Here is a 57,671-nt window from a genome sequence, read left to right as displayed (position 1 = left end):
CCGTCGAGGAAATCATCCCGCCAACCATCGGCGCCGCAATGCGACTCATGACTTCTGAGCCGGTACCGGTACCCCACATGATCGGCAACAGGCCGGCCATGATCGCCACCACCGTCATCATCTTCGGGCGAACCCGCTCCACGGCGCCTTCCATGATGGCCTCGTAGAGATCGTGCAGGGTTGGCGCTTGGTTTTCCGTCCGGCGCTTGGCCTTCAGCGCTTCCCAGGCATGATCAAGGTAAATCAGCATGATCACCCCGGTTTCCGCTGCAACCCCGGCTAGGGCGATGAAGCCCACGGCGACGGCAACGGACAGGTTGTAACCGAGCAACCACATCAACCAGACCCCGCCGACCAGCGCAAACGGCACCGACAGCATGACAATCAAGGTCTCTGTCAGACGTTTGAAGTTCAGGTAAAGCAGCAGAAAGATGATCAACAGCGTCACCGGGACGACGATCTTCATTTTCTCGATCGCACGCTCCATGGATTCGAACTGGCCGCTCCAGGTCGCGTAGTAACCCGGTGGGAATTTGACGTTTTCTGCCACTGCCTTCTTGGCATCCGCGACATAGCCACCGATGTCGCGTTCGCGAATGTCCACGAAGATATAAGCGGAAAGCAACGCGTTTTCAGTCCGGATGCCGGGCGTTCCCTTGGCCACCTCGACGCGGGCCAATTGGCCGAGCGGAATCATTGCCCCCTCCATGGTCGGCACCAGCACCTCACGGGCAATCTGCTGCGGATCGGAACGAAGTTCACGCGGATAGCGCACGGTGACGCCAAACCGTTCGCGCCCCTCGACGGTCGTGGTGACCATCTCGCCGCCCAAGGCCTGGCCGATGACATCCTGCAAATCGCCGACCGCCAACCCGTAGCGGGCCAACTGCGTGCGGTCCGGTTCGATATTCAGGTAAAAACCGCCGGTAATCCGTTCCGCGAAAGCCGAGGTAGTGCCTGGAACTGCCTTGACGACCGTCTCGATTTCGCGGGCCAGTCGTTCCATCTCGTTGAGATCCTTGCCGAACACCTTGATCCCGATTGGCGTCCGGATGCCGGTCGACAGCATGTCGATGCGCGCCTTGATCGGCATCGTCCAAGCGTTCGATACGCCCGGGAACTGCAAGGCCTTGTCCATTTCGGCGATCAGCTTGTCGGTCGTCAATCCAGGGCGCCATTCGGATTCCGGCTTCAGATTGATCACCGTCTCGAACATCTCCGTCGGCGCCGGGTCCGTTGCCGTGTTGGCACGTCCTGCCTTGCCATAAACCGAGGAGACTTCCGGGAAACTCTTGATGATTTTGTTTTGGGTCTGCAACAGTTCCGCTGCTTTGGTGATCGACATTCCGGGCAAGGAGGCCGGCATGTAGAACAACGTGCCTTCATTCAGCGTCGGCATGAACTCGGAACCCAGTTTGCTGGCCGGGTAAATCGAGACCACCAGAGCAAGCAGCGCAGCAACAATGGTGGTCTTTTTCCATTGCATGACGCCGGCGATGATCGGACGATAAGCCCAGATCAGGAAACGATTCACCGGGTTCTTCGATTCCGGCATGATTTTGCCGCGAATGAACAGCATCATCAGCACCGGCACCAAGGTCACCGAAAGCAAAGCCGCGCCCGCCATCGAGAAGGTCTTGGTGTAGGCCAAGGGCGAGAACAGACGTCCTTCCTGGGATTCCAGCGTAAAGACGGGCAGGAAGGAAACGGTGATGATGAGCAGCGAGAAGAACAGCGCGGGGCCGACCTCTTTGCAGGCAGCAATCATTGCCTCGATGCGATCCCCGTGGGTATGGTCCTCCGGCAAACGCTCGATGTGCTTATGGGCGTTTTCGATCATCACAATGGCCGCATCGATCATCGCCCCAATGGCGATGGCGATACCGCCCAGGCTCATCAGATTCGAGTTCATCCCCAGCAAGCGCATCGAAATAAAGGCAATCAGCACCCCGACCGGCAGCATCAGGATGGCCACCAAGGCACTGCGCATGTGCATCAGGAAGACGACGCAGACCAGTGCGACAATAAGACTTTCTTCCGCCAAGGTGCGCGTCAAGGTGTCAATCGCACGGTGAATCAGTTCCGAACGATCATAGACCGTCTGGATCGTCACACCCTCCGGCAGGCCTGCAGAAATCTCGCCGATCTTTTCCTTCAGGTTATGGATGACTTCCAGCGCGTTCTGCCCGTAGCGCGCCATGGCGATACCGGATACCACTTCGCCTTCACCATTCAATTCGGTGAGGCCACGCCGTTCGTCCGGCGCCAGTTCGACGCGGGCAATGTCACGGACCAGGACGGGCGTTCCCCCTTGTGACTTGACCACCAGGTTTTCAATATCAACCGTGCCCCGCAGATAGCCCTTGCCACGTACCATGTATTCAGTTTCCGCCATCTCGACGACACGACCACCGACATCGCGGTTCGACTCCCGAATGACTTTTGAAACCGCCGCCAGCGGAATGCCGTAGGCGCGCAACTTCACCGGATCAACCGTGACCTGGTAGGTCTGGACAAAGCCGCCAATCGAAGCCACTTCGGCGACGCCATGCGCCTTGGTCAGTTGGTAGCGCAGATACCAGTCCTGCAGCGTCCGCAGTTCGGCCAGCGTCTTGTCCTTGGCGAGCAGCGCGTATTGATAGACCCAACCGACGCCCGTGGCGTCCGGACCGATTTGCGGTGTGACGCCCTTGGGCATGCGGCCGGCGGCAAAGTTGAGGTATTCCAGCACACGGGACCGCGCCCAATAAATGTCCGTACCGTCTTCAAAGATGATGTAGACGAAGGACGCGCCGAAGAAGGAGAAGCCGCGCACGACCTTGGACTTCGGTACCGACAACATGGCCGTTGTCAGCGGATAGGTCACCTGATCCTCAACTACTTGCGGTGCCTGCCCGGGATATTCGGTGTAGACAATGACCTGTACGTCTGAGAGATCAGGCAAGGCGTCGAGCGGCGTTTTCATGACCGCAACGACACCGCCGACAATGACGAAAAGTGTAGCCAGGAGGACGAGGAAGCGGTTGCGTCCCGACCATTCGATGATTTTGGCGAGCATGGTATCCCCTGTCAGTGGCCTGCGTGGGGATTGGCCGCCACTTTGCCAGCCATCGGTTTGATGCTGGTGACGACCCATTCACCGGGTTTGCGCTCGACAAACTCGAAGGCCACCGTCGCACCCGGTTTGAGTCCGCTCAACAGCGCCGGCGTCGCGACCTGGAACTCCATGGTCATGCCCGGCCATTTGAGGCTGGCGACCGGCCCGTGATTGAGCGTCAGCAGACCTGCCTTGGTGTCGAAACCCTCCACCGTGCCCTCGGCCTGATGCCCAACAGCTGCCGACTTGGCTGACTCCGGCTTCGGTTGGCTGCCATGGCTGGCATGGCCGAAACCGCCGACCGCCGCCTTCAGGTTACTTTCGGCGTCAATCAGGAAGTTAGCGGCAACCACCACGGGCTCGCCATCCTTGATCCCTTCGAGCACCTCAACATGGTTGTCACTGCGTTGCCCCAATTTAACCTCGCGTGGCTCGAAACGGCCTTCCTTGGCCTGGACCAGCACGATGCGGCGGGTGCCGCTGTCAATCACGGCCGAGGTCGGTACGGTGACGACCTCTCCTTTGGCCCCGACCGGCAACTCGACCTGGGCGAACATGGCCGGTTTCAGCAACTGACTGGGATTGGGCAGTTCGACTCGCACGGGTACCGTCCGCGTCTCGGCCTTCAGGGTCGGATAGACGTAGGTGATCGTCCCTTCGAACACTTTGTCCGGGTAGGCATTGATCCTGACCTTGGCTTTGGCACCGGTCTTGACCTGACCGATGTCCTGCTCGAAGACGTCAGCCACCACCCAGACCGCCGACAGGTCGGCCACCTGATAAAGCGCCTCGCCCGGCATGAAACGCATGCCCTGCAGGGCTTTCTTTTCGGTGACAATGCCGGCGACCGGTGAGCGGAAAGTCAGCGTGCGCCGTGCTTCGCCGGATTTGGCCAGCGCCTTGACCTGCTCCTCCGAAATATCCCAGTTCTTCAGACGCAACAGGCTTGAATCGGCCAGTTGCTTCATGCCGTCCCGCGCTTGGCCGCCGGCTTCCTTCAGCGACTCGACGCCTTGGGCGGCAATCGCGTATTCGCGCTGGGCGGAAACCAGTTCCGGGCTATACACCTCAAACAGCGGCTGCCCCTTGCTGACCGGCTGGCCCGTGACATTGACGTGCAGGCGTTCGACGTAGCCCTCGAACTTGGGGGAAATCGCGTAGATGCGACGCTCGTCCGGCTCGATCCGACCGGCGGCGCGGACCACCTTGTCAAGGACGCGCAATTGGGCGACTTCGGTCCTCACACCCAGTTTCTGCACCTTCTCGGTGCTGATCTTGATCTGGTTGGCCGATGCCGGCTCCTCATCCTGCTCTCCCTCATAGACCGCGATGTAATCCATCCCCATCGGGTCTTTCTTGGGCACCGGCGAGGTGTCGGGCAACCCCATCGGATTACGGTAGAAAAGCAGTTTTTTCTCTTTCTTGGCCGGCTCGGCCGGAGCGCTGGCGACCGGCACCGCATCGCCATGGGAAGCGCCGCCACGTCCGCCCAGCCAGTAACCACTCCCGGCTGCCACGGCAACGGCAATAACGCCGATGGTCAGTCCTGCACCATTGTTCATAGATCTTCCCCTAAAAGACGTTCGATTTCGGCCAGACGCATCTGGGCGTCGACTTGGGCCTTAAGCTGGTTTTGTCTGGCCTGCCGGATTTGGCGCTGGGCATCGAGCAAGGTGGCGAAATCGACCTTGCCAGTCTCGTAGCCGGCCAGTGCCGCCTTGAAGGTCAGTTCGGCCTGTGGCAGTAGGCTGTTGGTCAGCAGGTTTTCCGTGCGACGGGCGGCTTCGATGCCGGCCAGAGCCTCGGCCAGTTCGGCAAAGACTTGGTTGGTGGTGGCTTCCTTGCGCGAGCGCGCGGCATTGAGCATCGATTCCGATTCTCGCTCCTGTGCCCGCCGCGAAGACTGTTGCAGTGGGATATTCAGTTCGACCATCAACTCCCATTCCTTGATGGCGCTCTGGTACTGGATGGGGGAGACCCCCAGCGTAAAGTCGGGATAGCGGTTTTTGTAGGTCAGGTCGCGGGATTTCTCGGCGGCTTTGATTTTCGATTCATCGGCGAACAGTTGTGGGTTGCGGGTTCGCACGCGCTCTTCCAGCGTGGCGTAATCCAGCGCCACGGGAGCCGGCAGTTTGCGCAACTGCGCTGGTTCCTGCAAGGACGCATTGCTTGGGCGGGCCAGCAAGGCGTTCAGCCGGGCATGCAGGTGGTGCTGTTCGGTCTCCAGCGCAATCAATTCGTTGCGCATGTTGGTCTGCTCGACCTGGGCGCGGATGACATCCTGCTGCGCCGCCAGGCCGCCGGCGTAGCGCACCTGGGCGACTTTCTCCAGGCGGGTCATCAGGTCGAGAATTTCCCGAGTCAGTTGTTTGTTGCGGTGCACGTAATAAAGTTGGGCGAAATTGACTTTGATCCGCCCGGCAACATCGGCCCAGGTGCCCAACGCACGTCCCTTGGCGCCGTCGGCTTCAAGCTCGGCGATTTCGCGCTTCAGGTCACGCTTGCCGAACCAGGGTATGTCCTGCATCAGCAAGTAACGGGTGCTGCCGACGCGATTTGGGGCTAGCGTGGCACTCTGTTCGCCCATCCGCGTTATGTCACGCAACTCGGTCCGAAACTTCGGGTCGGGCAAGGCACCGGCCGGCGTCACCCGCTCGCCTGACGCTTCGGCCTCGGCCTGCATCGCGGCGTACTCCGGATTGCGTGTCTTGGCATAATTGATCAGGCTGTCCACGTTCGCACCAAGGGCGGCGTCTTGGGCAAGCACGGGCGACCCAAAGGCGGTGGCAAGCGCCAGGATCAAAATGGGTAACGGCCTGAGTCGGCGCATGCGACCTCCCTGCAATATTTGTTTTTATGAAGCATGCTGACAGCGAGAGGTAAGCACCGTCTCGCCGTCAGTCGATTGGGTTATTTGGCGGGTTCGAAATGGACGACGGTGATGGCACCATTCACGTTTTCGGCCATGAAGCGAATCTTATCGCCGGTTTTCATCTGGTCCAACCAGGCGACATTGGAAACCTTGAGTACCATGGTCATCGCCGGCATGTTCAGGTTGGTCAGTGGGCCATGCGACAAGGTTACTTTGCCGGCTGCCTTGTCCACTTTCTTGACCTGAGCGTCGATCATCTGCATTTCAGCAGACGCGGCGCTCGGCGAGGCCATGGCATGCCCGGCATGGTCGCTTGCAGCTTGGGCAGAAACGGCGCCGAGGGTGGAAAAGGCGATCAGTGAGGCGGTGATAAGTGCTTTCATGAGTTTCTCCTGTTTGGGGGATCAATGTTTGGCAAAGATGCTGGTTTCGCCACCGGCCTGGACCAGCATCGTGTTGTAGGGGACGGGTCTCGGGCTTTCCATGCCCGGCGATCCTGGCGGCATCGACGGCACCGCGATGCCGAGGGCTTTCGGTTTTTCCTTGAGCAGACGCTGGATGTCGGCAACCGGCACATGGCCTTCGACCACATAGCCGGCCACCTTGGCGGTGTGGCAGGAGCCCAGCCGATCGGGCATCCCCAATTGTTTGCGGGCCGCCGGGACGTCCATGACGTTGTGCGAGCGGACCTCGAAGCCCGCATTTTTCAGATGATCGACCCACTTGCCGCAGCAACCGCAATTCGGGCTCTTGTAAACATCCACCATTTCGCCGGCCGCCACGGCAGTGGAAAGGCCGGCGCCGAGGACGGAGCTCAAAGCAAGAACAAGAAAGGGGTTACGCATGGCGAAGCTCCTGTGTCAGTCGAGTGGCGTCAGTATGGATAGCCGACGCCAACAATTTGCTGTCCGTCGGATTACATTTTTGTAATCTTTATGGGGTTAATGTTTGTGCGCTCCGTGGTCATGGCTGTGCGCATTTTTGCCCTTGGCCACCGGCTTTTCCTCGACCGGGGCTGCTGGTGCCTCTTCGTGGCCTTCCAGTCCGCCATGGGAATGACCGTCACTGGCTGCCACCAGTTGCTCGTAGGCGGTCGCCGACAGCAAAGGCATCTTTTGCAGGAAGGCCGTCAGGTCCCAAATGGCCTCATCCTCCATGCCGCCCTTCGACCAGGCCGGCATACCGGAAGCCTTGATGCCGTGCTTAATGATCCAGAAATCGCGGGCAGCGTCACGTGACGATGGCGCCGCCGGTTTTTCGGAAAGATTGGGGGGAGTCGGATACAACCCCTTGCGAATCTCCGAATCTGGCGCTTCCGGAGACAAATGGCAATTGACGCACATTGCCGCATAGTTGCCGGCCCCGCGTCGCACGCGCTCGGGATCGGCAAGATCAGCCGGGGTCTGGATTTCACCCGTACGGCTGGCAATGGCTCTTTCGCGGGCAAACGTCAGCGCCTGGTAGGTGAATGAACTGTGGGGGGTATCGGCGCCGACATCGACGACGCCTGCCACGACGACGATCCCCGCCGTTGCCGCGCCCAAGCCGATAGTTGCCAGAGCACCCCAAATAAATCTGCACATAGTTTTTTCTCAGTAAGGGTATGCGGAGTCCAATTGGTCTTGCTCCGAAATTGCTATTTTGTCTTTACCAAACCAACATCTTGCTGACTTGCGGATTACATTTCCGTAATCTAGGCAATCGGCCTTTAAAAGCGACGGAAAATGCGCCATCAATAGCCAATGATTGGTGGAGAGAACGATGAAAATTCTTGTGGTGGAAGACGAAACCAAAACCGGCTCTTACCTCAAGCAGGGGTTGGTCGAGGCGGGCTTCGTCGTGGATTTGGCCGTCAATGGCCTCGACGGGCTGCATCTGGCGCTGACCGAGGCCTATGATCTGGCGATCCTCGACGTCATGCTCCCGGGCATCGACGGCTGGCAGGTGTTGCAAGGTATTCGCCGAGCCGGCAAGGAAATGCCGGTACTGTTTCTGACGGCACGCGACCAGGTCGAGGACCGGGTCAAGGGACTGGAGTTGGGCGCCGACGACTACCTGGTGAAGCCCTTTGCCTTCTCCGAACTGTTGGCGCGAGTCCGGACCCTGCTGCGGCGGGGCGGCAAGGCGAAGGAGTCCGAGTTCCTGCGCGCCGCCGACCTCGAACTCGACCTGCTGCGCCGCCGGGTCAATCGCGCCGGCAAACGCATCGATCTGACCGCCAAGGAGTTCGCGCTGCTTGAACTGCTGTTACGCCGCCAGGGCGAAGTGCTGCCTCGGTCGCTGATTGCCTCCCAGGTTTGGGACATGAATTTCGACAGCGACACGAACGTCATTGAGGTCGCCATCAAACGCCTTCGGGTCAAGATTGATGAGGGGTACGAACCCAAATTGATTCAGACCGTGCGCGGCATGGGCTATGTTTTGGAGATTACCGATTGACCCCAATCCGCGGCCCCTCACTGACACTCCGGCTGACTCTGCTGTTCGCGCTGGCCTCGGCCTTTGTGCTGTTCCTGCTCGGCCTGCTTATCGGCAATGCGGTTGAGCGCCACTTCGAAGAGCAGGATTTGGATGTGCTGACCGGCAAAATGCAGTTGGCAAGGCATATCTTGGAACGAAAACCAGATAGTCAGCCGAAAGAGACACTGACCCAGCAATTGGACGATGCGCTGACGGGGCATCACGGGTTGATCGTTGCCGTCTATGACCAGAATGGCGAAATGCTGTATGCCAACGAAGCGATGGTGTTTCCGCAGGATCTACTAAGCATTGGCGCGACACCAAGGCGCGAGCAACCCGTCAAATGGAACAGCAACGACGGCCAGCCATGGCGGGGAGTTTCCTCGATGGTCAAAGGCACCGATGGTGGCGTTAGTTACACCGTGGCAATTGCCACCGAAATCACCCATCACGAGCACTTCATGACTTCCTTCCGGCAGACTTTGTGGGGGTTCATGAGCCTGGCGACTCTGGCGATGGGATTGCTCGGCTGGTTTGTCGTCCGGCGCGGCCTGTTGCCTTTACTGGCCATTAAGCGGCAGGCGGCTGAGATCACCGCCAATCGCCTGCATACCCGCTTGCCGGTCGAAGCCATCCCCCGCGAATTGGCGGATCTGGCCGACACATTGAATGGCATGCTTTCGCGCTTGGAAGAGTCCTTTCAGCGCCTGTCGGATTTTTCATCGGACTTGGCTCATGAGTTGCGAACGCCGGTCAGCAATCTGTTGACCCAGACACAGGTCACGCTCTCGAAAGCACGCTCCGCAGAAGACTACCGGGACACCCTGGCGTCGAACACGGAAGAATTCGAACGCTTGTCGCGAACCATTTCCGACATGCTTTTCCTGGCCAAGGCCGACAACAACCAGATCATCCCCAATCAGGAGCCGATAGACCTTGCCGAGGAAATTGGCGATTTGCTGGAGTATTACGGCGTGCTTGCCGAAGAGAAATCGATAGCCTTGTCGCTCACAGGTAACGGCCAAATCGTCGGCGACCGATTGATGTTGCGCAGGGCGGTTAGCAATCTGCTATCCAACGCGCTGCGCCACACGCCGAACGAGGGCAAGGTTACCGTTCGAGTCGACAATAACCGTGAAGGTAGGATTTTGGTCTCCGTCGAGAACACAGGGAGCGATATCCCTACCGAACATTTGCCCCGCCTGTTTGATCGTTTCTACCGTGTCGACAGTTCGCGCCTGCGCACGACCGAAAATTCAGGCTTAGGGCTGGCGATAACCCAATCTATTGTGTTGGCTCATGGCGGGGATGTTGGCGTCAACTCGGAAGGTGGAAAAACGCGCTTCACACTTTCTTTACCCTGTGCCCATCAGTAGGGGGCCGCTTTTTGTAAATCGATCCCGCCAATACCAAGTTCTAACTCAACTACAGGGCTAGAAACAGACGAGGGGGCCATTTGAATCTCTTGTGGGTGTTCAAAACCCATCATCGAGGGAAGGCTAAGGGCTTCGGCGAAACATTTTTAGCCAGTTTCTTCGCTTGACCTTGCCTCTGTAGTAAGGTCAAAGGGTCGCTTACCGCCGCATTGCCGACAATTTCAGCCAGAGTGTCGAATGGCAACTCAGGCCGAGGAGCACTCAGTCGTCCTTCGGTTTGTATGACTGCTCCGCTCAGTAACCTGCCCCTGGATCACCAATACGGTGAATGTCTCTTGAGGGCACGAAGCGGGCTTAGTTCGTCATCTTTGGCCAGGCTTCGGAATGGCCGTCAGCACAACTACGGAATACATAATACATATTTGTTAGGATGGCCAGAATGGCCGTTTTTATGGGCCACTCACTCACTCACCTAAACAACTATGTGAAAAAGGGCTGATTAAAGCCATCGTTGTTCGAGAGGACGACGACCGGGGTATTGGCCAGCTTCGGATCGAACAGCTTTTCGCAGGACGCGTAGAAGTTGTTGCAGTCGACCAGCGCGAAGACCGGCATCAGGCCATTCGCTTGAACTTGCCGACCACGACGCCCCAGACGGTCAGTTCGACGCCTTCCTTGACGACGAGGGGAGGGTACTTCGGGTTTTCTGCGACGAGCGCGACCTTGCCGTTGCGGCAGTAAAGGCGCTTCACCAGACGCTCGCCGTTCACGAAGGCGACCACAATATGGCCATGCTGGGTTTCGACGCTCTTGTCGGGGACATCACAGAAAACGGAATAAATCGTACGCTAAGCTAATGCCATCAAACTTGGTTGCCTTGATTACCTTTCGCCAAGCTGCGGTTTGCGCCATGCCGATGCGTTCCCTGAACATGGGATGCCGTCTTGCCGCCAGGTGCAAACGCTTGAGACAAGCCGTCAAGAATGCCGCAGTGAGCAGCCTCCCGCGCCTCGCCGCACCGCTCACGCAGGTCTTTTAGTTGCCTCTCCAGTTCCTGGAGTTCTTGCATCCGTTGGGCGACGTGCCCAATGTGCCGATCAAGCAGACGATTCACATCCGCGCAGTTTTCCAGGGGTGACTCCTTGAAGTGCAGCAAGACCCGGATCTCATCCAGCGTCATGTCCAGACCACGACAACGCCGAATAAAGAACAGTCGCTGGACATGAGTTTCCCCATAAATGCGGTAGTTGCCTTCGCTGCGGGCAGGCACTGGCAGTAGCCCATCGCGCTCGTAATAGCGGATCGTTTCCACATTCGTCCCGGCAAGGCGGGCTAGTTCGCCGATTTTCATCTTTGTACCCTGCAACTTAAACGGGCCGAGCCGGTTGGAGCATGATGATCGCCATACCGGCCAGTGCGACCGCACTGCCGACAAGATCCCATCGGGTCGGCACAACGCCATCGATCCGCCATAGCCAGATTAGGGCAATCGCCACGTAGACGCCACCGTAGGCGGCGTAGATTCGGCCGGCTGCACCGGGGTGCAGGGTCAGCAACCAGGCAAACAGACCCAGGGAAGCAGCGGCGGGAACCAAGAGCCAGGGTGAGCGCTCCTGGTTCAGCACCAGCCATGGCAGATAACAGCCGATAATCTCGGCCAGTGCGGTTAAGGCGAAAAGTCCCAATACTTTGACGAACTCAAGCATTGCGTTGGCTCCGAATGTTTTTCTTATTGTAATCGCTTGACTCTATAGTCACTACAGGGTTTCTAATGTAGCAAACAAGGAGAACGCCATGAGTCTTGATTCCCACCCGAAGCCCCTTCAGGATACCGTCCATTGCGGGTGTGCGGGCGGCTGTTCCGCATCAGGAATCGGGACAGCCTCCGATCCCGCTCAAAGCGATGGCGTGCCCGTTTACCTGATTCCAACCATGGACTGCCCGAACGAGGAGAATGACATCCGTCGGGCGGTGGCCGGTATCGACGGCATCCATTCCCTGCGGTTCCAACTGTCAGCGCGTACCATTTCGATAGACGCCACCACCGAAGCGCTCGATGCAGCCTTGGCCGCTATCCGCCAGGCGGGGTTCAGCCCCAAGGCGGTGTCGGCAGATCAGGCAGCAAATGAAAACGTCGGCGTCAGTGAGCTATGGCGAAGCATTCTGGCGCTGGGGCTGGCCGTCGGTGCGGAAGCGCTGGATTTCTTCGCGCCCGACACGTTGCCTTTCAAGGGCTTCGGTATGGCATTGGCCATCGCCGCCCTCTGGCTGTCCGGCATTTCCACCTATAGCAAAGGCGTGGCGGCATTGCGGCGCGGGCAGTTGAACATGAACGCGCTGATGGGCGTAGCGGTGACCGGTGCCTTCCTCATTGGACAGTGGCCCGAGGCGGCGATGGTTATGGCCTTGTATGCCATTGCCGAACTGATCGAGGCCCGCTCCGTGGATCGGGCGCGTAACGCCATCAAGGGCCTGCTTGACTTGACGCCGGAGACGGCGGAAGTTCGGCAGGTTGATGGAACATGGCGGGAAATACCCGCCGCAGAGGTAAAGCTGGAAGCCTGCGTTCGGGTCAAACCCGGCGCCAGGATACCGCTCGATGGTCAGGTGACGGCAGGAACCAGTGCGGTCAATCAGGCGCCGGTCACCGGCGAAAGCATCCCGATTGACAAGGTGGCCGGCGACCCGGTATTCGCCGGCACGATCAACGAAACCGGCATTCTGGAGTTCCGTGTGACGGCTGCTGCCGACAACACCACGCTGGCCCGCATCATCCACGCGGTCGAACAGGCGCAGGGGACGCAAGCGCCAACCCAACGCTTCGTGGATCAGTTTGCCGCAATCTACACCCCGGCTGTGTTCTGCATCGCACTTGCCGTGGCCATTTTGACACCCTGGCTCCTCGGCTGGACTTGGACGCAGGCGATCTACAAGGCCCTGGTGCTGCTGGTCATCGCTTGCCCCTGCGCGTTGGTGCTTGCCACGCCGGTAACGGTCGTCAGCGGACTGGCGGCAGCAGCTCGACGCGGCATCCTGATCAAGGGCGGTGTCTATCTCGAAGAGGCCCGCAAACTGCGGGTCATAGCCCTCGACAAGACCGGCACCATTACCGAAGGCAAACCCCGTCTGGTCGCCACAGAACTGCTTCCCTCGACGATCCCCGAATCCCAGGTGCTTGCCTGGGCGGCCAGCCTGGCCGGACACTCGGACCATCCGGTCTCAAAAGCGATTGCGACCGGTCTCAAGCTTCCAGAGAACGGCTTGACCGATTTTGTCGCACTCGCCGGACGAGGTGTTGAAGCTCGCACGGATGGCCAACTCCTCTTTCTCGGCAACCATCGACTGGTTGAGGAGCGCAAGCTGTGCAGTGCCGAAATCGAGGCGCGCCTTCAGGTGCACGAGATGCAAGGCCGGACGGTGACCATGCTGGCGTCTGCACAGCAGGTGCTGGCGATTTTTGCGGTGGCGGACACCATCAAGGAAAGTTCGCGGGAGGCAGTGGCCGATCTGCACCGTCTCGGTGTCGTCTCGATCATGCTGACCGGCGACAATGTGGCGACGGCCGCGAGCATTGCCAAGGAAGCCGGCATCGACGACGCCCGGGGCAATCTTCTCCCAGAGGACAAACTGGCGGCCATCGAAGATTTGCAGCGTCGCTATGGCCCGACCGCGATGACCGGCGACGGCATCAACGACGCACCCGCGCTTGCCAGGGCCGACATCGGCGTGGCCATGGGCGCGGCGGGCACGGACACGGCGATGGAAGCGGCCGACGTGGTGATCATGAACGACGATCTGCGGCGCATTCCCGAGACCATTCGCCTGTCCCGGCGCACCCATGCGGTGCTCTGGCAAAACATCGGGCTGGCCTTGGGCATCAAGGCGATCTTTCTCGGGCTCGCCGTTTTCGGCAATGCGACCATGTGGATGGCGGTCTTCGCCGACATGGGCGCCAGTCTGCTGGTGGTGGGTAACGGCGTACGTATCTTGCGGTGGACTTCCGGAAATGATTTTCGCTGATACAATCCGGCCCATGCGTCGCTGGCTGTCTATCCTTCTTCTCGTTTTTCTGCCGTTCCAGTTCTCCTGGGCGGCGGTGGCCGGCTATTGCCAGCACGAGACCGGGGCTGCCGCGCAGCACTTCGGCCATCACGAACACAAGCATCAGGCCGCTGCCGACCAGGAAGGCACACCGGATGCCAAAACCTTGAGCGGAGGCATCGACGGTGATTGTGTCGCCTGCCATGCGAGTTGTGCTGCGGCGATTTTCAGCATTGTTTCCTTGCCGGCTTCAAGCAGCGCGTCCTTTGCGATTCCCTGGTTACCGGGAAATCTGACCGCGCCGCCTCTCGCGTACCCCGAACGCCCCAACTGGTCCGTCCTCGCCTGATCGGCGGGGTGGATAGCACTTTTCTGCGCTTCTCCCTTGCGGCTGCGGTGGACTGATCCGCCCTGACGCATTGCGACGCTTCCTGGTCGCACCCCGCCGATTCCCCGTGTCTTTTCATCACTGGAGAATCGGATGTCTCGAAGCAAATCAGTTTCACGAACCACCTTTTTACCGGCCCGCGTACTCGTGGCCGGACTGTACTCGCTCGCTGCGCTAGCGACCGGCAACCTCTGGGCGCAATCAACGTCAGCCACCGCTGGCGCCGCGATTACCTTGCCGCAAGCCTTTGCTGCCGCTTGGGCGCGCCAGCCTGAGGCACAATCCCTCGATCTGCGGCGCGATGCTGCTGAGGCGCGTCGGCAGGTGGCCGGCAGTTGGACGGCCCAACCACCTTCGCTGGACCTGTCCGGCAAGACTGACCAACTGAGCAAGAATCAAGGTAGCCGCGAATACGCGGCCGGCGTCGCCTTGCCCCTGTGGCTGCCTGGCGAACGCTCCCGTCAGGGTGCCTTGGCCGATGCCGAATCGAAAGCCGTGGATAGCCGGGTGACGGCCGCCCAACTGCGCACTGCCGCCGCCGTGCGTGATGCCTGGTGGAACTGGCAGCGGGCACGCGGCGAACAGTCGTTGGCCCGCGAGCGCTTGGTCAGCGCGCAAAAGCTGGCAGAAGATGTCCGCCGCCGAACCAAGGCCGGCGACCTGGCCCGCTCGGACCAGCATCAGGCCGATGGCGCGGCGGCCAGCGCCGAGGTAACGCTGGCGGAAAGCGCCAGCCTGCTGGCCGCAGCCACCCAGCAACTACGTGCCTTGATCGGCAAGCTGCCGGATCAGATAGCCGCCGACGGACCGGAAACCTCGCCGGCGGTGCCTGCCGACTTCACCGCCCTGGATGCGACCCACCCGGCGGTCGTCGAACTGTTCGACCGAGCCGAAGTCGCCCGCCGCAGCGCCGATCTGGCCAGTGTGCAGACAAGGAACAATCCCGAACTGTTGTTGGCCACCACCCGTGAGCGAGGCGCTTTCGGTGACGACTATCAGCAGACCGTCACACTCGGTGTACGCATCCCGTTTGGTTCGGATAGCCGTAATCGCGCCAAACTCGGCCTGGCCCGTGCCGAAGCCCTCGAAACCGAAGGTCAACTTCGCCTTGAACGCGAGCGCCTGGCAGCCGATCTGGAAGCGGCGCGGGTGCGCGTCGAATCCAGCCGCACGCAACTGGTGGCTGCCGAGAAGCGCGCTCAACTGGCGCGTGAGTCGCGGGGGTTCTTCGAGAAGTCCTTCCGTCTGGGCGAAAGCGATCTGCCAACCCGCTTGCGTATCGAACTCGAAGCCGTCGAAGCTGAACGGCAAAACGCTCGCGCCCGGATTGAGCTGGCCGCCGCGATCTCCGCTCTGCGTCAGGCCCTGGGCCTGCTCCCCGAACAAAAATGAGGAACCCGAACATGAGAACAACAAACACACTGGCCACTTTGGGATGGGCCGCCTGGATCGCTCTGGCGGCCCCACTGGCCTGGGCCGGTGACGGGCACGACCATGGCGAGACACCTGCCGCAACTGCTGGTTCCGCCTCGCCGCGTTTTACAGCAACGTCCGAAACCTTTGAACTGGTCGGCGTCGTCAATGGCAAGCAAGTAACGCTTTATCTCGACCGCTATGCCGACGGTAGTCCGGTCAAGGATGCCAAGCTCGAACTGGAACTCGGCGGCGTCAAAATCCCCGTCAAACCACATGCCGAGGGCGAGTTCGAGGCAACGCTGGTGCAGGAACTTAAACCAGGGGTCGTGTCGGTCGCGGCGACCGTCATTGCCGGCGAGGAAACCGACTTGCTGGCTGGCGAACTCGACATGCACGAAGAGGCGCATGCCGAAGAGGCTACCCACACCCATGGCTGGAAGGAATACGCCCTGTGGGGTGGTGCCGCCGGTGGGGGGCTGCTGCTCCTTGCCACTTTGTTGCGCCGCCTGCGCGCTACCCGTAAACCGCTTTTCGGAGGTGCCGCATGAAGCCCCGTCTGTTATTTGGCGCCCTTTGTCTTACCTTCTTGTTTTCCTCAACCTTGGTGCTGGCCGGTGACGGCCATGATCACGGCGACGCACCGCCCGCTGCCAGCGGTAGCGGCCCCAAGCGCCAGCCAGACGGCAGTGTCTTCCTGCCCAAACCGGCGCAACGCCAGATTGGTGTTCGTACCCTGCTGGTAGAGCTAGGCGAACTGCCCCGTACCCATGAACTGGCTGGCAAGGTGGTTATGGACCCGAACGCCGGCGGCAAAGTGCAGGCCATCGTCGCCGGTCGTGTCACACCGGGACCACGCGGTCTGCCGCTGCCCGGCCAAGCAGTCAAGAAGGGCGAGGTGCTCGCCTACGTCACGCCGGAGGTCGGCGGCAACAGCCGCTCCCTGGCCGAAAGCCGCCTGCGCCGCCTACGCGAACTCTCCGACACTGTGCCGCGCAAGGTCATCGAGGAAGCAGAAGCCGCCGTGGCCAACGAGCAACTGGTGGCGCCGGTCAGCGGCGTTATCGCCTCGGCCAACGTCGTCTCCGGTCAGGTGCTCGAAGCCCGCGAAACCCTGTTCGAGATCGTCAATCCGGAACGCATGCTGATCGAGGCGCTGGCTTTCGACATGGCCGTCGCCAGCGATGTGGCCGGGGCCTTTGTCGCCGTCGGTGAGCAGAAGCTGCCGCTGCGCCTGGTTGGCGTCGCCCGCAGCCTGCGCGAGCAAGCACTGCCGCTGACCTTCCGGGGTGAAGGCGGCGCTTTGGCGGCGTTGGCCGTCGGCCAGCCGGTTCGGGTCTTCGTGCAGACGCGCAGCACGGTGCCGGGCATCCGCGTGCCGATGGCGGCGCTGATGAAGAACCCTGCGAACCAGAGCATCGTCTGGATCAAGACGGCGCCGGAACGCTTTGAGCCGCGCACAGTAACCGCCGAGCCGCTGGACGGCACCCACGTGGCGGTGACCAGCGGTCTGAAAGCCGGGGATCGGGTTGCCGTCCGCGCGGCCACTCTGATTAACCAGATACGCTGAGCGGAGCCAATCATGTTCAAGTGGCTTCTCGACAACAGCCTTGCCAACCGCCTGCTGGTCATCATCGCCAGCTTGGTGCTGATGGCTTATGGGGCATTCACGCTCTCCCGCACACCGGTGGATGTGTTTCCGGACCTCAACAAACCGACGGTCACCATCATGACCGAGTCCGGCGGTATGGCCGCCGAGGAAGTGGAGCAACTGATCACCTTCCCGCTGGAAACGACCATGAACGGTCTGCCCGGTGTGGAAAGCGTGCGCTCGGTGTCCAGTGCAGGCCTCTCTTTCATTTATGTGACCTTCAACTGGAAAACAGAGATTTTCCGGGCTAGGCAAATGGTGTCTGAACGTCTTTCCTCGATGGAGGAAGGGCTGCCAGCGGGCGTCACGCCGCGCATGGGGCCGATCAGTTCGATCATGGGCGAAATCATGCAGATCGCCATTCCCATCGACACGGCGAAGATTTCGCCGATGCAGGTGCGCGAATACGCCGACTGGGTGCTGCGTCCGCGTCTGATGGCCATCGCCGGTGTGGCTCAGGTGATCCCCATCGGCGGCGAGGTCCGCCAGTTCCAGGTGCAACCGAACACGACACGCATGGCGGAGCTGGGTATCACACACGAGCAGTTAACCGGGGCGCTCAAGGGCTACTCGGCCAACACCTCCGGCGGCTTCCTCGAACTCAACGGCCGCGAATACCTGATTCGCCATCTCGGCCGCACGTCGCGTCTGGATGACCTGAAGAATCTCGCCTTGGCCGCACGCCACGGTCAACCCGTTCTATTGCGCCAAATCGCCGACGTGACCTTCGCACCCGCCATCAAGCGGGGCGATGCCGGTTTCGAGGGCAAACCGGCGGTGATTCTCGGCATCCAGAAACAGCCGACGGCGGACACCATCCATTTGACCCGGAGCATCGAGGCCGCCGTGGAGGATCTGAAGAAATCGCTGCCAGCCGGCATGGAGGCGCCCAAGGTGACCTTCCGCCAGGCGAGTTTTATCGAGTCGTCAATCAGCACGCTGCAAGGCAAGCTGATCGGGGCATCGGTCTTCGTCGCCGTCATCCTGTTCTTCTTTCTGGGCACCTTGCGCCCGACGGTGATCGCCCTAACCGCGATCCCGGTGTCGATTTTCATGACGGCGCTGGTTTTTGACTATTACGGCTTGTCGATTAACACCATGACCCTTGGTGGCCTGGCCATCGCCATCGGTGGCCTGGTCGATGACGCGGTAGTCGGTGTCGAGAACGTGCTGCGACGGCTAAAGGAGGACCGGGCCAAACACCACGATCACCGGATGCACCCGATTGAACTGGTGGCCCATGCGACGATGGAGGTGCGTTCAGCCATCCTCTACGCAACGATCATCATCGTGCTGGTTTTCCTGCCGCTCTTCGCGCTGCCCGGCATGGAAGGGCGCTTGTTCGTGCCGCTCGGCATCGCTTTCATCGTTTCGACGCTGGCTTCGCTGGTGGTGTCGGTGACGGTGACGCCGGTGCTCTCCTTCTACCTGCTGCCCAGCATGAAGTCCCTCGACCATGGCGACACGAAACTGCTGGCCTGGCTGAAGGCCAGCTATGGCCGCAGTTTGCAGACGGTGCTCAACCATCCCAAAGCGGCGTTGGCGGCCGGTGCCGTCGCCATTCTGGTGGCAGCGGCCGCCGTGCCCTTTTTTCCCAAGACCTTCCTGCCACCCTTCAACGAGGGAACGCTGCTGATCGGAATGCGCCTCAACCCCGGCGTCACGCTGGCCGAGTCGTCGGCTCTGGCGCAACAAGCCGAGGTGCTGGTCAAGGCGGTTCCTGAAGTGGTGCACGTCGGGCGACGCAGCGGCCGGGCGGAACTGGATGAGCACGCTGAAGGTGTTCATGTTAGCGAACTGGATGTCGGTCTGAAACCGGCGTCCGAAATGACGCGCACAATGGATGAGATTTCGGCGGACATTCGCGCCCGCCTGATTAACCTGCCGGCGGCGATTGCCATCGGCCAGCCGATTTCGCACCGTATCGACCACATGCTGTCCGGCGTGCGTTCGCAGATCGCCATCAAGATTTTTGGTGACGACCTCGACACGCTACGCGGTCAGGCCGACGCCTTGCGCGGTAGGCTGGCCGGTATTCCCGGTATCGCAGATCTGGAAATCGAGAAGCAGGTGCTGGCGCCGCAGATCAAGGTCAGCGTCAACTATGCGACGGCCGCGCAATACGGCGTGCCGACGCCACAGATTCTGGCGACGCTGCAAAGCCTGGTCGAAGGCGAAAAGGTAACGCAGGTGGTCGAGGGCGGCCGGCGCTTCGCGCTGGTCGTGCGCTTGCCCGAATCGTCCCGCTCGTTGCAAGGACTGGGGCAGATTTTGCTGGAGACGCCGGGCGGCCCGATTCCCCTGTCAAAAATCGCCACCATCGAGGACGGCGACGGACCGAACCAGGTTAGCCGCGACGACGGCAAGCGGCGCATCGTGCTTTCAGCCAACGCGCAAGGGCGGGCGCTGTCCGAGATCGTCGAGGACATCCGCAAAGTCGTCGGCGAAAGCAAACTGCCTGAAGGCTACTTCATCACCCTGGGCGGGCAGTTCCAGGCGCAGGAGGAGGCTTCGCGGTTAGTTGGCCTGCTCTCCATCGTCTCGCTGGTGCTGATGTTTGTGGTGCTGTTCAGTCGCTACAAATCGGTCGTGCTGTCGGCACTGATCATGGCCAATATTCCGCTGGCGCTGGTCGGCGCAGTGCTCGGCTTGTGGATTTCCGGGCAACCGCTGTCGGTCGCCGCGCTGGTCGGCTTCATCACGCTGGCGGGCATTTCGGTGCGCAACGGGATTCTCAAAGTCAGCCACTACATCAACTTGATGCGCATGGAAGGCGAGAACTTCGACCACAAGATGATCCTGCGCGGCTCGCTGGAACGTCTTGCGCCGGTCTTGATGACGGCGCTGGTGACGGCCTTTGCGCTGGCGCCATTGCTGTTCGAAGCCGAGCGGCCGGGCACGGAAATCTTGCATCCGGTGGCGGTGGTCATTTTCTCGGGCCTGATCAGTTCGACACTGCTCGACACCTTCCTGACACCTGTCATGTTCTGGCTGTTTGGCCGCAAGGATGTGGAACGCCTGATGGCCGACCGCGATGCCGGTGCGCTTTGATTTTTTCTCAACGAAAGGAAAACCCATGAAACCGATTCATCTTCTCTCCGCTGTTTCCCTCTGCATCTCTGGCCTTGCCTTCGCCGCCGGTGGCCACGACCATGGGCATGAACACAAGCCGCTCCACGGTGGCGTCGTCAGCGAGGTCAAGGATATGGACTACGAACTGGTGGCAAAGCCGGATTTGATCCAGTTGCATTTGCGCGATCATGGCAAGCCGGTGGACGTCTCAAAATCCAGCGCCAAACTGACCATCCTCGTTGGCACCGACAAGCAGGAAGTCGAGTTGAAACCGGCAGGGCCGGCACTGGAGGCCGCAGGAAGTTTTAAGCTTGCCAACAGCAAGATTGTGGCCTTGGTATCCGTCCATGGCAAAGCACCGGCAACCGTTCGCTTCGTGTTGAAGTAGAAGGGAAGTCGCATGTCTGCGATCACAAAAGTTCTCGCAACATGTTTTCTGGGCGTGACGCTTTCCGGTTGTGTCGGGCATACCCATCGACTGGTATCAGAGAACGACTCGCCTCCCGTCACGGGCTCCTTCAGCCACGAGGGCACGCAACCGCCGGTCATGGTTCTGGAACTCGAAGGAGCGCGGTATGAGGGGCGAGGATTTGTGATCCAGCATCATCAAGACCTCGCAAAAGTGCGTCAATTATTTGGCCCCGGCAAACATTACGACCAAATTTCCAGCGGCATGGATAGAGATCACATAAGGAGTTCGGCATCGCCGGTACTGCGTACCCAAAATGGGGAAACGATTCGATGCCTGCTGGCTTGGCGTTCGGGCCAAGCTCCATCGGGATTTTGCACCAAACCTGATGGAAAGCAGATCGATGTTCGCTTCGACTGATTCCGGGTAGTCGGTTTCGGGAAGCATATAAAGCCAAAAAGGCGACAAGCCCATGGTTTTGGTTCGTGCTTCCCGAATAGCTGATTTTCCTCGTGTGGTCTCGTAATGTCATCTTGAGCTATACCCCAACCTGATGTCAGGGCTAAGCGCTTACAGAAGTCCGGATAGGGTCAAATATTCAATTTCTTGACACATGCTGTGACAGGTCATAGATTTCTACCTGACAGAATTCACTTGGGAGAGAACTTTGAAAGGTCAACGCGTCGGCTACGTCCGGGTCAGCAGCTTCGACCAGAACCCGGAGCGTCAACTGGAACAGGTTCAGGTGGACAAAGTGTTCACCGATAAGGCATCGGGCAAAAATACGCAACGGCCACAACTCGACGCACTGCTAACCTTCGTGCGCGAAGGCGATACCGTCGTAGTGCATAGCATGGATCGGCTGGCCCGCAACCTGGACGACCTGCGCCGCATGGTCCAGAAGCTGACCCAGCGCGGGGTGCGCATCGAGTTCGTCAAGGAACACCTGACTTTTACCGGTGAGGACTCGCCCATGGCGAACCTGATGCTCTCGGTCATGGGCGCGTTCGCAGAATTTGAGCGGGCCTTGATCCGCGAGCGGCAGCGTGAAGGTATCGCGCTCGCTAAACAGCGCGGCGCATACCGTGGGCGCAAGAAAGCACTGTCGCCCGAACAGGGGGCCGAATTACGGCAGCGAGCCGCCGCTGGTGAACAAAAAGCGACGCTGGCACGGGAGTTCGGGATCAGCCGGGAGACCTTGTATCAATACCTGAGAACGGACGACTGAGCATGCCGCGTCGCTCAATACTTTCCGCGACTGAACGGACGGGCTTGTTGGCCCTACCCGAAAGCCAGGATGACTTGATCCGCTACTACACCTTCAACGAAACCGACGTGGCGCTGATTCGGCAACGCCGGGGCGATGCGAATCGGCTCGGTTTTGCGGTGCAGCTCTGTCTGTTGCGTTATCCAGGGTATGCGCTGGCCAGCGACTTGGCGGTAGCGGAACCGGTCATCCAATGGGTCGCCCGTCAAGTCCGAGTTGAGACCAGCGCATGGGCCAAATACGGCGAGCGCGATGAAACACGGCGCGAACACCTCCAGGAACTACGCGCTTATCTCGGTCTGTCACCGTTTGGGCTGTCCGACTTCCGCTTTCTGGTACGTGGTCTGACCGATTTGGCCATGCAGACCGACAAGGGCTTGGTGCTCGCAACTCAAGCGCTGGAGACACTGCGGCAACGACAAGTCATTCTGCCGGCACTGACCGTCGTCGAGCGGGCCTGCGCGGAAGCCGTGACGCGTGCCAACCGGCGCATCTATCGGACTTTAACCGAACCGCTGACTGCACAGCACCGGCGCCGGCTCGACGATCTGCTAAAGATCAAACCGGAGAGAAACATCACCAAGTTGGTTTGGGTGCGCCAATCGCCCTTGAAGCCAAACTCCCGGCACATGCTGGAGCACATCGAACGTCTGAAGGCGTTCCAGGAATTGTCTCTGCCAGAGGGTATCGGCCGCCAGATCCACCAGAATCGCCTGCTGAAAATGGCACGGGAAGGCGGACAGATGACGCCGCAAGACCTTGCCAAGTTCGAGAGCGAGCGGCGTTATGCCACCCTGGTCGCACTGGCCTTGGAGGGCACAGCGACGGTGACCGATGAGGTGATTGATCTGCACGACCGCATTCTGGTCAAGCTCTTCAGTACCGCCAAGAACAAACATCAACAGCAGTTTCAGAAACAGGGCAAGGCGATCAACGACAAGGTACGGCTGTACTCGAAGATCGGCCATGCCTTGCTGGAGGCCAAACAGTCCGGCACTGATCCGTACGTCGCCATCGAGACGGTCATCCCTTGGAACGATTTCACGCAGAGCGTCACCGATGCCGATCAACTCGCCCAAGCTGAGTCGTTCGATCACCTGCATCTGGTCAGTGAACAATTCAATACGCTGCGCCGCTACACGCCGGAATTCCTGGATGTGCTCAAGCTGCGCGCAGCACCGGCAGCATGGGGCGTGCTGGACGCCATTGAAGTAGTGCGTGGCATGAATTCCGACAGCGCACGAAAGGTGCCGGCGGACGCGCCGACAGCCTTCATCAAACCTCGTTGGAAATCACTGGTCTTCACCGATGGCGAAATCGACCGCCGTTTTTATGAAATCTGCGCCCTCTCCGAACTGAAGAACGCGCTTCGCTCCGGGGATATATGGGTGCAAGGCTCCCGCCAGTTCCGTGACTTTGACGAATACCTGTTGCCGGTCGAGAAGTTTGTCACACTCAAGCAGGCGAAAACCTTACCGATTACCGTGAATCCGGACTGCGACCAATACCTGCATGAGCGGTTGCACCTGCTGGAAGAGCAACTGGCGACAGTCAATCGTTTGGCGCTGGCGAACGAGTTGCCGGACGCCATCATCACCGACTCCGGCCTGAAGATCACGCCGCTGGATGCCGTTGTTCCCGAAGCGGCGCAAACGCTGATCGACCAGACCGGGATGTACTTGCCACGCATCAAGATCACCGAGTTGCTGATGGACGTAGACGACTGGACGGACTTCACCCGCCATTTCGTTCATCTGAAGGATGGAGAACCGGTCAAGGATCGGACGCTCTTGCTTTCGGCCATCCTGGCGGATGCCATCAACTTGGGGCTGACTAAAATGGCCGAGTCCTGCCCCGGTGCGACCTACGCCAAGCTGGCCTGGCTGCAAGCCTGGCACGTTCGTGACGAAACCTACTCAGCCGGGCTGGCCGATCTGGTGAATACCCAGTTCCGCCATACCTTTGCCGCGAATTGGGGCGACGGCACCACGTCATCTTCGGATGGACAGCGCTTTCGGGCCGGTGGCAAAGGCGAGAGCACCGGCCACGTCAATCCGAAGTACGGCCATGAGCCGGGCAGACTGTTTTACACCCACATTTCGGACCAGTACGCACCGTTCAGCACGAAGGTGGTCAACGTCGGCGTGCGTGATTCCACCTACGTGCTCGACGGCCTGCTATACCACGAATCTGACTTGCGGATCGAGGAGCACTACACCGACACGGCCGGCTTCACCGATCACGTATTTGCCTTGATGCACCTACTGGGGTTTCGTTTTGCGCCGCGCATTCGTGACCTGAAAGACACCAAGCTGTATGTGCCAAAGAACGAACAGGACTACCCAGCACTGAACACGATGATCGGCGGCACGCTGAATATCAAGCATGTTCGCGCCCATTGGGATGAGATTTTACGGCTGGCGGCGTCAATCAAGCAGGGCACGGTGACCGCCTCATTGATGCTGCGAAAACTTGGCAGCTACCCGCGCCAGAATGGCTTGGCGGTTGCGCTGCGCGAACTGGGGCGGATCGAGCGCACGCTGTTTATCCTGGACTGGCTGCAAAATGTCGAGTTGCGCCGCCGTGTCCATGCCGGGTTGAACAAGGGCGAGGCGCGTAACGCGCTGGCCCGGGCCGTGTTCTTCAACCGGTTGGGCGAAATCCGCGACCGCAGTTTTGAGCAGCAGCGCTATCGCGCCAGCGGCCTCAATCTGGTGACAGCCGCCATCGTTTTGTGGAACACCGTCTATCTCGACCGTGCAACGCTGGCGCTGCGAGAGACCGGCAAACCCATCAATGACGGACTGCTGCAATATCTGTCGCCGTTGGGCTGGGAGCACATCAATCTGACCGGTGATTACGTCTGGCGGCAAAACCGGAAGGTTGAGGATGGGCAGTTTCGGTCGCTACGCAGCAGTGGAAAGTCTTAGCGTACGATTTTTTCCGAATTCTGCGGCGACCCCTTGTCGACGACGAGCACGTCGCCCTCGAAGATCTCGGCGCCTTCCATCGAATCGCCTTGAACGGGGAAGAAAAATGTCGAGACCGGATTCCGTACCAGGTAGTCGTTGATGTCGAGGCGTTTGTCCTCGTAGTCGGCGGCTGGGGAGGGGAATCCCGCCGAAACCTTCACCCCGTCGAGCGGCAAGGGAAGCGGCGGGGGGGATTCCGCGGCCGCCCGGAACCCGAACGGCAGGCCATCGGGGGCTCGGAATCGTGAGGAAAGGGGAGCTACGGGCATCGTGGAGGCGCATATATACTGTTAATAAACACAGTATATACCACTGTGCAACGGAGCCGATGCGAAGGAGCGGGCGGATTACCGGATAGGCGTTTTTGAAAGCATGAGGGCTAAGCCCCGTTCCGTGATTGGGAGGGCGCGGTACCATTCAGGAAGAAGCGGCAAACCCCTAACAGCTTCCGCACGATCGAACGAAGCCCGGAGCTCGACGAGTTGTTCTGACGCCCTGGAAAGTTCAGGGAAGCGTTCTACGAATTTCGCGGCGAGCTTCCTAGCGTCGTCGCCGGCGTCCTCCCAGCCGAAGAACGGCTTGCCCTCTTTCGCGCAGTACGAAGCCGAGTGACCTGATTCGGCTGGTATCCAGCCTTCCGAACGAATGTTGATCGTGATTCTCGACGAGGGCCTCTACGGCGACTGGCTCTTCGCCCCGGTTTCGGCGAGCCGGGAGTTCCTCCGGCAATACCCTTCCGACGGCCTATTTCCTGAAGCGCGGCCGATTCGGTAGGCGTTCCGCGTTTTTCAGATTTTTTCGACCGTCGGCGCGGACGGAGCATTGCGAATATGGACGTACCTTTCGAATCGCGGAGCCAATCCCGGCAACGCATCAAGACTCTTCGAAAGGAAAATCCCATGGCCAAGTCCAATTCCAACTCTGGCGCCCGTACCGCTATGACCCCATCAGCTGCTGCACGCATTCAGGGCGCCACCGCCCGCTCTACCGGCGGAATCGTCGCGAAGGGCTCCTTCGCTGCCCGCGCCCAGTCGGTCGCAGCACGTAACGGCGCTGGCAAATCCGGGAACGGCAAGTAACCGAACGATCCTCCCGGACAGGCAGCGCCGCCCGGGAGTCTGGAGCCGACGATGAAATACAGCAACGACAGAAACGTCTCGGAAATCGTCCGGGACGGATGGCGATATCATATGGGCGGCCGGCACGGAAAACTCGTCTCGCCCACCGGAAGACGGATACCGGTACCCTGCACCCCGAGCGACCACCGGGCCTTCCTCAATTTCAAACGCGATCTCCGCAAACTCCTGGTTGGCTGCGAAACATGAACGAAACCGAAAAATTACTGCCGCCCTATCCGCGCCTCGGCGAAATATACCGGGCTGCTGCCGTGGCAATCGGCACGAAGGCCGGCAATCGCTACGTCGACCGGTTGGCCCGCGAAGGCGAGTTCGACTGGACCTTGCTGCCGGACCTCGGCGACGAACTCCTAGTCGGGCCGCTGGCCAAGAGCGTCGATCCCGAGTTCGCTGACCTCGTGGCCCAAACCGTCTCGTACGTCCACGCGAGCTACGTGAATCTCGTATCGAACGTGCCCCTGGACAGCCTGGATCGGAAGGAGGCGTTGCCGCTTCTCGTTGAGCACTATTTCGCCCCGCACGCACTCGGCCTGATTTTCGGGACGAGGAAAGGGTTCGGCGGACCGGACCTGATGAAGCTTTTCGATCCCGACTTGCGTCCCGTCTCCGTCGTCCTGGAGTGGCTCAACCAGGCGGAAAATCGGCCGCTGGCCAGGGTGGCGTTTCCCGAAGCGACCACTGCGGATCGTGCCGAATTCGAAATGGTACGGAAATGGGCGGATGGTACGAATCTGCCCGACAGCCAGAGCATCTTCCTGTTCGCTAAAGCTCTGGAGAAGGTTGGTGGCGTCAGTGCCGAAAAGATCCAGAACCTTCGCATTTGGCTGACCGTCGCCCGTGCCCTCGCTCATCTGGAAAAAGAATCCCCACTACCGTTCCGCGGTTTCATGCGCCGGCACTTATTGCTCGGCATGCCTGACATCGATATTGGGCGAATCCTTTCGACGGCAGTGATCGAATCAGGCCGACGCTATTCCGAACTCACGCTCCCCGTTCTAACGCTCTACGAGAACCTGAAGCGCACCACGGGGAAAGAAGCCGGAGACCAGGAGAAAACCAAGGCTGAGCTCGATGAGTACGAACGCGCGGCCAACCGGCTCGAACCGGAAGGCCGGACGCGTTTCCATACCGAATGGCTTCGCGGCCGCTGGCACGCGCTTTCCGGGGACTTCGATACGGCCCTTGCCTTCTATGAACGCGCTGCCGAGCTCGCCAATTACCGGGCGGGCGACCAGCAGAGACGCATCGTCGAGGAAGCGCTCGTGCTGGCGGCGTACCTCGGGAGGAAACCCGTCCTCAAGAGGCTCAAGCACCGTGCGGTAGCGTTCGGTCTGTTCATGGAGCCGCTCGCGGGCGACGTGGTGGAGAATTGGGAGCTCGATCATCTCGTTCAGAATTTCCACCTGGTATTTCCGGAACGCGGAAGGTTTCCGGAAGCTCCGGCAGCCGATCTTCGATCAGCCACCCTGCCGTTCCTGGCAATCGACGAGGACGAAATCGCGCGGATCAAGCCCGATACCGGGAAACCCGACCGGATCGTCTCAGTGCGGTTTCCGGACGGCCAGGTGCGACGTTGGCCCCAACTTCGTATGTTCGCCTCATTCAACCGCGTCGAGGAAGTGGAGCTCCTGCTCTCGAAGGGAGCGCCGGTCGACCAGTTGGATCCGTCTGGCGGCTCCGCCCTGCTCTGCGCGATCCAGGAAGCGGAACAATCCGGCGACCGCAGGGTGTTGGACGCCCTTCTCCGGCATACGCATTCGAAAGCCTCCCTCGACAGCGTTACCGCGAAGAAACGGCTTACGCCCCTACTTTGCGCCGTAGAACTGGGAGAGCCGGACGTCGTTGGGAAACTGTTGGCCATGGGGGCTTCTGCCGACCTGAGGGGCAACGTCGTCCAAGAAACGCCGCTGTATTCGGCGGTAACGAAAATCGGCGTGGTCCGGAATCCGGGTATGCTCTACGGCTACCTGTACCGGTCACTGGAGTCGAATCCCGACATGGTCAAAAGGGAGGTGATGCGGCGGTACGGAGTGTCGATGGCCGGCGTTTTCGGCGACGGGAGGGGTATCGCCCAACTGCGAGAAGCCCCCCGCTATGCCGAATTGTTCGAATCGCTCGTGTCGGCGATGGTCGAAGAGCGGACTCGCAGGCACAACCTCCCGAAATTGATCCGGATCGTCGAATTGCTTCTGCAGAACGGGGCGAATCCCAACTCACTACACCGTTATCCGACGCCCGGAAGGACGCCTCTCATGCTCGCGGCGGAAAACAACTCCGGCTGGGCGTTCGATCTGATGGTCCGGCACGGCGGGGATCCGTATCGGCCGGATGCTGCAGGTTTGGACTGCCCGAAGATCGCGATGGGATTCTCTGCTGCCGAGGTCGTAGACTACATGCGAAGCAACGGAATCATGTGACCCGGAAACGGAACTCTAGTCACGGCAGACGGAATGCCCCCGCCTAGAAATTGGCCCACCTCCCGGAAAGTGCAAGGTAGTACGGAGTCTCGACCTTGCCTTCAGGGCTGGCTGGGGGCCGTATCCGCTCTAGCAGCTTGAGCAAGATACCACCCGAGCATGACAAAAATGCCCGCTCAGGAGCATTTCCGGCAGAACACCTCCCTCAGCGTAGGAGGGCCGCAGGTAACGTACCGCGGCGTGGCGCAAGAGAATCATCGCGAGTTCGATGTGCAGGTGTGAAGGGCAGGGCAGGGGGCTCGATCCTGTGGTTTTCCGATTGGATTCGAGCGCTGCGTCCGGTCTAGGGCTAAAACTTCACTAGTTGGGCCATCACATTAGTCATTTCCGCAAGCCTAGCCTTGTCTATTTTCTTCGCGCGCTCGGAGGTGGCAAGGTAAGTATCTTTTGCGAGAGCATCAACACCCTCAAAGAATCGAACAACATTCTCAAGGAATGCGCGCTCCGTTTCTGGCATAGGTTCGCGCGCAGACTCCAGCATTTCCAGCATGTCCTTGGCTATCTTTGCTACCGTCCCCGCATTGTTAATTAGTCGGATAGTTTGCGGTAAAAAACAGTCGCGCCCCATCTGATCTCTGAGCACGAGAGATATAGCATTTAATTCAGCATTCGCTGATAACTTCTTTTGCCGATCTCGCCAGGCTTTACATCGCTCGGATGATGATTTGTAAACGCCTGGCCGACCAGGCTTTCGCTTCTTGATTTCCACCGATTTCCTGTATTTCGTTCGAACGAAATTGCTATTTTTAAAGAAAAACACGGGGAAAACAATGGCGAAAAACTGACAAATGATGCGAACCGATGCGAACCCTAGCTGTTATTTCCCATTATATGGAATTATGGGAAATAACTTTTCCCGCTATTTCCCATTATTAGGACTTATGGGAAATAACTTTTCCCGCTCCTCGATGGTGGGCGCCTCCCTTACACGGCGCAAGGAAACCGCCCATTGCTTCGTGTCGATCCGATCGTGATACTCGTAGGGGATTTCAACCGGGTCTTTGCCGTTGGAAAAGGCACGGCGATAGCTGCAAACCTCATGTTGGGCTTCATCAAGGATTGCGAAGTCGTAGGGGCCGTTCCAGCCTGAACCAACCTCGAAGCTCAACTGCTTGAGCCGGAATACGTCATCAAGCCTGTGTAGATGCGACGGAGCAAATCGGGAAAAAGCTGGACCTCCAGCCGACCCGCCGGATACCTTATGGTGCCCCGATCTTTGACGCCTTTGGCCTGACCCGGCCCGAAGCAATCAAACACCCGCGCGCCGCGCTGCTGCTAAAATTTGGCTGCGCGCTGGACCTTGAACTCTGCGGTTGATTACCTCTCTCTTCGCCCCAATGTCTTCAACGGACTTTCACATGGCAACTCCCGATTACAGCAGCCTGGATGCCGAAATCCTCACGCAGATTGCGCAGAGCAATCGTACCTACACCGCGCTCGTGAGCAGGCTTGAAAACGAAGCCAAGGTCTTCTGCACCACGCCAAAGCAGGAACCTTGGCGAGTCATTAACCGCCGCCTGCAGGCGCTGCGCAAGAAGGGGCAGATTGGTTTCAATACGAAGCTCGGTTGGCGCCGCCGTAACACCGCCGGCGAGTACATCGACTAGCCGGATGCCGCGCAAGAAGAACACCGGCGCCAACGCGGCGCCATCCATCCATACCGCAACCGAGTCGGTGATCTGCCCGCACTGCGGGACTGAGTTCAAGGTCAGCAAACACCGGCTGATGACAGCGAAGACTGCCCCTTGCTGCTCACGTCCGTGTGGCATTGCGTTTCGCACCGGTGTTGCCTCGACAGCGAATGTGCCGTGGAAAACATCGAGACTGCTTCAAGAGTTCGATGGGGCCGTCGCCAGCCTGCCTAGCGGCCTGATCCGCAGTTGGTGGGAGCAAGAACGTTCCGATGGGCATTCGCCGGTCAAAATACTTGCGCGCCTCAACGCCGCATTGGCGAGCAATTACGGCACCGCGCACCCCCAAGTATGGGTATCCAGGGACTCATTGCCGCCCTCGGTCAGGCGCTACATGATGGCGCTGGTCCTTAATCGCTATCTGCCGCCGGCACTATTTTCCGAGTCGCTTGTCGAAGGCCTGCTCTAGGGCTTCGTGGAGCGTCCGGACGGAAAATGAGTAAAGCGGCTCGTGTCGGTATAATGGAAGCTGATCATTGAAGAGCGACAGCAGACAAATCGCCGACAAAGCAATGGTCAAAGGAGGGCTTTACTCATCCAGCAACAGCAACACTCAATTGGTGAGCAAAACTCTATGACCTCTTTAGCAGAATTGTCGCAAATCGAAAGCAATCGGAACACCGGTGGGGCACAAAAGGCTCGAATCCTGGCCGTCGATGACACGCCAGATATTCTGATGCTTCTGAAACTGCTGCTCGGCCTCGACTATGATGTGACAACGGCAACATCGGGCGACGAAGCGATCAACGCAGTTAAAGATAAGACCTTTGACCTGATCATTCTCGATGTGATGATGCCCGGCTTGTCAGGCTTTGAGACGCTGCAGCGCCTGCAGCTTCTTCCGAATTTCGGCACAACGCCGGTAATCTTCCTGACCGCCGCTGATGATGCGGCCAACGAACTGCATGGCCTTGGCCTCGGCGCTCATGACTACATCGCAAAACCCTTCAAGCCCTCCTTGTTGCTGCTCCGAATCAACAACATCGTGCAGCGGATCACGATTCAGAAGGAACTCAGCTCAGCTTTGAACTCCAGGGCGAAAAGTGAAGAACGCCTGCGCTTCGTCATGGAGGCCACAGGGGAGGGCATTTGGGATTGGCTGGTGGCTTCTGATTCGCTGATCAATAACGCCTCATGGTGTCGCATCGTTGGCCTGGACGAACACAAACTTGAGCATTCGATGGCTTTCGTGAAATCACTGATCCATCCCGAAGACCTTGAGTTGGTATCGCGTGCTCTCGATGCCTGCCTCGACCACGACGAACCGCTGGCCATCGAACATCGCGTCAGGCATGCCAATGGTCACTATGTGTGGGTTGAGAAAAAGGGGAGAGTGGTCGAGCGCAGTGAGGACGGTACCGCTGTTCGCATGGTCTGCTCCGTGCGTGACATATCTGAACGCAAGAAAATGGAAGCAGAGTATCGGCGCCTCGCGCTCTTTGACCCCCTGACCGGCCTCCCGAATCGCCGGCTGCTGATCGATCGTCTCCAGCAAACCATCTCGCAATACCGCCGCGACGGCGAAAGCGGCGCAATCTTGTTCATCGACATGGACCGTTTCAAGGAGGTGAATGACACCTACGGGCACGATACCGGCGATCAACTGTTGATTGAGGTTGGCCGGCGCCTGTCCGCTTGCATCCGGACAAGCGATACCGTGGCCAGGCTGGGCGGCGATGAGTTTGTCGTTATGCTCACTCAGCTTCATGAAGACCGCGAGGCAAACAAGGGCTACGCTGCGAAGGTCGCGCAGAAGATCCTCGAATCCTTGGGAAAGCCCTACCACCTGGGGCCGGTGGTCTGCAGTTCGTCTCCAAGTATCGGCCTTGTCATGTTCTCCGGGACCGAAGGCGAAACGGTTGACTCCCTGATCAGGAATGCCGATACCGTCATGTACGAAGCCAAGCAATCTGGGAGAAACAGTCTGCGAATCGCCGATTAGGGCAGGGCGATGCAATTATCGCCAATTGCATCGCCACCATTCCTGTTCGATTACAGCATTTTAGCCGGTGGAAAGCCAAGATTGGCAGCCTCGTGATGCCGTCCGACGTTTCTTCTGAAGAAATGAACGAAGCCTTGGTAGACGCGGAAGCGTGGGGACAATGCTACTACCGGAATGATGAACATGAACCACCAGCTCTATTCCGAGATGAACCAGCATTGTTGCAGGCTTGGCAGTATGGCTATCTCAGTCATTCAAAGTCTACATTGCGTAACGTCAGGTCAGTAGTCAATAGCAGATTGCCCTGAGCCAAAAAGATATACGCGGCTTGCCCCCAAGCACATCAAGGGTGCGATGAGCCAGGTTGACCGCTACCTTGATGCGGCTGAACGGGCTAATACCGGTTGCTACCGGTGCCCATGATTGACACTCAGCGATTCGGTCCCGGCCCCATTCCCCCACCGGGACCCATTCCCCCCATACCGCCGCCCGGTCCCATGCCGCGACCTTGTCCGCCTCCTTGAGCAGGTGGGGTATCCGGTAAGGTCACGCCTTGTTGCTTGGCGCGCAATTGCATCTGTTCATGATGTTGCAGCCGGACTTGCTCACGCTGTTCAGCAGTTTTAGCGGCCTGCATCTTGTTGCGATGCTCAATGCGTTCCTGATTGGTCATCAGTTGGCTGCCGTAAATCGGGACATCCGCGGCAAAGGAAGCTGTCGACGCCATCAAACCCAACGCAATAGCTGACAGGGCAATCTTCGAAGTGTTCGTGGTCATTTTTCTCTCCCAAAAGACTAATCCATCACTACTGTGAAATACCTCTGATGAAACTGGCGAGGTGTTTTTCCATCCCGTCACTTCATTTATAGCCGCTATGACACAGAAATCAGTCTCCGTAACAATGAGTTGCAACTGGCAACAAGAATATTAGACAAAACTGAAATTGCTTGGCTATACTTGTAAGTAACTTATTACATACAAGTAACCATGTCCCTTAACGCTCGCCAATCAACCGAGTCCCGTCAGGCAGAAATCATTGCCACAATGGTCGCCCTGGCTGCCGAGCGAAACCCCGCCGACGTCACGACGACGGATATTGCCAAGGCGATGAATGTGACGCAGGGTGCGCTGTTCCGCCACTTTCCGACCAAAGAGGCGATTCGACTGGCCGTCATCGAATGGACAGAGACGCAACTGATGGCCAAACTAGGGGACGCACAAGCGTCGGCACCCGATGTCTTGAGCGGTCTGGAAGCAATGTTCCTGGCGCACGTAAAATTCATACGTGAATTTCCTGGTGTTCCACGCCTGGTCTTTGCCGAACTCCAGCAACCGGATAGCTCGCCTGTGCGGCAGCGCGTTCAACAAATCATGCGGCGCTATCGGCAGATGTTGGCTGAAACCTTGGGCAAAGCCAAAGCAGCCCAGTTGATAAGAGACGATGTCGATGTCCAGGCTGCCGCTGCACTATTTCTCGGCGCCATCCAGGGGCTGGTGATGCAGTCCATGCTCGGGGGAGCCTCCTCGGATGCTGATGAGCCGGTAATTGGGATTCTCCAGCTCTATCTTGCCGGCCTAGGAGCCAAATCATGAAACCCAGCCAGTTCATTAGCCGTAAGCTTGGACTCGGGCTTTTCGCCGCAATCCTCGTCGTCGGATTTGGCGTGGTTATCGCTCGCTCAGGCCCGTTATCTCCCATCCAGGTCACCACACTCCGTGTGGAGTCCGGCTCGCTGTCCCCAGCGATATTCGGCATTGGGACGGTCGAAGCCCGCCGTAGTTATCTCATCGGTCCAACGGCTGCGGGACGCGTCAAAGCCGTGCATGTGGATGTGGGCGAGACGGTCAAGGCGGGGCAGTTGCTGGCCGAAATCGACCCCGTTGATCTCGATGAACGCCTGCGCTCGACAGAAGCCGCTTATGCCCGGGCGGCCAGTGGCGTCACGGCCGCTGAAGCACAGCGCAAGGATGCCGTGGCCAGACGCCAACTCGCCGAACTCAATGCCAGACGCTATCGCGACCTGGGCGGAAGGAATTTCGTCAGCCCCAGCGCGGTAGAAGGCAAGCAGCAGGAACTGGATTCAGCTCAGGCCGCGCTTGAGGCCAGCGAAGCCAACCTGCAAGGCGCCCGTCAGGAGCAACTTCGGCTGAAGGCTGACCAGGACGGCATTCGGCAACAACGCGGCAACCTGCGCCTGCTGGCCCCGCGGGATGGCTTGGTAACGAGTCGCGATGCGGAGCCCGGCTCGACAGTGATTGCCGGCCAGGCGGTCCTCCGCCTGGTGGAACCGGACAGCCTCTGGGTCAAGGCGCGCCTCGATCAAGGGCGCTCGCGCGGCCTGGCTGTAGGGCAGGCGGCGGATATTGTTTTGCGCAGCAATGCCTCGACCCAGCATCCCGGCAAGGTGGCGCGTATCGAGCCGGTTAGCGACAGCGTCACGGAGGAGCGCATCGCGCAAATCACGTTCGAGCGCATCCCCGAGGGACTGAGCGTTGGCGAAATGACCGAAGTCACCGTGAAGACCGGGGCAGCCCAATCCGGGTTGCTGCTCCCGAACGCCGCCATCAAACAGATGGCGCAGGGCAGCGGCGTCTGGAAACTCAAGGATGGCAAGCCCAGTCTGACTCCGGTGAAGCTGGGCAGCACCAGTCTCGAGGGCAACGTGCAGATTCTCTATGGCTTGGCGGCTGGCGACGAGGTGGTCATTCACAGCGAGCGTGACCTCAATGAGGGCGCCCGCATCAAGGTGGTCAGCCAACTCGTGGGGAATCCCAAGTGATTAGCCTGGCCGGGCGGGACATCCTGCACTCCTGGTCAAAGTTCGTTCTGACCGGTATCGGCCTGGGTTTGTTGATTGGCGTGACCCTGACCATGGCCGGCGTTTATCGCGGCATGGTCGACGATGCCAAGGCATTGCTCAATAACAGCGGTGCCGATATCTGGGTAGTGCAACAGGAGACCCAGGGGCCTTACGCCGAATCGTCGAGTCTGCGCGACGACGTTTATCGGGCCTTGCTGGCGCAGCCAGGGGTTTCCCGTGCGGCCAATGTCACCTATTTGACGATGCAGGTCCGCCTTGGCAATACCGATGTCCGGGCCATGGTGGTCGGCTTTGAACCCGGGCAACCCGGCGAGCCGGGATACCTGGTCGCTGGCCGGCAGATTACTCGTAGCCATTACGAGGCGGTGGCCGATGTGAAGACCGGCTTTCAATTGGGCGACACGATACGCATCCGCCGCCACGACTATCGCGTGGTTGGCCTGACCCGGCGGATGGTCTCGTCGGGCGGCGACCCGATGGTCTTCATCCCGCTCAAGGATGCGCAGGAAGCGCAGTTTCTCAAGGACAACGATGCCATTCTCAATGAGCGGGCCCGCACCACGGCCAATCCAAACCTGAACCGACCCGGTGTACCGGGCCTGCTCGATGCCATCCTGGCGTCACAGAACGCCAATCACAACGTCAATGCGGTGCTCATTCAGATTGTCCCTGGCACCGAGCCGGAACAAGTAGCGACTGAGATTCGCCGCTGGAAGCATCTGCAAGCCTTTACCCGCGCTCAGATGGAAGAAATTCTGGTCTCCAAGCTGATTGCCACCTCGGCCAAGCAAATCGGCATGTTCCTGGTCATCCTGGCCATCGTCAGCGCCGCCATCGTCGCCTTCATCATCTACACCATGACGCTGGGCAAGATACGGGAGATAGCCGTTCTGAAGCTTATCGGTACCCGCAACCGGACGATTGCCGGGATGATTCTGCAGCAGGCCATGGGGCTGGGCCTCATCGGGTTCATGGTCGGCAAGACCGCCGCCACCGTCTGGGCGCCATTTTTCCCGAAATTCGTCCTGCTCGAGCCAGGGGATGCAGTACGCGGATTCATCGTGGTGATGCTCATCTGCGCCCTGGCCAGCACGCTGGCCATCCGGGTCGCCTTGCGTGTCGACCCGGCAACGGCCATCGGAGGCTAATGTGAAAGGTTTCGGGATTCATATCGAGGGGCTGCGCAAACGCTACGGCGAAGGCGATACGGCGGTCGACGCCCTGAAAGACGTCAATATGACCGTTGCGCCGGGCGAGGTGGTCGGCCTGATTGGGCCGTCGGGTTCGGGCAAAAGTACCCTGCTGAAATGCCTGGGCGCCGTCATCGAGCCGACGGCAGGCCGGATGACCCTGGGCGACGAGGTGATTTTCGCGGATGGCTGGAAGATTCCGGACCTCAGAGCCTTGCGCCGCGACCGGATTGGCTTTGTGTTTCAGGCGCCGTACCTGATTCCATTTCTCGACGTCACCGACAACGTGGCCTTGTTGCCGATGCTGGCCGGCAAACCGAATGGCGAAGCGCGCAAGCGGGCGAAAGAACTGCTGGATGCGCTCGATGTTGGCCACCGTGCCAAGGCAAATCCCTCACAGCTCTCCGGTGGCGAGCAGCAACGTGTGGCAATTGCCCGGGCCTTGGCTAATCAACCGCCGGTGATTCTGGCGGATGAACCGACGGCACCACTGGATAGCGAACGGGCGCTCAGCGTCGTGCGCATTCTCAACGACATGGCCCGGCAGTTTCGAACCGCCATCATCGTGGTTACCCACGACGAGAAAATCATTCCCACCTTCAAGCGCATTTATCACATCCGGGATGGAAAAACCTTTGAAGAGCAGGGACTCGGGGCTGGCCAGCCTGAAATCTGACAGCTCAGCGTTGTATCCAAGTATTCATCAGAACGCAGAACATGTTCTTTGTTCTCATTTTCTTGATTCTGGCGGCAACGACTTCTTACCTGTTCCCGGAGTGGTCGTGGGTCACAATCTTGTTGGTGTCGTTCAGCTGTGTGGATACGTTGCCGATACTGCTCGCACGAAGCGGAAGTAACTAGAGACAGAAGCGTGTTGGTCCGTTCATCCAGATACGGATGGCTGCTTAGTTTTCAGAAGCAGCCATTTTTCATGGAAATGACCACCGGCCGCTTTGGCCGACATCCGGTCTATCCCTAGCTCGCCATCGCCCGCGGCACCCCCTCCCAATCCGTCGTATATCGCGGCGACAGATTGCCTCTGCGCATTTGCCAGGACTTTGTCACTCCCTCTGCTGCCAATCGCAACGAACCGCGCCCATACCGCCCATTGATTGCATCAAGCGTTGCCATCAGTTTGTCATTGCGCCTTGGCTCCTGGCTGCTAGGTACGAACAACGAGAATTGCTGGTTGGCTCGCGGAACGATCTCCATCAAGGTAATTCCCGCCTTGTGATAACCGTACCCAGGCCGATATATCTGCCGTAGCAGACGTAGCCCCCACAGAGTCAGCAACCGAGTATCGGCACTCGCTTCAGGCAGAGGGATGGTCATCGCCCGCTGATACTGTGGCACTTCCGGCTTGAAGATATTGGTCCGGATATAGATCTGCAACGCCCCAGCCAGGGCATCCTGCGCCCGCAGTTTTTCGGCTGCCCTGGCAATGTAACTGGCCACGGCCTCCTCTAGTTCTGCCCGGTCATAAACCAATGTTCCGAATGACCGGCTACTCATAATCTGTTGCTTGTCGGGAACGACCTCTTCCAGATTGAGACAAGACACGCCACGCAACTCACGAACAGTGCGTTCCAGCACTACTGAGAATTGACTACGTAGGGTTTCGGCATCCGCATCGTGTAGTTGGCGAACAGTACCAATGCCCATGGATTCGAGTCTGGCGGTGATCTTTCGGCCGACACCCCAGACCTCCCCGACATCGATCCGGTCGAACAAAGCCAGGCGCTCCATGGCCGGCATCGTCGTGAAGTCGCAGACGCCAGCCTCCCCGGCCAGCTTCTTCTTCGCACAGTGATTGGCGAGCTTGGCTAAGGTTTTGGTGGGGCCAATACCGACACAGACGGCGAGGCCTAGCCAGTCAGCGATTCGTTGCCTGATCTCGGCACCATAGGTGAGATATCCGATACGCTCATAGCCGGAAAGATCGAGAAAGCTCTCATCGATGCTGTAGACCTCGATATTCGGTGAAAAAGATGAAAGGATTTCCACCACCCGATTGCTCATGTCGGCATAGAGCGCATAGTTGGAGCTGAAGGCGACGATCCCATAGCGTTTTGCATCCTGCTGGATCTTGAACCAGGGAATGCCCATCGGAATGCCAAGCGCTTTGACCTCAGCCGATCGGGCTACGACGCAGCCGTCGTTATTGGAGAGCACGACGACCGGCGTGTCTTTAAGCTTGGGATTAAATAGCTTCTCGCAGGAAGCGTAGAAGTTGTTGCAATCCACCAGTGCGAACACCGCCATGTTTCAGGCACCAAAGTGCTTGAACTTGCCAGTGACCACTCCCCAGATCAGGAGCTCCATGCCATCCTGGATTTCCAACGGCGGATAGCTCGAGTTCTCGGCTAACAAGGCCACCCTGCCACCCCACTGGTACAGCCGTTTGACCAAGCGTTCGCCATCGACAAAGGCAACGACGATCTGTCCGTGCCGGGGCCGGATGCTCTTGTCGACCACCAGGATGTCGCCGTCGAAGATCTCGGCTCCCTGCATGGAGTCCCCCTCCACCGAGAAGAAGAAAGTCGAGATCGGATTGCGTACCAGGTACTCATTGATGTCGAGGCGCTTGTCAGCATAGTCGGCCGCCGGACTGGGAAAGCCAGCAGAGACACGCACCTCGTCAATCGGCAATGGCTGGCGTGGCGCGCCCGGCAAGGGAACAAACACACCAGGCAGATTATCCAGGCGTAAGCACAACTCAGGCATGAGCCAGCTCGGGGTAGTGCTCGGTCAGCGTGTGATATTCGCGCTCACTGTCGGAAACGAGGACAGATGAGCACTCCGGACAGATCAGGCTCAAATAGCCTTCGATGGTGGCTTGTTCCTGTTCGTTACTCGCTAGTGGGGCATGGCAGTGTGGGCAGACGATACGAATCATGTTCGGCTCCTTATTACGAGTGCTGTATATTCGTACAGTACTTAGCGGAGCGCAACACTGTATGCATTTCGAATCGCTCACCAGATCCGTGAAATCCGCCGACACATCTGGGTTACAGGGGAGGTTTGACGAAAGGGAAATTAAAGTACGTTAAGCCTTTGGAATTGGTAGTAACGGCCTGAATCCGCCTTTCTCGACCCTCCGATGCTGTTTCCAGGCGTAGTCGCCAGTCAGATTGATATGGTTCCAGTGAATCGGCGCAACATGCTTGAGCAACGCCTCATCAATGGGATATTCCTGGGCACGCATCGCGTTGACTGCCCGTTCCAAGTAGACCGTATTCCACAAGATAATCGCCGCCACAACCAGATTGAGGCCACTGGCTCGGTGACGTTGAAGCTCGTAGGTGCGATCCCGGATTTCGCCAAGCCGGTTGAAGCATACGGCGCGAGCCAATGTGTTTTTCGCCTCACCCTTGTTCAGGCCGGCAGTCACGCGCTGGCGCAAGCGCGGGTCGAGCAGCCAGTCCAGCGCAAAAATAGTGCGCTCGATGCGCCCAATTTCGCGCAGTGCAAGCGCCAGGCCGTTTTGTCGTGGATAGCTGGCAAGCTTGCGCAACATCAGCGATGCTGTCACGGTGCCTTGTTTGATTGACGTGACCAGGCGCAGATATTCCTGCCATTGCGTCAGAATAATTTTCTGATTGATTTTTTCACCAAGAAAGTTCGCCAGCGCCGGGTAATTCTTCGGGTCATCGGGTACGAACAGGTTCTTGTCCTTGAGGTCACGAATACGGGGTGCGAAGCGGAAGCCAAGTGGCGGGCACAATGCAAATATGTGATCGGTAAAGCCGTTGGTGTCCGTATAGTGTTCCTCGATGTTCAGTTCCGATTCGTGGTACAGCAAACCATCCAGCACATGCGTCGCGTCGCGTATTGTTGAGGTGATGGCCTTGATGTGATACGGCGCGTATTGGTCGGAAATATGCGTATAGAAGTTGATTCCGGGATCTGAACCGTACCGTAAGTTGACCTGTCCGGTTTGCCCGCCACGACCGCCAACCTTGTAGTTCTGACCATCCGATGAAGAAGTCTTGCCCGTGCCCCAATGCGACGCGAACGGCAATCGATGCTGGTAGTTGACCAATTCGGCCAACCCTTTTGAATACGATTCATCACGAACGTGCCAGGCGCGCACGGTATCAAGTTTGTTGAACGTCGTTCCCGGACATGCCTCCGCCATTTTTGTCAGCCCCAGGTTGATGGCGTCGGCCAGGATCACTGTCAGCAATGCCGACCTGTCCTTGGGCAGCGCATCGGTGCGCAGGTGCGTAAAGTGCCGGGTAAAGTCCGTCCATTGATCGACCTCAAGCAGCAGTTCGGTAATCTTGGGGCGAGGCATCACGCCAAAAATGTGTTCTTCAAGCCGTTCCGCTTCTTCCGGTACGCTTTTGGTCAGTGGCTTGATCTTTAACAATTCGTTGGCGATTTCTGCGTCAGGCAATTCACCGGCAGCGGCCAGGCGGTTCACTTCAACCAATTTCTCTTTGAGTAGCGCCAGTCGGTCCTGCAGATAGCGTTCGCCATCGGTGTCGATTGCCAGCGACAAATCGCCCGCATTGCGCAGCGCCGCAAATCGGTTTGGTGGCAAAAGGTATTCCTCGAAGTCCTTGAACTGCCGCGAACCTGGCACCCATACATCGCCCGACCGTAACGCATTTTTCAGTTCGGACAATGCGCACAGTTCATAGAAGCGGCGGTCAATGCCATCATCTTTCACGACATATTGTTCCCAGCGTGGTTTGATGAATTCGACCGGTGCATCTTTCGGCATCGACCGGGCGTTAGCCGCATTCATGGCTTTGATCGTGTCGATACCGTCCAGCACCTTTTGCGCGACCGGTGCTGCCTTGAACGCGAACGCTTCCAGCAAACGGGGCGAATAGCGCCGCACCTGGCTATAACCCTCCTCGATTAGATGAAGATGATCGAACGATTCCGGCTGCGCCAGCTTTTCTGCTTCCGTGATGCTTTGCGTGAAGGTCTCCCAGGGGATGACCGCTTCGATTGCCGTAAACGGATTGGTGCCGGTCTTGCGCGCATCAATCAGTGCATGGCCCACACGCGAATACAGCCGCACCTTGTCGTTGATCGCCTTGCCCTTGTTGTGGAACGATTCCGCATGCTTGCGTTTCGCATCGGAGAACATCTTGCCGATGATCCTGTCGTTCAAATCCAGTATCTGGTCGATGACGGTAGCCTGGGTATCGATCAGCATGGCCACCAGTGTCGCGTGCCGGCGCGTTGCTTCCAGATCGCGCAGATGTTGAATACTCATCTGCGTCCCTTCGCGGGCCAATTGCGTCAGTCGGCCTTGATGCACCATTTTATCAAGACCGACCGGCAAGCCGACCTCACGAATGGCATCAAGGCGACCAAGATGCAGCAGGATGCGCCTTGCCTTCGCTTCGCCGGGCGGCTGGCGCAGCCAGGTCAATACAATGGTGCGCACGTCATCGCGTGGCGTGAGCAGCTTGTCCAGTTGTTTGCGATGTGTGGCGTCCAATTCATCCGTCAATCGTTGGTAGAACAAGCGCGTGCCACGCGCCAATGCTTCCGCGCATAAACGGTCGATGACTCCTGCGGGCGGCAAAATGATGTGGTGCTTGCGCAGTATTTCAATCAACTGCTCGGCGATCACCATCCCTTTGTTTGTCTGGAGCGCCAGTTCCGTCAACGTGCCGCGTTGCTTCCGGTATTCCCCGGTAGAGAACGGACGATAGCCAAATGCCGCCTGCAATTCGAGCGCATGTTCGCGCCGGGTCTCGTCGCGCTGAGCATATTCGGCCCATGCTGCCGGATTGATGCGCAACTGCCGCGATACATGCGACAGAAGGGCATCCGGCGGCGTGGTATCGGCGGCCATCGCGTAGCCGGGGTAGCGCAGGTAGCACAGTTGAACAGCGAAGCCGATCCGGTTATGCGCCCCACGCCGCTGGCGAATGATCGACAGATCGCGCTCATCGAAGGTGTAATACCGCGCAATCTCCACATCGGAGCCAGGGAAGGCAAACAGCGCTTCCTGTTGGACGGTCGTCAAGAGTGATCGGCGTGGCATGGGTTATTCGGTTGTTGTCCGCAAATATTGGTAGAGCGTTTCCCGGCTGATGCCGAATTCTCAGCTTACATGTGTGCCAGGCGGGCCAGCGCGAGTGTCATTTTCAGAAGTCGGGGCGCTGCTATCCTTGGGTGCTGGCTGTGTAGTGCTTAATGCCACGTAAAGCGCAGTCTTTCCAATCTTGAGTCGTAGCGCGGCCTCGCGAACGTTGAGCCCTTGAGCTAGTAGCATCCTGGCCTTCTGCAATTTCTCGTCCGTCACCACGGGCTTTCGCCCTCCCTTGCGGCCACGTGCAGCGGCGGCGGACAAACCTGCCTTGGTGCGCTCACGGATCAGATCGCGCTCAAATTGTCCGAGCGCGCCAAATACGTGAAAGATGAGGCGACCGCCGGGTGTCGTGGTGTCGATGGCTTCGGTCAGGGAGCGAAATCCCACACCACGCGCCTCCAGTCCGGCGACAACCTCGATCAGATGAGGCAAGGAACGGCCCAGCCGATCAAGTCGCCAAACCCCAAGAACATCACCTTCACGCAGGAACGCCAGTGCCGATGACAGGCCGGGCCGTTCCGATGTAGAACCGGAAACCGTGTCCTCAAATATGCGCTCGCATCCGGCCTTGCGAAGCGCATCCGTCTGCAAGGCAGTATCCTGTTCCGCGGTCGATACAGGGGTCTGAGGCGCAGTGGAACGGAAAATACCGTTAAGCGCTTAGCATGACGCGTCAATGCATTGCCGTCCGCTGCTGCGCTGCTGTCAAGGCATCCGTCGTCATTGACCCATCCACGTCCTCAATCTATTCGCCGTCCGCAGGATTGCGCAGGGGCCGCAATTCACCCTTGGCCACCGCCTCCGGTACTGAAAACGAATAACGCCCCAGCATATTGATGTGTTCGTGTTGCAGCGGCGACAGCCGTGCCACGTCTTCGTCCCGCACCGGGAAACCGCTCACGCGTAGTTGGTTTAGGGCTTCCTCCATGTAGATCGTGTTCCACAACACGATCATGTTGAGCACCAGGCCGAGCGCACCCAACTGATCTTCCTGACCTTCGCGGTAGTGTTGGCGCAACTCGCCGCGTTTGCCGTGGAAGACGGCCCGGGCAACGCTATGCCGGCCTTCGCCACGATTGAGTTGGGTCAGCGTGGCCCGGCGCTTGGCTTCGTCGTCGATATAGGTCAGCGTGTGTAGCGTCTTGTCGATCCGGCCAAACTCGGCGATGGCTTGCGCCAACCGGGTCGGCCGATCACCGACCTGGAGCGTACGCATGATGCCTGTCGCCGGCACCCGGCCAAGCTTAAGCGAGCCAACCAGGCGCAGCATGTCATCCCAGTGCGGCTCAATCTTGTGCAAGCTGAGATGATGTGCCGAGATCGAATTAAGCAGACCGTAATCGGCCTGCTGGTCGATCCGCCAGAAGCGCGTCCCGCCAACGTCGGCTAGGCGCGGACTAAAACGATAGCCAAGCAGGCGAAACAGGCCGAAGACCACATCGCTGTAGGCGCCGGTGTCGGTCATGATCTGCGTTGGTTGGAGGTCGGTCTGCTGTTCAAGCACTACGGCCAGCAGGATCAAACTGTCGCGCAGCGTGCCGGGAACGGTGATGTCGTTCAGGCCGGAAAACTGATCGGAGATCAGGTTGTACCAGGTGACGCCCCGACCGATGCCGAAGTATTTCGGGTTGGGGCCGGCGTGCACCGTGCGCACCGGCACAACGAAGCGCATGCCATCGGCGGAGGCCACCTCGCCGCCACCCCACAAACTGGCGAGCGCCAGATGGCTTTGTGCCGCGACCAGTAACGCGTTAGCGTCCACCTGCGTGTCGTCGCGGAGGTAGTTCTGGTCCACCCAAGACAGCCGGTCGCGCTTCAGTGCCGGCACGTCGCCACGGATCAGCGGCTCCAAGCCGGTATTACAGGCTTCGGCCATCAGCACTGCGCACAGGCTGACGTGCAGGTCGGTGGCGCGAGCCGTGCGTTCTGAAATGTGAGTGAAGGCGTCCGTGAAGCGGGTACGTGCTGCGACTTCCAGAATCAGTTCAGGTAGGTCTACACGCGGCAGCATGCCGGCCACAGTCTCCCGTAGGGCAAGCAGCGAGGCCGGTTCTTCCATCTTGTCGAGTGGACTGAGCACCAGATCGTGCTTGTCGCCGGTCTTATCGAACCGCACCGCCGGGTTGTCGGGCAGTCTGGCCGCGACGGCGCGGTAGGTGCGGTCAAGCTCTGCGGCCAGGGCCGTCAACGTCGGGTCGGGGCTGGCCGACAGCCCCAGGGTCCGACAGATAATCGGCCGGGTGGCTTCCCACTCACTGCCATCGAGCAGGCCGGCCCGAGGATCGGCGTAGCGCCAGCTCGGCGTTACGAACACGTCGCGCCGACGTAGCGCGATGTGCAGCTCGTCCAGGACGCAAAAGGTATAGGCGTGGAAATCGACAGTGCCGTCCTCGCGCAGCACATGACGCCGCCACGATTTGCCAATCACATCGCGCGGCGCGTCATTGCCTGGCTTCTTGCGCACCATGTTGGCCCGTAGCCAGTCGAAGGCGGCAACGACCGGACCACCAGCGGTATTGGCGCCAAAGCTGACGTGCTCGACCAGCGTTGGCAGGAAGCGCCGTACCGTCTTGTACTTGGCGTCCAGCTCCTGATAGAACACGTTGTCTGCAGGGCGGACCAGGGCGTTGACGCCATCGAGCGCCTTCGTGAGCATGTCGCGCGGAATTTTTTCAAACAATTTGGTGCGCAGTTCTGCATCGGGCAGATTCCCGTCGAGCACCATTTGGCAGGCGCTGGCCAAGGTTGCCGCCGCCTGGTCGAGATCCTTCAGCGTGCGCAGGCGCGCCTTCTTGTCCGCCTTGACCGCATCACCGAACATCTCACGCAATAGCGCTTCCAGCACTTCCAGGGCGTCGTCCTGCGCGGCGGCTTCCAGGCAGTGGACGAAGGCGACCAGCGTGGCCAGCCGACGGCAATTCGGCAAGCGAAGGATGGCGCTGGCCTTGGCCGCGCCAGCGAACCGGGCCAAAGCTGCTACTCGGGTTGCCGGGATATGTGCTGTCTCCGGCAGCTTGATGCCCAATTCGCGTACCGAGTGTAGCCGCAGCAGGGCCACCACCAACGATGAGCTACTGATCAATACCGGCCCGGTGCGCAAGCGGTCAAGCTGCGAGTTACGACTGCCGGCCGGAACGGCCAGCAGGCTTTCCAGCCTTGCCTGCTGCTCGCTACTGATGCCCCGGCCCAACGTGCGCCACAATCGATCCTCCACCCGGCTACGCAGGCGGGCGATATAGCGCTCCAGGGTGCTACAGCCGGGCAGCAAGACCTTGTGCGTCACCAGCCAGGTGGTGGATCGATCGAACAATACGCTCGGCCGGTCTGTGCCGGTCCAGCATAGCGCATACAGCCAACGCGTCAGGCGAAAGCCAATCTGGCGCTCGGTAATCTCGACATAGCCGTAACGGACGCGAATTTCTCCGGCGTGCTGCCAGCGTTGTTTTCCGGCGCGATAGGCGCCCGCGTCGTCCCTTGCATCGATGTCCAATTGTTTGGCCAAGGTGTGCAGCACCGATACCGGTACGTCCAGAGGGTTATCCAGGAAGGTGCCAAGGTAGCGCACCGTCCCGAGCTGCAAGGCGTAGCCGAGCCGGTTATGCTCGCCGCGCTTTTGTGCGATTAAGGCGCGGTCGGTGTCGTCCAGGTGGAAGTAACGGGCCAGATCCTCGGCGGAGGGCGATCCGGTGTAGCGGCCATAGTTCTCGCGCTGTTCATTGGAGAGGAAACTGACGGGCACCGGGCTTTCCTTGGCGGACACATTGACTGGGTCGAGGGGCGGAGGAAAACGCTCGAACTAGCATTAGCATATTAAGTCGTAGCCAGATGAAGCGCCCATACCCGCTTGACCTGACTGATGCTGCACCCGGCAAGCTCAGCGGTGCGTGCGATGGTCTGGCCGGCGCGACGCAGGGCCAAGATGCGCTGATGGGTGGCGGCGTTGGCCTTCCGCCCTGAGTATTTGCCGGCAGTTTTGGCGAGCTGCACGCCTTGGCGCTGCCGCTCGCGCCGCGTCTCATAATCATCACGAGCCATCTGGAGCGCGAGTTTCAGTAGGAGTTCCTGCACCGATTCCAGCACGATCTTCGCTACGCCGTCGGCTTCCGCCGCCAGGTCAGACAGATCGACCAGACCAGGCACGGCTAGTCGCGCGCCTTTTGCGCGGATCGAGGCCACCAGCTGCTCGGCTTCGGCGAGCGGCAACCGGCTGATGCGGTCGATTTTTTCGGCGACAACCACCTCCCCGGGTTGCAGGTCAGCGATCATCCGCAGCAACTCGGGCCGGTCGGGGCGGGCGCCAGACGCCTTCTCGCGGTAGATGCCAGCGACGTAGTAGCCGGCCGCCCTAGTGCTGTGCTCGATGTTGGTCTGGCGGGTGAGATCCTGTTCGTCGGTGCTGACGCGGAGATAGATGCGGGCAATTTGCATATTGATTAGCCAAGATGGGTATACAGAAGTTGGCTAACTATAGAGGGCCTGGCCAATAATGACAAACACCGATGTTATTTGGCCGACCATGAATTGACTATTTAAATTGGCCGTTCGCAGGGAATATTGAGATCGATTGACCGTAGGTATATACTGACGTATATATTATCCACTTGGACGGGAGTCGACGATGATTGAGACGCGCGTTGCAAAGCTATTCAAGAACGGAGCCAGCCAGGCGGTTCGTCTTCCTGCGGAATTTCGCTTTGAAGGTGAAGAGGTTTTTGTCACCCGCGATGACGCAACCGGCGATGTTGTGCTCTCGAACCGGCCCGGCGCCAAGACTTGGGGCGTATTTTTCGAGTTGCTGCACACCGTCGATGTACCCACCGAGTTCATGGCAGAACGCCCGATGAATGTCGTGCCGCAAGCGCGTGGTGTCTTCGATGATGAGGTGGACGCTTAACCATGCTGCACATGCTGGATACCGACACGGCGAGCTACCTCATTAAGGGAAAGTCACCCGCGATCGAGAGTCGCTTGGCAGCCATCGTACCGTCAATGGTTTGCATCTCGGTGATGACGCGGGCCGAATTGCTATACGGACTGAAACGCTTGCCGGCCGATCATCGTCTGCATCTGGCGGTGCGCCAGTTTCTGAAGATTGTTCGCGTCTTGCCATGGGATGCCGAGGCGGCGGATTGGTACGCTGACATCCGCCACCAGTTGGTCAGCTCGGGGCAACCAATCGGCGAATTGGATATGATGATCGCCGCCCACTCATTGTCTGCCGGCGCCGTCTTGGTTACCAACAACAGTCGCCACTACGAGCGGATCGCCGCGCCGATCATGTTGGAAAACTGGGTATAGCCAGAAGCCCGCAATGGCTTTGTGTTGGTTGCCACCTTTGCTGACAGACAGCACCCGGCCATGACCTGCCGGTCGCGGTTACATCTCAATTTCTTCAGGTAGGGCGCCTGATGATCGAGGTGAGTGTCTGGTATTCGGCGATCAAATTGACACCCTCACTGCCCCGAGCCGGCCAACTGCGGTCATACGGCTTTTCCTGATAGCCGCCTGAACGACCGCTGTACTCGGAGACCTGCCGGACGGCCTACGCGAACTAATCGGCCAGTGCGGACCTTGGACGCCCGGCTAAACTCGGTCGGCAATCCATCGGTTACCTATCGCTCAGATCAGCAGCAAATTGCACTCACTTGAAGCTTCTTTGGGTGACACCGATACCGTTGCAACATTTCGAGATGCAGACAACGATCCGTGGGTCACACTCCGCGCACCAAATTCATTACCTGCCCCAAGTCCAGTGATTGCGCCTTCTGTTCGATCTGCGGTAGATATTGTTGCTGCAACTCCTTGGCCGGGGTCAGCAGGCTCTGGAATGTATCCTGCAACAACGCGGTACTCATAGTCCGGCCACCGGCGTAATAACGCTTCGCCACCTGACCGAGCGCATAGGTCGTGGCGAACGAGAACGCCATGCCGGTGGCAGCGCGACCGATCTTCCCGAAGGTCTTTCCTGCCGCCTTGCCCAGCAAGCCGCCCAGCAGCTTTCGGCCGAACTGCTCTAGATACTGCGAGGTCAGCCCGACTCCAGCGGCGGCGATGAACTCCTTGATGTGCCCTTGATCCAGTTCGACCCCGTGAGCCTTACCTATGCCATACACCATGCGGATTTGGAGCGGAATAATCGCCATCGATGCCCAGGACGGGGGTAACAGTTCGAGTGCTCCGTTAAGCAGGGCGCTGTTGAGGATTGTCTTGTCCAGTTCAGCATCCAGGGGGCCGACTTGTTCCAACGGCTTCACAGGCAAGTCGGCGGCGGAAACAATCGGATCTATCGCCTGTTCGATTGCACTGGATTGGCCAGCGTCGAGATTCAGGGAACGCTTGAGTTCGTCAAGGAAGGCGCGTTCGGCCGGACTCATGCGCCCGTCAGCCTCGCAGACGCAAACTGCCATTTCGTAGGCGAACTGGCGCTGCCCGATATCGGAAAGTGTGCCTGCCGCCGTGTCCAGCGGCAGGCGTTTGAGCAGGACGTCTTGATACAGGCGGGCCATATCTAGGCCAGGGGTGCCTTCGGATAGTGATTCCGCAATGCGTTTTACCTCTTCGCGTTCACGATCGTCCTTTACGCCATCGGCAAAGGCTGCGTGCAGGCATAGGGCGAGAATGGCACGTTGTTCGTTGAGTGTCATGTGATTATCCTGGGGAAGTTCAGAAGCGGAGGCGGTCGCCAGCGAGGGCAGGCTTACCTGACCCGATCAAGTGCCTGATCATCCATTGAACATGGATCATCTATCGGCTCCAGATGGGAAGTGATATGGCAGTTGGGGATCGCTGTCCTCAGGTCACGCTCAATTCGCTCAATCCAGTCATGGGCCTCCTGAACTGACCATTTTCCTGGCACTAGCGCATGGAAACTGATGAACGACCGTCGTCCAGCCTGTCGTGTCCGCAAGGCGTGATAGGCGATGCCCTGTTCGATGTAGCGATCGAAGACTTCGGTAATGAGGCGCTTTTGCTCTGGCGGCAAAGCAGCGTCCATAAGCCCGGAAGCTGAGCGATGCATCAACTGCCATCCCGTCCAGACAATGTTCGCGGCAACAAGCAAGGCAATCGTCGGATCCAGCCAGTTCCAGCCTGACATCGCCACAAGCCCCACCCCGAGGATGACACCGACGGAGGTCCAGACATCGGTCATCAGATGGTGGGCATCGGCTTCCAATGTGATGGACTGGTGCTCGCGGCCGGCCTTCAATAACAAGCGTGCCACGAGCAGGTTTACGACAGAGGCCACCACTGAAACAAACAATCCAATACCGACAGCGTCGAGTGACTGGGGATTTAAGAATCGCCCGATTGCCGTATAGCCTATGCTGACGGCTGCCAGGACAATCAGGAAACCCTCGAAGGCACTGGAGAAATACTCGGCCTTACCGTGTCCGTACGGGTGATCCTCGTCGGCAGGTTGTTCCGCCAGCCAGAGCATCCACAGCGCCATGATTGCGCCCGCGAGATTGACAAAGGACTCGATGGCATCCGAAAGCAGGCCGACCGAGCCCGTGAGTTTCCATGCCACCCCCTTGAGCAGGATGGTCGCAATTGCAGCGCCAATGGAAATCCACGCATAGCGTTGCAGACTGGGTACGCCAGAGTCAGTCATCATCATTTTTTCTGCCGTGCTTTCTTTTTCCCTCACGCTCCCTTCCTGGCATTCGGATATCGTGTTCGTCGGCATTCTTGTGGCACTCTACGCAGTTATCGAAGTCGCGGATGCCCTCCTTGATGTGCTTGCGGCGAATGTTGTCTTGGGTATGTTCATGGCAACCGTAGCAGGTATATCGGCTGTAGTCGTTGCGGACATGGCAGGTCGCGCACTTAACGTTGTGGTCGCGATCCAGTTCGAAATACTTCGTGTGATCGAAGGTGGCAGGCGTCCATTTGTCCAGGCTATGGCATTGACTGCAATTGCCTGTGATCTGCTGGTGGAGACTGTCCTTGGGTGACTTGTGGCAACCCTGGCATTCGTCGCGGGTCGCCTTCTCCAGCAAGCGGTGGTTGAACTGCCCGGTCGGCCGGAAACGTTTCACCCCGGCATGATCGCTATGGCAGGCGATACAGTCCGAACTGATGAGTTTCTGATGGAACGGTGTCGAAGTCAGGGGTTTCTGGACGGGCAACCCTGCAGAGGTGAGTTTCCCTATCTCATCGGGCTTGTGACAGATGACGCAGCGTTCTGATTCGGCACCGGTGAAGGCGGCGTGACAGGCAAAGCAGTCCGACTCCAGTTTTGCATGGCCGGGAATCAACTTGCCGGGACCCACCATCAGGTGTGGATAGGCGAAAGCCAGAATGGACAACACAATCAGGTTGGTGGCCAGGATCCACTTCAGTGTGCGGCTCATACCCAGCCCCAGAACAGGAAGATGCTGATGATGTGACCCAGTGCCAGAACGGCGAAGACGATGAAGATCGGGATGTGGACCTTGCGCCACTTGGTCATGGCATCCAGGGTGACCGCATCCCAGAACACTGCCCGCTCGATGTCCTCTTTTGACAACCCCCGCAGTTGGTAGTGGTCACGCTTTCCCAGGACATGCTCACGCGAACGGCCGAGAAGTAATTTGCCCACCATGCCGCTGATGACATTCACACCCATCGCCACCGTGGCCAGCCAGGGCAGGATGGCGTTGAAATGAATGCCGGCATGCAGCAAGACCATCAGAGAACCCAGCCAGGTACCGACTTCGTGCATGCTGAGCCAGGATTTCATGTTGCCCGACGTGATCATCTTGCGCTTGCGCAACGAATAGATCAGGGAACCGATGATGAGCAATGTGCCCGGAATGCCCAGGTAGCGCCCGATCCAGACCAGATTGAAGCGATGCAGCAGATAGTCGCCCACCAAGGTCGCCACACCGAGCAGGCCAACCAGCAAAGTAAAGGGAAGGATATGATTGCGCCAGAGGTTGTTGGTCATCTAGGCCTCCAGAGTCACGCTGGTCTTCGGGGTGCAACTGCAGAGCAGGCAGCTACCTGGTTCGGGATCAAAGTCTGGCGCATGGCCGTAAGCCACTTCGCCTGTTTTGATCGTGGTTTGGCAACATCCGCAACTTCCGGCCCGGCAACTGGACTCGACCTTTACCCCATTGGCCTCGGCAAAATCCAGCAAACTCCCCATGCCCAGCTGCCAAGGAATCTGTTTGTCCGACTTGGCAAAGGTGACGACGATATCGCTTTGTATTGCCGCCACAGGTAAAACGGCTGTCAGGTTTGCCGAACGCTTGATCGATGCCGGGCCAAAGGCTTCGTAGTGGATGCGACTCTCCGGCACGCCCCAGCCTTCCAGGCCCAGGACGAGACTTTCCATCATCGGCGTGGGACCGCAGATGTAGAAGTGGTAGGGTTTGAGGGGGAGCTCCGTCCTGAATAGCGCGACATCCACGCGCCCATGGTGGTGGTAGTTACGCCCAAGTTGATCATCCGGCAAGGGATCACTGAAGCATAGCCGCAGATGGAAGTTCGGGTAAGTCGCGGCAAGCGCTTCGAGATGGGACCGCTTGATGGGTTCGCTGCTGTTACGCAAGCCGTAATAGAGCCAGACTTCCCGGCCAGGTTGCTCGGCCACACACCAGTTGAGCATGGACAGCACGGGGGTAATCCCGATGCCGCCACCGATCAAGACGACTGGTGCATCACCGCGGTCGATATGGAAGTGGCCGCCAGGCGCGCGGACTTGCAGTTGGTCACCCACCTGAACGTGGTCATGAAAGTAGTTCGACGAGCGGCCCGGGGGGTAAGCACCACCGGCAGGTGCGGGTACGCGCTTGATGGAGACGCGGTAATACCCCGCGCGGGGTGCTTCGGACAAGGAGTAGCAGCGAGTGATCTGCTCTGTCTTGCCATCGGGCGCGGGTATGTCGAGACGGAATGTCAGGAACTGGCCGGGTTTGAATGATGGAAGCGGTTGCTTGTCTTCCGGTACCAGGTAAAACGAGCAGATGGATTGGGCACCGTCTTCAATTTCCTTGCGATCGACCCGGAAACCCCTGAAACCACTCCACGCCGCGACAGATGCCGGCTCGGATGCCGAAGGCATAGGTTCTTTACCGGGAACGGCCATTCCCCCATCAGCCCCCATGCCCGTGCGCAGCGCCTGATACTCGCCCCAATGCCGCCAGAAGCTGATACCGAGCCACAAAGCGATTTGCAGCGTGATACCCAATACGATCCAGAGCAGCAGGGAGGCAGAGGTCATTTCAGGTGGCGTCATTATTCTGGCAGTCTTTCACGTTCAGCTTAAGGAACCCTTAATCAACGTCCGCTTCAATCATCTTCGTGCTCGCGCCCCTTGGAGCGACGATCACGTCGATCGTCCTTGGGCAAGGGCTTGTCACCCCACGCCGCTCGATACGCCTCGGCAGAAGTGAAACGGCATTTCTTGTTTGCTCCAACTTTGCTCAGCAACAAGGTATTCGGTTTGGCTGGAATGCCAATATGCGCCTGAATCTGTTCCCTGATTTGATCGCAGGATTCCGCTTGGTCCTCAGGGGTGGCGGCATGTACGGTCGTCATGGACAAGGCAAGCAGGATGATCGAGATGGTTTTCATGATTTCATTTCCTTTGGTTAGATCGGCAAGGGTTTCACCGCATTTCAAAAGCTTCTTGGTGGAATCTGAACCGGCCTCGCCCGATACGCCCGAGTTCATGCTTGAGCTTTTCTGCCAAGCCTTGTGGCCCGCAGAACCAGATTTCGGACCGGCGTGAGCCGGTCTGCGCAGCAGCCACATCGGCAGCGCTCAATGTTTCGCCCTGTTGGGCGCCATGAATGTGCAGACGTACGCCAGGCAACGCGACGCAGCTTGCCTCGAGGCGAGCGACAAAGGGATCATTGGTTCGATCACGGGTGCAGTAATGGAAATCCGCAGAAACCTGGTTCGGCGTCTGCTGTAATGAATCTAGCCAGGCCAGGAAAGGCGTCACTCCGATCCCGCCGGCAATCCAGATTTGTTGGGCGCTCGAATCCTGCCGGGCCACGTCGAAGCGACCATAAGGCCCCTCAACCTTGACGGCATGACCGACCTCCAGTCGCTTACCCAAGGTGCGGGTGTAATCACCGAGCGCCTTGATCTGAAAACTGATGCTTCGATCACCCCGATCAGCACTGGCGATCGTGAATGGGTGAGCCCCCTCCTTTTCGTCGAAGGTAATGAATGCGAACTGACCAGGGCGATGACCTCGCCAGTTATTGTCGAGTTGGCACTTGACGGTAAGCACATCCGGGGAAGGTTGCTCGATGGCCGTCACTGTCCCGCTGGCGCGGCGTGCTCTCCCGATGCGACCCACCAGCGAGTACAGCGCGCCATAAATTCCGGCAGCGCCAAGCAACGCGATGAGAATGCCGACTGGTTGAGTCCAGTAATCTGTCGGAGCGAGCATAGCTGCATGCAGCGCCAGCATCAGATAAAGCACAGGCATTGCCTGATGCACTACCCGCCAGGTTTTATAGGGAAACCGCTTCCATAAGGTGATGACCAGCATCGCCAGCACAAGATAAAACGCCCACTCCCCCATGTCCTTCGCTAGGTCGCGCATCACTTCCAGGAAGCCGGTGAATTGCTCCTTTGGTATGCGGCCTTCGCGTCCGACCATCGCTTTCAGAATGTCTCCGACGATTTCCTCTACCAGCCAATGCACTACGGCGAAGCTCACCGCGAAAATGCCGGCCCATTTATGGGTCCGATAGACTCGATCCATACCGCCCAGCGGGGTTTCGAGCCAAGCGGGACGTGTGGACAAAAACATCGCCAGCGACATCAAAGCGATCGATAGCAGGCCACTCAGATAGAGCGCTTCCTGCCGGATTACCCATGGCAGAGTGCCGCCATTGCTTCCACCTGTGGCAAGCACATCCATTCCCCAGGCGACGGTAACGATGGCGAGAAGCAAGCCGAGCAAGATTTTCATGTCAGAACTCCTGATGGATCATTTTCCAGCGGCGGGTTGAGGGTTTCCCGGTTGGGGCAAGTCATCACGGCAGCGTCGTTCGTTGCAGTCAGCCGAATTGCGCTGATTGTTTTTTGCATAGCCACCGTCGTATTTGTCACGCTTGATGTCACGCTGCCGCTGATCGATGACCTCGCCCGTTTGGGCATGCACATACAGCTTGATCCGCCGGCCCGCCTGGTCGGTGGCCTTGACCTCATAGCTGCCGCTTTCACGTTCGATCTTCTCGATATTTCGATAGCCGGCGGATTCCAATCTGGCGTGCACTTCGGGAATCGATAGCCATCTCGCTTTGTCGGTATTGGCAGAGCGAACATCCTGGGCATGACTCGAAATGGAGAAGAAAACAGTGGCAAACAATGCCGTGATGGTTAATGGTCGCATGGTGAAATCCTCCTGCTCAGGAAAGTGTCTGAAATGGTCATTCTTCGTAATAGCCTTGCTCTGCTGCGGTATGGCAGGCGACACAGTTCGCTTTGGTGCGCACCTCCTTGTGACACCACTCCCAATCAGGCACTTTGCGATGTTCGCTCACCCATTTGGGCAGTTCAGTGATGCGCTGTGGGGCGGCACCTGGCGTAACGCCTTTGAGCAATTTGCTGCTGTAGCGCTGGCCACCTGCATCACCGGCATTGGCAACGAGATAGCTCGTAATCTTCTCGGCGGTGGCCGGATCGAGGCTGGCGTTGTCGCCGAAATGCTTGTCCAGTTCGCCCATCATGCGTTGCCAGGATCGCGCCGGGAGCATCGAGGGGGCAAAGGCCAGGTGGCAACTACCGCATTCCTCCTTGACGATCGGATCGGCCACCGGGGCAAAGAAATGGCTGTCACCGGCCTGGGCACGGGCTAATACAAGGGCAGAAAAAGCCAAGGTCACGAGGCCGATGGCAAGCGGACGATAGGGAATGCGCACGGGAGTCTCCTTTGAATGGGATTACTGACCGATCACGAAGGTGAGCCAGTCACCTTTCTCTTGCGGGGTACATTCGCGCCCCAATACTTCGGTGCAATTGCGCTTGAACCACTTTTCGACCTTGGCCGGATCGGTATAACGCGTTGGCGTCACGGACACGGCGACCGGTTCGATGGTCTTGCCGGTCAGGGCCCGTCCGGCACTCCGGGTGTCCTTGCCGTGACAGGTGGTGCAGGAAGGTGTGTCAGGCTTTCCGCCGGAAGAACTCTGCGTATGCAAGGCCTGGCCGCGTGCCGCTGAAAAGCTTGTTACCTTGGCGGCTGCCGCATACTGGGCCAGCAGGTCTTCGCGAGGACTGGCAATGGTGGAGGTACTGAGTATCATGGCAACAATTCCTGAGGTGACGACCAACATATTCTTCATGCGTTTCTCCTGGCGGTTATCGGACTGTGGATCGCACTTTGCGCCACCCCGTCTGAATGAATGCTGAATCGCTTGTTCATCCTACGTTCAGGTTCAAAGGGCTAAAAGATCCGGCTGGAAGACTGCGGAGTTGAAGATGTTGTCGAGAATCACCACCCAATGGCGTCGTACCCTGGCTAGTCTTGTTATGCTGATGACGCTGGCGTTGCCGGGGTCGGGAGTCAGCTTCGCAGCGGACAAGCCCGACCATGACCGTGCCCGTCAAGCCGTTGAGGCTGGAGATGTTCTGCCTTTACGCACGATTCTTGATCGACTCGAACACGAGTATCCCGGCCAGGTCATGGAGGTTGAACTTGACCGCGAAAAAGGTGAGTGGGTTTATGAAATCAAGTTATTGCGCAAGGGAGGCATCTTGATGAAGTTGAAGGTCCTGGCTCGAGACGGCACCATCCTCGGCATCAAGGAAAAGCATGACAAGCCGCATCGCCAAGGGGAATCTCGCTGATGCGCATTCTGGTTGTCGAAGACGAACCGACTCTGGCAGCACAACTTGCTGAAGGCATCAAGTCGGTCGGCTATGTCGTGGATGTCGCACACAACGGGGTTGATGGTCACTTTATGGGGGAGACTCAACCTTACGACGCTATCGTTCTCGACATCGGTCTGCCGCAGATGGATGGCATCACGGTTCTGAAGAAATGGCGTGCGTCAGGGCGCACCTTGCCGGTACTGATCCTGACGGCACGCGACACCTGGCGAGAGAAAGTGGCTGGCATCGATGCCGGTGCGGATGACTATCTGACCAAGCCCTTTCATATGGAAGAACTGCTGGCCAGACTTCGTGCCTTGATCCGCCGTGCCGGCGGCCATGCCAGTACCGAGTTTGTTTGCGGTCCGCTAACGCTGGATACCCGCAGCAGCCGTGCCAGCGTGGATGGAACTGCCCTGACGCTGACGAGCCATGAATACCGGGTTCTCGCTTACCTGATGCACCATCCAGGTGAAATCGTCTCCCGTGCGGAGTTGACCGAACATATTTACGCGCAGGATTTCGATCGTGATTCGAATACGGTCGAGGTATTCATCGCGCGCTTGCGCAAGAAGTTACCGCCGGGCCTGATCGAAACCGTGCGGGGGCTGGGCTACCGACTCAACAAAGCGCAATGAAAATTGCATTCCTGCGTAACTCCCTACGCATACGCCTTTTGGCGGGGACACTTGTCTGGATCGTCATTTCGATTCTGGTTGCGGGCTGGGGGCTTGGCCAACTCTTTCATCAGCATGTCGAAGCCCAGTTCGATGTGGAGCTAAAGAATCATCTGGATCAGCTAACAGCCCAACTAATTCTCGATGAGCAGAACCAGGCCCAAGTTCGATTGCTTCCGAGCGACCCGCGCCTCAACAAACCCCTGTCCGGTCTGTATTGGCAGATCGATCGCATCACCGCTGCGGTTGAGCGACCCGTTAAGGCTGTGTTGCGTTCCCGCTCACTATGGGATGAGACGCTGGTTGTGCCGGCCGATGCTCCGGCGGACGGGGAAATTTATCAGCATCGGATTGAAGGCCCCCATGGCGTTGCTCTAAGAGTGGTGGAACGTACTGTCACCATTGACACACATTCCCTGATGTTGATGGTTGCGGCCAATGAAAGTCTGATGACAGCACCTATCGCAGACTTCAAAGGCCATCTTTGGTTGGCATTGGGCATACTGGGAATGGGATTGACGTTCGCTGCCTCAATGCAAGTATTTGTCGGGCTTGCCCCTCTGCGCAGCATGCAGGATGCCCTTGGGCGTGTCAGGCACGGAGATGCCCGAAATATGGAAGGCACCTTCCCAAGCGAGATTATGCCGCTGGTGAATGAGTTCAACACGGTGCTGGCGCAAAACGCCGAGGTGGTCGAGCGTGCTCGAACGCAAGCCGGCAACCTTGCCCATGCGCTTAAAACACCGCTGAGTGTCCTCAGCAATGCCGCCAATGCTCCCGAGAAGCGAGATGACGACTTGGCACGTCTGGTCACATCGCAAGTCGATACCGTGCG

Annotated in this window: 55 protein-coding genes and 1 pseudogene (1 of these 56 running past the window's edge); 26 read left to right on the top strand and 30 right to left on the bottom strand. The window is 58.8% G+C overall.

The genetic code is table 11. From position 1 onward, the window contains the following. From KIG99_RS20210 to KIG99_RS20185, 6 genes are all read right to left on the bottom strand, one after another. Positions 1-3,058 carry the 5' portion of an efflux RND transporter permease subunit gene (locus KIG99_RS20210; RefSeq protein ID WP_226461919.1) on the bottom strand. It extends 77 nt beyond the left edge of the window, so 3,058 of the gene's 3,135 nt are visible here — the first part of the coding sequence; its start codon is at positions 3,056-3,058; its stop codon lies beyond the left edge, outside the window. Between the two features lie 11 nt (positions 3,059-3,069). Then, a complete protein-coding gene (locus tag KIG99_RS20205) occupies positions 3,070-4,659 on the bottom strand; it encodes an efflux RND transporter periplasmic adaptor subunit (protein WP_226461918.1) in 1,590 nt (529 codons plus the stop codon). Next, the gene (locus tag KIG99_RS20200; protein WP_226461917.1) at positions 4,656-5,864 is read right to left on the bottom strand and encodes a TolC family protein; all 1,209 of its coding nucleotides are present in this window, start codon (positions 5,862-5,864) and stop codon (positions 4,656-4,658) included. The genes KIG99_RS20205 and KIG99_RS20200 overlap by 4 nt, the downstream gene beginning before the upstream one ends. A 143-nt stretch (positions 5,865-6,007) precedes the next feature. Next, on the bottom strand, positions 6,008-6,352 hold the full coding sequence (locus KIG99_RS20195; RefSeq protein ID WP_027458831.1) for a copper-binding protein: 345 nt from the start codon (positions 6,350-6,352) through the stop codon (positions 6,008-6,010). A gap of 21 nt (positions 6,353-6,373) precedes the next feature. After that, entirely contained in the window at positions 6,374-6,814 is a 441-nt protein-coding gene (locus KIG99_RS20190) for a DUF411 domain-containing protein (protein ID WP_205205072.1), read from the bottom strand. A 96-nt stretch (positions 6,815-6,910) separates the two neighbouring features. After that, positions 6,911-7,513: a c-type cytochrome gene (locus KIG99_RS20185; RefSeq protein WP_226461916.1), complete on the bottom strand. Its 603-nt coding sequence runs from the start codon at positions 7,511-7,513 to the stop codon at positions 6,911-6,913. Between the two features lie 217 nt (positions 7,514-7,730). On the opposite strand from KIG99_RS20185, the gene KIG99_RS20180 reads away from it, so the two are divergent. After that, positions 7,731-8,408, top strand: coding sequence for a heavy metal response regulator transcription factor (locus tag KIG99_RS20180; RefSeq protein WP_027458833.1), 678 nt, complete (start codon positions 7,731-7,733; stop codon positions 8,406-8,408). Continuing rightward, complete coding sequence (locus tag KIG99_RS20175; protein WP_205205070.1) at positions 8,405-9,805, top strand: heavy metal sensor histidine kinase; 1,401 nt, start codon at positions 8,405-8,407, stop codon at positions 9,803-9,805. The genes KIG99_RS20180 and KIG99_RS20175 overlap by 4 nt, the downstream gene beginning before the upstream one ends. A gap of 480 nt (positions 9,806-10,285) precedes the next feature. Here the strand turns inward: KIG99_RS20175 and KIG99_RS20710 are convergent, their stop codons facing one another. Genes KIG99_RS20710 through KIG99_RS20160 form a run of 4 tightly spaced genes read right to left on the bottom strand, consistent with a single transcriptional unit; the run spans position 10,286 to position 11,511 of the window. Beyond that, complete coding sequence (locus tag KIG99_RS20710; RefSeq protein WP_264180621.1) at positions 10,286-10,420, bottom strand: Y-family DNA polymerase; 135 nt, start codon at positions 10,418-10,420, stop codon at positions 10,286-10,288. After that, a complete protein-coding gene (locus tag KIG99_RS20170; protein ID WP_226461989.1) occupies positions 10,420-10,647 on the bottom strand; it encodes a LexA family protein in 228 nt (75 codons plus the stop codon). The genes KIG99_RS20710 and KIG99_RS20170 overlap by 1 nt, the downstream gene beginning before the upstream one ends. 20 nt (positions 10,648-10,667) lie before the next feature. Further along, on the bottom strand, positions 10,668-11,156 hold the full coding sequence (cadR, locus tag KIG99_RS20165) for a Cd(II)/Pb(II)-responsive transcriptional regulator (RefSeq protein ID WP_226461915.1): 489 nt from the start codon (positions 11,154-11,156) through the stop codon (positions 10,668-10,670). A 16-nt stretch (positions 11,157-11,172) separates the two neighbouring features. Continuing rightward, entirely contained in the window at positions 11,173-11,511 is a 339-nt protein-coding gene (locus KIG99_RS20160; RefSeq protein WP_226461914.1) for a YnfA family protein, read from the bottom strand. 88 nt (positions 11,512-11,599) lie between these two features. Between KIG99_RS20160 and KIG99_RS20155 the strand changes: the two genes are divergently transcribed. From KIG99_RS20155 to KIG99_RS20110, 10 genes are all read left to right on the top strand, one after another. Beyond that, complete coding sequence (locus tag KIG99_RS20155) at positions 11,600-13,825, top strand: heavy metal translocating P-type ATPase (protein WP_226461913.1); 2,226 nt, start codon at positions 11,600-11,602, stop codon at positions 13,823-13,825. Positions 13,826-13,838: 13 nt separating this feature from the next. Further along, on the top strand, positions 13,839-14,195 hold the full coding sequence (gene czcI / locus KIG99_RS20150; RefSeq protein WP_226461912.1) for a cation efflux protein, CzcI family: 357 nt from the start codon (positions 13,839-13,841) through the stop codon (positions 14,193-14,195). A 132-nt stretch (positions 14,196-14,327) separates the two neighbouring features. Beyond that, positions 14,328-15,626: a TolC family protein gene (locus KIG99_RS20145; RefSeq protein WP_226461911.1), complete on the top strand. Its 1,299-nt coding sequence runs from the start codon at positions 14,328-14,330 to the stop codon at positions 15,624-15,626. A gap of 11 nt (positions 15,627-15,637) precedes the next feature. Beyond that, complete coding sequence (locus tag KIG99_RS20140) at positions 15,638-16,198, top strand: hypothetical protein (protein WP_226461910.1); 561 nt, start codon at positions 15,638-15,640, stop codon at positions 16,196-16,198. After that, positions 16,195-17,217 carry an efflux RND transporter periplasmic adaptor subunit gene (locus tag KIG99_RS20135; protein WP_226461909.1) on the top strand — a complete coding sequence of 341 codons (1,023 nt, stop codon included), beginning with the start codon at positions 16,195-16,197 and terminating at the stop codon, positions 17,215-17,217. The genes KIG99_RS20140 and KIG99_RS20135 overlap by 4 nt, the downstream gene beginning before the upstream one ends. A gap of 12 nt (positions 17,218-17,229) precedes the next feature. Further along, positions 17,230-20,349, top strand: a complete 3,120-nt coding sequence (locus KIG99_RS20130) for an efflux RND transporter permease subunit (RefSeq protein WP_226461908.1) — start codon at positions 17,230-17,232, stop codon at positions 20,347-20,349. 25 nt (positions 20,350-20,374) lie between these two features. Beyond that, positions 20,375-20,758 carry a hypothetical protein gene (locus KIG99_RS20125; RefSeq protein WP_226461907.1) on the top strand — a complete coding sequence of 128 codons (384 nt, stop codon included), beginning with the start codon at positions 20,375-20,377 and terminating at the stop codon, positions 20,756-20,758. A 12-nt stretch (positions 20,759-20,770) separates the two neighbouring features. Continuing rightward, the gene (locus KIG99_RS20120; RefSeq protein WP_226461906.1) at positions 20,771-21,199 is read left to right on the top strand and encodes a hypothetical protein; all 429 of its coding nucleotides are present in this window, start codon (positions 20,771-20,773) and stop codon (positions 21,197-21,199) included. 247 nt (positions 21,200-21,446) lie between these two features. Next, positions 21,447-22,007, top strand: a complete 561-nt coding sequence (locus tag KIG99_RS20115; protein ID WP_226461905.1) for a recombinase family protein — start codon at positions 21,447-21,449, stop codon at positions 22,005-22,007. A 2-nt stretch (positions 22,008-22,009) separates the two neighbouring features. Then, the gene (locus KIG99_RS20110) at positions 22,010-24,976 is read left to right on the top strand and encodes a Tn3 family transposase (RefSeq protein WP_226461904.1); all 2,967 of its coding nucleotides are present in this window, start codon (positions 22,010-22,012) and stop codon (positions 24,974-24,976) included. On the opposite strand, the gene KIG99_RS20105 is transcribed toward KIG99_RS20110, so the two are convergent. After that, positions 24,973-25,287 carry a LexA family protein gene (locus KIG99_RS20105; RefSeq protein ID WP_319002423.1) on the bottom strand — a complete coding sequence of 105 codons (315 nt, stop codon included), beginning with the start codon at positions 25,285-25,287 and terminating at the stop codon, positions 24,973-24,975. The genes KIG99_RS20110 and KIG99_RS20105 overlap by 4 nt on opposite strands. Before the next feature lie 630 nt (positions 25,288-25,917). On the opposite strand from KIG99_RS20105, the gene KIG99_RS20100 reads away from it, so the two are divergent. Next, a complete protein-coding gene (locus KIG99_RS20100) occupies positions 25,918-26,097 on the top strand; it encodes a hypothetical protein (RefSeq protein ID WP_226461903.1) in 180 nt (59 codons plus the stop codon). Between the two features lie 242 nt (positions 26,098-26,339). Next, positions 26,340-28,571, top strand: a complete 2,232-nt coding sequence (locus KIG99_RS20095) for an ankyrin repeat domain-containing protein (protein ID WP_226461902.1) — start codon at positions 26,340-26,342, stop codon at positions 28,569-28,571. A 349-nt stretch (positions 28,572-28,920) separates the two neighbouring features. Here KIG99_RS20095 and KIG99_RS20090 read toward each other — a convergent pair whose 3' ends face one another. Then, positions 28,921-29,340: a hypothetical protein gene (locus tag KIG99_RS20090; protein ID WP_226461900.1), complete on the bottom strand. Its 420-nt coding sequence runs from the start codon at positions 29,338-29,340 to the stop codon at positions 28,921-28,923. A gap of 649 nt (positions 29,341-29,989) precedes the next feature. Here KIG99_RS20090 and KIG99_RS20085 point away from each other — a divergent pair. From KIG99_RS20085 to KIG99_RS20075, 3 genes are all read left to right on the top strand, one after another. Next, positions 29,990-30,238, top strand: a complete 249-nt coding sequence (locus tag KIG99_RS20085; protein WP_226461899.1) for a hypothetical protein — start codon at positions 29,990-29,992, stop codon at positions 30,236-30,238. A gap of 4 nt (positions 30,239-30,242) precedes the next feature. Further along, positions 30,243-30,731 carry a PP2C family serine/threonine-protein phosphatase gene (locus tag KIG99_RS20080; RefSeq protein WP_226461898.1) on the top strand — a complete coding sequence of 163 codons (489 nt, stop codon included), beginning with the start codon at positions 30,243-30,245 and terminating at the stop codon, positions 30,729-30,731. Positions 30,732-30,896: 165 nt separating this feature from the next. Then, positions 30,897-32,264, top strand: a complete 1,368-nt coding sequence (locus KIG99_RS20075) for a GGDEF domain-containing response regulator (RefSeq protein ID WP_226461897.1) — start codon at positions 30,897-30,899, stop codon at positions 32,262-32,264. Positions 32,265-32,694: 430 nt separating this feature from the next. Here the strand turns inward: KIG99_RS20075 and KIG99_RS20070 are convergent, their stop codons facing one another. Further along, positions 32,695-33,042: a hypothetical protein gene (locus KIG99_RS20070; protein WP_226461896.1), complete on the bottom strand. Its 348-nt coding sequence runs from the start codon at positions 33,040-33,042 to the stop codon at positions 32,695-32,697. Positions 33,043-33,252: 210 nt separating this feature from the next. Between KIG99_RS20070 and KIG99_RS20065 the strand changes: the two genes are divergently transcribed. Genes KIG99_RS20065 through KIG99_RS20050 form a run of 4 tightly spaced genes read left to right on the top strand, consistent with a single transcriptional unit; the run spans position 33,253 to position 36,953 of the window. Further along, on the top strand, positions 33,253-33,858 hold the full coding sequence (locus tag KIG99_RS20065; RefSeq protein ID WP_226461895.1) for a TetR/AcrR family transcriptional regulator: 606 nt from the start codon (positions 33,253-33,255) through the stop codon (positions 33,856-33,858). Beyond that, positions 33,855-35,045: an efflux RND transporter periplasmic adaptor subunit gene (locus KIG99_RS20060; RefSeq protein ID WP_226461894.1), complete on the top strand. Its 1,191-nt coding sequence runs from the start codon at positions 33,855-33,857 to the stop codon at positions 35,043-35,045. Before KIG99_RS20065 ends, KIG99_RS20060 begins: the two co-directional genes overlap by 4 nt. Next, positions 35,042-36,235 (top strand): ABC transporter permease, encoded by a 1,194-nt coding sequence (locus KIG99_RS20055; protein WP_226461893.1) that lies wholly within the window; start codon positions 35,042-35,044, stop codon positions 36,233-36,235. The genes KIG99_RS20060 and KIG99_RS20055 overlap by 4 nt, the downstream gene beginning before the upstream one ends. A gap of 1 nt (position 36,236) precedes the next feature. Continuing rightward, a complete protein-coding gene (locus tag KIG99_RS20050; protein WP_226461892.1) occupies positions 36,237-36,953 on the top strand; it encodes an ABC transporter ATP-binding protein in 717 nt (238 codons plus the stop codon). 299 nt (positions 36,954-37,252) lie between these two features. Here KIG99_RS20050 and KIG99_RS20045 read toward each other — a convergent pair whose 3' ends face one another. From KIG99_RS20045 to KIG99_RS20015, 7 genes are all read right to left on the bottom strand, one after another. Continuing rightward, positions 37,253-38,539, bottom strand: coding sequence for a Y-family DNA polymerase (locus KIG99_RS20045; protein WP_226461891.1), 1,287 nt, complete (start codon positions 38,537-38,539; stop codon positions 37,253-37,255). A gap of 3 nt (positions 38,540-38,542) precedes the next feature. After that, positions 38,543-39,001: a LexA family protein gene (locus tag KIG99_RS20040; protein ID WP_226461890.1), complete on the bottom strand. Its 459-nt coding sequence runs from the start codon at positions 38,999-39,001 to the stop codon at positions 38,543-38,545. Then, on the bottom strand, positions 38,994-39,173 hold the full coding sequence (locus KIG99_RS20035) for a hypothetical protein (RefSeq protein WP_226461888.1): 180 nt from the start codon (positions 39,171-39,173) through the stop codon (positions 38,994-38,996). Before KIG99_RS20035 ends, KIG99_RS20040 begins: the two co-directional genes overlap by 8 nt. Before the next feature lie 150 nt (positions 39,174-39,323). Next, positions 39,324-42,290 carry a Tn3 family transposase gene (locus KIG99_RS20030; protein ID WP_153133014.1) on the bottom strand — a complete coding sequence of 989 codons (2,967 nt, stop codon included), beginning with the start codon at positions 42,288-42,290 and terminating at the stop codon, positions 39,324-39,326. Positions 42,291-42,350: 60 nt separating this feature from the next. Next, positions 42,351-42,929: a recombinase family protein gene (locus KIG99_RS20025; protein ID WP_455431261.1), complete on the bottom strand. Its 579-nt coding sequence runs from the start codon at positions 42,927-42,929 to the stop codon at positions 42,351-42,353. A gap of 154 nt (positions 42,930-43,083) precedes the next feature. Continuing rightward, a complete protein-coding gene (locus KIG99_RS20020) occupies positions 43,084-46,077 on the bottom strand; it encodes a Tn3 family transposase (protein ID WP_226461986.1) in 2,994 nt (997 codons plus the stop codon). 71 nt (positions 46,078-46,148) lie between these two features. Further along, a complete protein-coding gene (locus KIG99_RS20015; RefSeq protein ID WP_226461887.1) occupies positions 46,149-46,766 on the bottom strand; it encodes a recombinase family protein in 618 nt (205 codons plus the stop codon). 190 nt (positions 46,767-46,956) lie between these two features. Here KIG99_RS20015 and KIG99_RS20010 point away from each other — a divergent pair, with 190 nt between their 5' ends. Beyond that, positions 46,957-47,232, top strand: a complete 276-nt coding sequence (locus tag KIG99_RS20010; RefSeq protein ID WP_226461886.1) for an antitoxin — start codon at positions 46,957-46,959, stop codon at positions 47,230-47,232. A 2-nt stretch (positions 47,233-47,234) separates the two neighbouring features. After that, entirely contained in the window at positions 47,235-47,636 is a 402-nt protein-coding gene (locus tag KIG99_RS20005; protein ID WP_226461885.1) for a type II toxin-antitoxin system VapC family toxin, read from the top strand. Positions 47,637-48,049: 413 nt separating this feature from the next. On the opposite strand, the gene KIG99_RS20000 is transcribed toward KIG99_RS20005, so the two are convergent. The 10 genes from KIG99_RS20000 to KIG99_RS19955 all read right to left on the bottom strand — a co-directional run bounded on the left by KIG99_RS20000 (position 48,050) and on the right by KIG99_RS19955 (position 55,630). Next, the gene (locus tag KIG99_RS20000) at positions 48,050-48,982 is read right to left on the bottom strand and encodes a YcjF family protein (protein WP_226461884.1); all 933 of its coding nucleotides are present in this window, start codon (positions 48,980-48,982) and stop codon (positions 48,050-48,052) included. A gap of 53 nt (positions 48,983-49,035) precedes the next feature. Next, on the bottom strand, positions 49,036-49,986 hold the full coding sequence (locus KIG99_RS19995; protein WP_319002422.1) for a cation diffusion facilitator family transporter: 951 nt from the start codon (positions 49,984-49,986) through the stop codon (positions 49,036-49,038). Continuing rightward, the gene (locus KIG99_RS19990) at positions 49,943-50,692 is read right to left on the bottom strand and encodes a cytochrome c3 family protein (RefSeq protein ID WP_226461883.1); all 750 of its coding nucleotides are present in this window, start codon (positions 50,690-50,692) and stop codon (positions 49,943-49,945) included. The genes KIG99_RS19995 and KIG99_RS19990 overlap by 44 nt, the downstream gene beginning before the upstream one ends. After that, positions 50,689-51,267: a hypothetical protein gene (locus KIG99_RS19985; protein ID WP_226461882.1), complete on the bottom strand. Its 579-nt coding sequence runs from the start codon at positions 51,265-51,267 to the stop codon at positions 50,689-50,691. Before KIG99_RS19985 ends, KIG99_RS19990 begins: the two co-directional genes overlap by 4 nt. Beyond that, the gene (locus KIG99_RS19980; protein WP_226461881.1) at positions 51,268-52,545 is read right to left on the bottom strand and encodes a 2Fe-2S iron-sulfur cluster-binding protein; all 1,278 of its coding nucleotides are present in this window, start codon (positions 52,543-52,545) and stop codon (positions 51,268-51,270) included. Positions 52,546-52,613: 68 nt separating this feature from the next. Beyond that, the gene (locus KIG99_RS19975) at positions 52,614-52,898 is read right to left on the bottom strand and encodes a hypothetical protein (RefSeq protein WP_226461879.1); all 285 of its coding nucleotides are present in this window, start codon (positions 52,896-52,898) and stop codon (positions 52,614-52,616) included. Positions 52,899-52,932: 34 nt separating this feature from the next. Then, a complete protein-coding gene (locus KIG99_RS19970; RefSeq protein ID WP_226461878.1) occupies positions 52,933-54,255 on the bottom strand; it encodes a ferredoxin reductase family protein in 1,323 nt (440 codons plus the stop codon). A gap of 18 nt (positions 54,256-54,273) precedes the next feature. Continuing rightward, positions 54,274-54,678: a PepSY domain-containing protein gene (locus tag KIG99_RS19965; RefSeq protein WP_226461877.1), complete on the bottom strand. Its 405-nt coding sequence runs from the start codon at positions 54,676-54,678 to the stop codon at positions 54,274-54,276. A gap of 37 nt (positions 54,679-54,715) precedes the next feature. Continuing rightward, the gene (locus tag KIG99_RS19960; RefSeq protein ID WP_226461876.1) at positions 54,716-55,207 is read right to left on the bottom strand and encodes a diheme cytochrome c; all 492 of its coding nucleotides are present in this window, start codon (positions 55,205-55,207) and stop codon (positions 54,716-54,718) included. Positions 55,208-55,228: 21 nt separating this feature from the next. Continuing rightward, the gene (locus KIG99_RS19955) at positions 55,229-55,630 is read right to left on the bottom strand and encodes a DUF1924 domain-containing protein (RefSeq protein WP_226461875.1); all 402 of its coding nucleotides are present in this window, start codon (positions 55,628-55,630) and stop codon (positions 55,229-55,231) included. Between the two features lie 187 nt (positions 55,631-55,817). On the opposite strand from KIG99_RS19955, the gene KIG99_RS19950 reads away from it, so the two are divergent. From KIG99_RS19950 to KIG99_RS19940, 3 genes and pseudogenes are all read left to right on the top strand, one after another. Beyond that, complete coding sequence (locus tag KIG99_RS19950) at positions 55,818-56,135, top strand: PepSY domain-containing protein (RefSeq protein WP_226461874.1); 318 nt, start codon at positions 55,818-55,820, stop codon at positions 56,133-56,135. Next, complete coding sequence (locus KIG99_RS19945; RefSeq protein ID WP_226461873.1) at positions 56,135-56,797, top strand: response regulator transcription factor; 663 nt, start codon at positions 56,135-56,137, stop codon at positions 56,795-56,797. The genes KIG99_RS19950 and KIG99_RS19945 overlap by 1 nt, the downstream gene beginning before the upstream one ends. Further along, a pseudogene (locus tag KIG99_RS19940) lies at positions 56,794-57,671 on the top strand (ATP-binding protein); the annotation flags it as partial. The gene KIG99_RS19945 and the pseudogene KIG99_RS19940, both read left to right, overlap by 4 nt.

This window comes from Quatrionicoccus australiensis, assembly GCF_020510425.1.
GTDB classification, from domain to species: Bacteria; Pseudomonadota; Gammaproteobacteria; order Burkholderiales; family Rhodocyclaceae; genus Azonexus; species Azonexus australiensis_A.
The sequence above is the reverse complement of the archived record's forward strand: the minus strand, read 5'-3'. Positions and strand labels throughout refer to the sequence as shown.

Bases quoted from the DNA above. Each gene is read 5' to 3' on its own strand.
- KIG99_RS20205 (WP_226461918.1), bottom strand. From the start codon at position 4,659: ATGAACAATGGTGCAGGACTGACCATCGGCGTTATTGCCGTTGCCGTG.
- KIG99_RS20195 (WP_027458831.1), bottom strand. From the start codon at position 6,352: ATGAAAGCACTTATCACCGCCTCACTGATCGCCTTTTCCACCCTCGGC.
- KIG99_RS20190 (WP_205205072.1), bottom strand. From the start codon at position 6,814: ATGCGTAACCCCTTTCTTGTTCTTGCTTTGAGCTCCGTCCTCGGCGCC.
- KIG99_RS20180 (WP_027458833.1), top strand. From the start codon at position 7,731: ATGAAAATTCTTGTGGTGGAAGACGAAACCAAAACCGGCTCTTACCTC.
- KIG99_RS20710 (WP_264180621.1), bottom strand. From the start codon at position 10,420: ATGCCGGTCTTCGCGCTGGTCGACTGCAACAACTTCTACGCGTCCTGC.
- cadR (WP_226461915.1), bottom strand. From the start codon at position 11,156: ATGAAAATCGGCGAACTAGCCCGCCTTGCCGGGACGAATGTGGAAACG.
- KIG99_RS20160 (WP_226461914.1), bottom strand. From the start codon at position 11,511: ATGCTTGAGTTCGTCAAAGTATTGGGACTTTTCGCCTTAACCGCACTG.
- KIG99_RS20155 (WP_226461913.1), top strand. From the start codon at position 11,600: ATGAGTCTTGATTCCCACCCGAAGCCCCTTCAGGATACCGTCCATTGC.
- czcI (WP_226461912.1), top strand. From the start codon at position 13,839: ATGCGTCGCTGGCTGTCTATCCTTCTTCTCGTTTTTCTGCCGTTCCAG.
- KIG99_RS20145 (WP_226461911.1), top strand. From the start codon at position 14,328: ATGTCTCGAAGCAAATCAGTTTCACGAACCACCTTTTTACCGGCCCGC.
- KIG99_RS20140 (WP_226461910.1), top strand. From the start codon at position 15,638: ATGAGAACAACAAACACACTGGCCACTTTGGGATGGGCCGCCTGGATC.
- KIG99_RS20135 (WP_226461909.1), top strand. From the start codon at position 16,195: ATGAAGCCCCGTCTGTTATTTGGCGCCCTTTGTCTTACCTTCTTGTTT.
- KIG99_RS20130 (WP_226461908.1), top strand. From the start codon at position 17,230: ATGTTCAAGTGGCTTCTCGACAACAGCCTTGCCAACCGCCTGCTGGTC.
- KIG99_RS20125 (WP_226461907.1), top strand. From the start codon at position 20,375: ATGAAACCGATTCATCTTCTCTCCGCTGTTTCCCTCTGCATCTCTGGC.
- KIG99_RS20120 (WP_226461906.1), top strand. From the start codon at position 20,771: ATGTCTGCGATCACAAAAGTTCTCGCAACATGTTTTCTGGGCGTGACG.
- KIG99_RS20110 (WP_226461904.1), top strand. From the start codon at position 22,010: ATGCCGCGTCGCTCAATACTTTCCGCGACTGAACGGACGGGCTTGTTG.
- KIG99_RS20105 (WP_319002423.1), bottom strand. From the start codon at position 25,287: ATGCCCGTAGCTCCCCTTTCCTCACGATTCCGAGCCCCCGATGGCCTG.
- KIG99_RS20100 (WP_226461903.1), top strand. From the start codon at position 25,918: ATGGCCAAGTCCAATTCCAACTCTGGCGCCCGTACCGCTATGACCCCA.
- KIG99_RS20095 (WP_226461902.1), top strand. From the start codon at position 26,340: ATGAACGAAACCGAAAAATTACTGCCGCCCTATCCGCGCCTCGGCGAA.
- KIG99_RS20085 (WP_226461899.1), top strand. From the start codon at position 29,990: ATGGCAACTCCCGATTACAGCAGCCTGGATGCCGAAATCCTCACGCAG.
- KIG99_RS20080 (WP_226461898.1), top strand. From the start codon at position 30,243: ATGCCGCGCAAGAAGAACACCGGCGCCAACGCGGCGCCATCCATCCAT.
- KIG99_RS20075 (WP_226461897.1), top strand. From the start codon at position 30,897: ATGACCTCTTTAGCAGAATTGTCGCAAATCGAAAGCAATCGGAACACC.
- KIG99_RS20070 (WP_226461896.1), bottom strand. From the start codon at position 33,042: ATGACCACGAACACTTCGAAGATTGCCCTGTCAGCTATTGCGTTGGGT.
- KIG99_RS20065 (WP_226461895.1), top strand. From the start codon at position 33,253: ATGTCCCTTAACGCTCGCCAATCAACCGAGTCCCGTCAGGCAGAAATC.
- KIG99_RS20060 (WP_226461894.1), top strand. From the start codon at position 33,855: ATGAAACCCAGCCAGTTCATTAGCCGTAAGCTTGGACTCGGGCTTTTC.
- KIG99_RS20045 (WP_226461891.1), bottom strand. From the start codon at position 38,539: ATGGCGGTGTTCGCACTGGTGGATTGCAACAACTTCTACGCTTCCTGC.
- KIG99_RS20040 (WP_226461890.1), bottom strand. From the start codon at position 39,001: ATGCCTGAGTTGTGCTTACGCCTGGATAATCTGCCTGGTGTGTTTGTT.
- KIG99_RS20035 (WP_226461888.1), bottom strand. From the start codon at position 39,173: ATGATTCGTATCGTCTGCCCACACTGCCATGCCCCACTAGCGAGTAAC.
- KIG99_RS20030 (WP_153133014.1), bottom strand. From the start codon at position 42,290: ATGCCACGCCGATCACTCTTGACGACCGTCCAACAGGAAGCGCTGTTT.
- KIG99_RS20015 (WP_226461887.1), bottom strand. From the start codon at position 46,766: ATGCAAATTGCCCGCATCTATCTCCGCGTCAGCACCGACGAACAGGAT.
- KIG99_RS20010 (WP_226461886.1), top strand. From the start codon at position 46,957: ATGATTGAGACGCGCGTTGCAAAGCTATTCAAGAACGGAGCCAGCCAG.
- KIG99_RS20005 (WP_226461885.1), top strand. From the start codon at position 47,235: ATGCTGCACATGCTGGATACCGACACGGCGAGCTACCTCATTAAGGGA.
- KIG99_RS20000 (WP_226461884.1), bottom strand. From the start codon at position 48,982: ATGACACTCAACGAACAACGTGCCATTCTCGCCCTATGCCTGCACGCA.
- KIG99_RS19990 (WP_226461883.1), bottom strand. From the start codon at position 50,692: ATGAGCCGCACACTGAAGTGGATCCTGGCCACCAACCTGATTGTGTTG.
- KIG99_RS19985 (WP_226461882.1), bottom strand. From the start codon at position 51,267: ATGACCAACAACCTCTGGCGCAATCATATCCTTCCCTTTACTTTGCTG.
- KIG99_RS19980 (WP_226461881.1), bottom strand. From the start codon at position 52,545: ATGACCTCTGCCTCCCTGCTGCTCTGGATCGTATTGGGTATCACGCTG.
- KIG99_RS19975 (WP_226461879.1), bottom strand. From the start codon at position 52,898: ATGAAAACCATCTCGATCATCCTGCTTGCCTTGTCCATGACGACCGTA.
- KIG99_RS19970 (WP_226461878.1), bottom strand. From the start codon at position 54,255: ATGAAAATCTTGCTCGGCTTGCTTCTCGCCATCGTTACCGTCGCCTGG.
- KIG99_RS19965 (WP_226461877.1), bottom strand. From the start codon at position 54,678: ATGCGACCATTAACCATCACGGCATTGTTTGCCACTGTTTTCTTCTCC.
- KIG99_RS19955 (WP_226461875.1), bottom strand. From the start codon at position 55,630: ATGAAGAATATGTTGGTCGTCACCTCAGGAATTGTTGCCATGATACTC.
- KIG99_RS19950 (WP_226461874.1), top strand. From the start codon at position 55,818: ATGCTGATGACGCTGGCGTTGCCGGGGTCGGGAGTCAGCTTCGCAGCG.
- KIG99_RS19945 (WP_226461873.1), top strand. From the start codon at position 56,135: ATGCGCATTCTGGTTGTCGAAGACGAACCGACTCTGGCAGCACAACTT.